We start from the raw sequence: 57037 nt of genomic DNA on the forward strand, positions 1-57037 counted from the left end.
ATGTAGGGTACTGGGCGGACTACATGACGGGTTGGCAGCAAAGACGGCAGCGATGTGGGGTACTGGGCGGACTACTTGGCCGCTGCACACCGCCGCACGCATCCCTATCGTCCGAGGCGGCCCCCACCAAGCACAACCCTATTGCGAACAGGTCGCGACGCCTCTATAACCCGCCGTTTCACCCCGCCTTCTCCCGCCCTCAACCCTGAGGACAACGCGGATCCGCCCGTTTATCGAAAGGCCCCCGACGAAGACGGTCCAGAAGCCATCCCAAGCAAGGCCGTCAAAAGGCGAAATACCAATAAGGGTCAACGGATTAGCCGTAGAAAAAAAGAACCCCCGATCCGTGCAAAATGGATTTCAGGGTGGATGCTCGCACGAGATCAGGGAGGTTTCGGATTCAGCGCGTCGTTTCTCTTCCGCCCGATTGCAGCCTCTGCACTTCCGCAAGCTTCGGCAGCCCTTCCCAGTCGCCGCGGTACTGCGTCGCCAAAGCGCCCAGAAGGTTGGCCCGTTCAAGCGCGGCCAAGAGATTGCGCTCGTCGTCGTCCGATTCGTTGTTCAGCCACGAGGACAGGAACCCGGCGGCGAACGCGTCGCCGGCGCCGACCGTGTCGACGACGCGGCTGACCTTGTGGGGCTGCGCCCGCACGGCGGCAAGCGGCGTAAAGCCGACCGAGCCCTGTTCGCCCAGCTTCAGCACGACCGCCTTTGCGCCCAGACCGAGGAAATGCGCGCCGTACTGCTCCACGGTCATTTCGCCCGCCAGAAACTCCGCTTCCTCCAGCCCCGGCAGGAAAATGTCGCACAGCGGAACAAGCGACAGCAGCGTGCGCCGCGCTTCCTCCTCGCTCCACAATTTGCGCCGCAAATTGGGATCGAAGGAAACCGTCAGCCCCTGCTTGCGGGCTTCGGTCATCGCCGCCCGCACCGCGTCCGCCGTCTCCGGCCCGAGCGCCGGCGTAATGCCCGTCACGTGCAAATGCCGGGCGTTCTCGAACCAGCGCGGCTTCACGTGTTCCGGCGCCAGACGGCTCGCGGCCGAACCCTTGCGGTAGTAGTACACGTTGGGATCGCCGTACCCTTTAAATTCTTTAAAGTAAACGGCTGTCGGATAGGCCGGATCGCGTTCCACCAGCGTCACGTCGATGCCTTCCCCCGCCAGCGTGGAAGCGATCAGATCGCCGAACGGGTCGGCGCCCAATCGGCTGATCCACCGCACGCTCAGGCCGAGCCGGGAGAGCCCGATGGCGACGTTCGATTCGGCGCCGGCGATCGACCGGGTAAACAGGGGCGCGTAGGCGAGCGGCCCCTCGGACATCGGCTGCAGCAGCACCATGCTTTCTCCGAACGTCACGACATCGGCCGGTTTCAATCCCGCCATGTTCACTTCACTCCTTTGGCCTCGGAGACGAACGCTTGCGCCAGCTTGGCCAGTTCATCGAACTTGCCTTCCTGAATGAGCTGCTTATTGACCAGGTTGCCGCCAAGGCCGACCGCGACCGCGCCCGCGTCCAGCACGCTGCGGATATTTTGCAAATTGACGCCGCCCGTCGCGATCATCGGGATATGGTTCAGCGGAGCGCGGATTTCCTTCAAGTAATTGACGCCGAGCGAAGCCAGCGGGAACACTTTGACCGCGGAAGCTCCGGCTTTGTAAGCGCGTACGATTTCCGTCGGCGTCATCGTTCCCGGCCATACGTCGACCCCTTTTTCGACCCCGTAATAGACGACTTCCTCGTCAAGGTTCGGAGAAATGATATACTCGGCGCCGGCCGCCACCGCTTCCTTCGCCTGCCCGAGATCGAGCACCGTTCCCGCGCCGATCCGCATCCGTCCCGCGTATTTCTCCCGGAACCGCGAGATCATGCCGAGCGCGCCGTCGGTATTCAGCGTAACCTCGAGAAAGACGATGCCGCCGTCCGCCAGCGCCTGGGCCGTCGCGTCTCCGTCCTTTTCGGAAATGCCGCGGATGATGGCGACGATTTTCTCCTCGGACAATGCCTGCAATAAATTGGATGCCATAAGAACTCCTTTCGGCCAAGCTTTTCGTGCGTCTGCAGCTCGACCCTTGCTTTAGTGACTTTGGTCTCGGGCTTGGACCGATCTTCGAATCTTCCGGTCTTCTCCGCAAACGGGGCCACGTGCGTTATGTAGCTATCTTTCTTTCGCGCGCGACACCGGATTTAACCGCTTCCACGACCGCGTTGAAATCTTCCCTCGTCGCTTTGCGGCTGCCCGGCAACGTTCGTTCCCGTTCGTGAATCTCCGGATCGGAAAACGCGATGCCGGATTGGGCAAGCCCGACAACTACTACCAGTTTACCACCATGCGCCGCCCATTGAAAAGAATTCTCCGCCGAACGAGCTTATACCGCGCGTCGAACGCGTCCGCCGGCATGCCGCCGTCCGTCAAGCGCCTCAGCGCGTCCTCCGGATGTTCCAGGGCCAAAAGACGCTTCAAACGGCAAACCGCCGCTTCGGGTCGGATGCCCGGCGGCGGTGTCGGTCTATGTGCCGGTATGATCGGTTCGTTATGATCGGTTCGTTCGATTGCGCCACCGGAAGTCACTCCTTGGCAAACGCAATGGTGAAGTCGACGCCGCCTTCCCGGTTTCGGGCCCGGACATCCGCGCCGTGCAGATCGGCGATCCGCTTGACGATCGCAAGTCCAAGGCCGAATTCGCCTTTGCCGCCCTTGCGGAACGCCTGGAACAGCGCGGCTTCCAATCCGGGCTCAAGCGGCGGACCGTCGTTCCCGATGACAAGGACGGGAACCGGTTCGGCGCGAAGCCGGACGGAAATGCGGGTAGCGGCGTACCTCATCTGGTTGTCAAACAGGTTTTCCAGCGCAACCGTCCACTGCTCGGGATCGGCGACGATGACCGCCGGCTCGAGATCGAGCTCCCAGATCAGGTCCGGCCTCCGCCATCGCAGCCGCTCGGCGACCGATTCCGTCAATTCCGCCAGCCGGACCGGTTCCCGCACGCTTTGGCGCGCGGACAAATAATCGAGTTTCGTCAGGTACAGCAGATCGCGGATGCGCTTTTCCAGCCGTTCGGACTCGTTCTCGATCACTTCTACGGAGCTGGCCAGATCTCCTTTCGGAAAGACGCCGTCCTGGATCGATTGCGCGTAGCTGCGAATCACCATCACCGGGGTTTTCAGCTCGTGGGAGATATGCTGAAGCAGCGACTGCTGCGCTTCGTCCTGCTTGCGCAGCTGCTGACGCATCCGTTCGATGGAGGCGGCCAGCCTGCCGATTTCATCCTGCCGGTCGACGACTACCGGTCGGTCGAGCTCGCGGTTCGCGATCGCCTGCACGTGACCCTCGAGCCGGACCAGCGGGCGGCTGAGATACCGCGCCAGCCAGATCGCGGGAAGCCAGCTCAGGACGAGCACCGCTCCGAGGATCAGCGCGATCCGCTTGTACAGCGTTCGGACGAGCTCGTCGCGGTAAGTGTCCCACATGAACGACACGATCGATAAGTTCAGCTTGGGAAACGGCTGTTTGCGGATGACGTAATACAGCGTCTGCCCGTTGATCGTGTCCGAGTAGTAGCCGACGGCGGCGGTTTGGGCGAGCAGGTTCCGCCGGATTTTGGCGGTGGCTTCCTGGGGCAGTTTCTGTCCGACGATCGCCGTGCCGTTTCCGGTCACCAACAGGTGAGCCACCGTACGGCTGTTCTGGATTTCCGATTCGTCGGCCGCGCCGCGCCGTCGGAGTTCTTCCTGGTCCGGCACCATTTCGAACACGCGGGCGGGAAAGCGGATGGCTTGGGCGTTCTCGATGGTCGCGAAGATTTCCCGGGTAAAAAATTGGCCGAGAATCGCCGGCAGGAGCAGCATTAAAAGCAGACCGATCCCGGTCGTGATGCCGGCGATGACGACCCAGATTTGAAACGACAGCGGCCGGCTCTTCATGGCTTCACCAGCCGGTAGCCGAACCCGTACAGCGTTTCCAGCCGCAGGTCGGGCAGTTTTCGGCGCAGCCGCCGGACAAGATCGTCAACGACCCGGTCGGAGCCGAAATAGTCGTCGCCCCACACCTGCCGCAAAATATGTTCCCGCGAGAACGCCTGTCCCGCGTTGGCGGCAAAGAAGACGAGCAGGTCAAATTCTTTCGCCGTCAAGTCGATCGGCTGTCCGTTCGCGGCCACCTGCCGCCGTTCGGCGTCGATCGCGTAGGGGTCGATCTGCCATTTCCCCGCCTTCTGCGGCTGGTTTCCGCCATATACGCGGCTAAGCAGGTTGCGTGCGCGAATGACCAGTTCGCGGGGCAAAAACGGCTTCGCCAAATAATCGTCGCTGCCCATTTCCAGGCCGATCACCCGATCGAGATCGGCGTCGCGGGCGGAAATGAAGATGACGGGAACCTGCGGCGCGGCTGTTTTGATTTCGCGAATCAACTGAAACCCGTCGATATCCGGCAGCATGATGTCGAGAATCCAGAGATGCGGCGGCTGCGGGATCGCCGCACGCGCCGACTGTCCGTCCCCGAACGGGCGGACCGACCATCCTTCGTTCGACAAATATGAAGTCAAAAGCCGGTTCAGGTTCGCTTCGTCCTCCACCAGATATACGGTATAGCTCAAAGCGCGGTCTCCTCCCTATGAGGCCAAGCCAACTGCTGATTTCGGCCAACCGGATGAAAACGGCCCGAACGCGTCGTTTCGTCCCCGGGAATTACAGATGGCGCAGGAACCGTCCCGGATTTTCCAGGAACGCCCGCATCAGCTGCACGTGCTCCAGCTCGTCGTACGTTATCCGCCGGATCGGCGCATGGTCGAAGCTGAGCAGATCGGCATCGGGAAACGCCATCAGAATCGGGGAATGCGTCGCGATGACGAACTGGGACCCCTGCTCCGTCATTTCTTTGAGCATGGAAAGGAACGCCAGCTGCTTCGTCGGGGATAACGGGGTTTCCGGTTCGTCGAGCAGGTACAGACCGCCGGGGACGAAGCGGGACTGGAACAGCCGCAGGAAGCTTTCCCCGTGCGAACGGGCGTCCAGATCTTCGCCGTAGTACCGCTCCAGTTCCGCGATCGACTTCCGGTAAGGCGCCGCCGCCTGGCTGCGGGCGAACGCGGAGCGGTCCCGGTATTCTTCCTCCGCTTCCGCGAGACTGCGCTGCATATCCGCGGCCCGTCAAAATGGTGACCGGCCGCCGAAACTCGATTCGGTCCAAACCGGCCAGCCAGGCAAGCGAAAACGGGTAGCCCCGCCGGTCCGCCGGAACGTCTTGCCGAAAGCCGACCGATTTCAGAAACATCGTCCGCCCCCCGCCGTATCCAAGTACGCTTGTTCGTTTGCTTCATTATAACATAATGCGCGCGAATGGCCGGACGCACGACGAAAGGCGCCGTTGCGGATAACGGCGCCTTTCTGCCGGAATGCGGCGGTTTTGCTGCGCAAAAACGTAAGGAGGTTAGGGAATGAGAGAGCTTTTGCTCGGTGGCAGCAGCCGGAGGCTGGGCCGTGCGCCGCATTTCTTCCGCGGCGGCGCCGATTCCGTCCCGGCGATCCGGCGGCTTGGGCCGGCGATTCGGATTAACTTTGCGTTTCCGCTTGGGACTGTTGCAGTTTCTGCTTCAATTCATCCAGCTTTTGGGCCAGTTCATGGTTTTGATCCTTGAAATCCGTCAACAGTTCGGCCAGCGCGGACTTGATTTGTTCGGCGTCGCCGGATTTTACGGCTTCCGTGAACTTCTCAAGCCGTTCCTTGCGCTCCTTCGCTTCCTCCGGGAGTTGGTTTTCGATTTCCTCTTTGAGCTGATCTTTGGACCATTCGCCGCTCTTTACTTTTTCTTTTAATTCTTTCAAAGTTTCCAATTTGTCTTTCGCCTGGCCGCTCAAGTCCTGCTTCCATTCGCCGAGAATATTTTTCCAGCCTTCGGACTCGCGAAGCGATTGGAATTCCTCGCTCAGGCGGCTGCGTTCGGCGAACGCGTCTTTCCATGCTTGAACCGTGTCGGGCGCGTACTTCTCGGCCAGCAGCGTGATGTACGTTTGCTGATGGACGCCTCCGCCAAGCGGTACGCCCGCTTTCATGAAGAGCTCGCCGCCGTGGCGCACGAAAAATCCGGATCCTTTGGAGCCCGGGCCGATCGCTTGCGCCTCGGCCGCGTTCGGCTGGGTGCCCGGTTGGGCGCTTTCCGGGGTGGCGGCCGATGCGCCGAAAGGCACCGCCAGCGCCATCGTCAGCAAAGCCGCCGGAATCAACGTTTTTTTCGAAAGTTTCATTTCGTCTCATCCTCCTACATACGTTGCATGGGTTCCTTGCGAGTACAAGGATACAACGATATTTCGGCACAAATATCAAAAGATTATGGGAAATTGTGAGATATCCGGATAAAGCGATCCGAAGCGAGCGATTTTACCCGCTGTCCCGGTTCCCGAAAAGAAACTCGGCGAGCGGTTCGTACATCGGCGCCTGGCCCAGCCGGCTGCGGTACAGCACGAGCCGGTCCGCGGCCCATGGAGCGGACAAGGCGGCCGGCGGCGGAGCGGCGAGAAGGGCGCGGTCAGGGGCATGCGGCGCGGACCAGCGGCGGGCGAGCGTAACGTGCGGGCGATACGCGCGCGGTTCCGCGGGGTAGCCCAGCGGCACAAGCGCGGCTTCGACCGCCTCCGCGAGCCGGGCGAGCGGGGCCGGGGCGGACGGTGGCGCGGAGCCGGACGGTTGCGCCCGTCCGTTCGCGTCCGGGCCGCCGCCGGAAGCGGCGGCCTGGCGGCGGCGATCGGCGAGGCCGCTCCATGCCCCGGTCCCGGACCGCTCGGCCGCCCGCACGCCCGCCCACAGCACAGCCGGCAAGCCCGGACGCCCGAAGGTGCCCAGACCGTCCAGGGCCAGGCCGAACGGCGCCGTCCCCGCCGCCACAAGCGCCAGCGCCTCCCGCACCGCGGGCATCCGGTCCGCCGGCGTGCCGCCGAGAAACTTTAGCGTCAGGTGATAATCTTCCGGGTGCACCCACTTCTCCATGGGGAATGTCTTGCGGAGCTTGTCCCGGCTCCACCCCGCCAATGCGTCGCGCAGCTCGCGGGGCAGCGGCAGCGCGACGAACAGGCGCAGCGAAGCGGACGATTCAGTATGTTCGGACATGCGGATCTCCTACCTTTCATTTCCATCTTAGCATGTCCGGACGCCCCGCTGAAACGCCAACCGGGTGAACGCCGTATTTCTGAGGCTATTTAACGCCGTCTATTAACGCTGCGAACTTATGGAATCGTGTACTGCTCGGTTCGCGGCACGACGATGAACTGAACCGACTATCCGGCAGCCTGCTGGCTTGAGGTCTCCTGGCCGGTCGTCGTCCGATCCCGGCCGGTCCCCGCCTGGTCGGCCGCCTGTTGGCCGGGCGCAGACGAAGCGCCCGGTTCATTTGATCCCCGGCCGAAGCCGCCGCCCATGCCGCCGATCGTAATCAAGGACGCTTCCTGCGTGCCCTCGTTCAGCCAAATCGTCAACACCTCGCCAGCTTTCAGATCGGAAAGCGCAGCCTCGCTTGTCGTGCGCTCGTTGTTTTCGAACGCGATTTTCCGGATTTTCGTCGCGTCGGTGACGGTAATGTCCACGGTTTCGTCCGTGAACCTATCCGCCATGTTCGTGCCGCCTTGAGGACGGCCGGTTCCGTCTTCGCCCGTCGGCGGGGCGTCCCCGGTCTGGGCTTGTCCGCCGCCGCTTGGCGCCTGACCGTCTCCGGCCTGCGCCTGCCCCTCGCCGCTTGGCGCCTGCCTTCCGCTCCTGCCGCCGCCGCGGCCCGTCTGCGAAGGATCGAGCCGGGACTTGTACACCGTAATCGTGTTGCCGTTAATGCTTTTGATTTTGCCGATCAGGTCCGCCGGATTTCCGTTTTCGTCGGTCATCCCGAAGCCACCGCCCGGTCCGCCCCGCGCTTGCGAAGCTTGCCCGCCGTCCGTCTGCGCGTTGGCAGATCCCGCGTCCGCGGCGTTCGAGCCGCCGTCTCCGCAACCGGCCAGCAAGGCGAGCGTCAGCGCGCTAACCGAGATCAAATGCCATTTTTTCATCCAGATCATTCCTCCCGCTTGGCGATATCCGAAAATTAACATTTGAAAATGAACGGACGATGAACGGAAACTGAGGAAAACATAAAATCCGCCCTTGAAAGGCGGATTCGCCTGCCGGAATAGGCGGGAAGCCGGATGGAAGGACCGGCTGATCCGGGTACGGCGCCCTCCGGCGCCCGAATACGCCGAACGGCGACGGCCGCGGAACCATCCGCCTGCCGTCGCCGCCCGCAGCATACGCCAAAATGATGATGACCGGCCCAGAAGGCCGCTTGCTCTTGACCTGACCGCGTTCCCGCCCTTGCCCCTACACGGCGCTGACCTGCGCGCCGCCGGAGAATTGGCTGTGGTACAGCTCCGCATAAAATCCGCCCCGCGCCAACAGCTCCGCGTGCGTTCCCTGCTCGATGACCGTGCCTTTGTTCATGACGAGAATCAGGTCCGCATCGCGGATCGTCGACAGCCGGTGGGCGATGACGAAGCTCGTTCTGCCTTTCATCAGGCGATTCATCGCCTGCTGGATCAGGATTTCCGTCCGCGTATCGACGCTGCTGGTCGCTTCGTCCAGGATGAGGATCGGCGGATCGGCCAGAATGGCTCTGGCGATCGTCAGCAGCTGCTTCTGCCCTTGCGAAATATTGGACGCTTCTTCGTTCAGCACGGTGTCGTAGCCGTCCGGCAGCGTCCGGATAAAGTGGTCGGCATGCGCCGCGACCGCCGCCTCCACCACCTCGGCATCGGTGGCGCCGGCCCGGCCGTACGCGATGTTGTCGCGAATCGTGCCGTTGAACAGCCACGTATCCTGCAGCACCATCCCGAACAGGCTGCGCAAATGCCCGCGTGAAAGACGCGTAATGTCGACGCCGTCCACCGTAATGGAGCCGCCGTTCAGCTCGTAGAACCGCATCAGCAGGTTGACCAGCGTCGTCTTGCCCGCGCCGGTGGGACCGACAATCGCGACCGTTTGCCCGCTTTTGACGCGAATGTTCATATCTTCGATAAGCGGAGCGTCCTCCTTGTATCCGAAGCGGACGCCGCGGAACTCGACATCCCCTTTCGGCGTCTCAAGCTTGACCGGGGAAGCCGCTTCCGGCGTTTCCTCCGGTTCGTCCAGCAGCTCGAACACGCGCTCGGCGGAGGCGATCGTCGATTGAATGATGTTGGCGATGTTGGCCGTCTGCGCGATCGGCATCGTGAACTGCTTCGAGTACTGGATAAAAGCCTGGATATCCCCGACGCTGATCGATCGGCGCACCACGAGAACGCCGCCGACGACGCAGATGAGCACGTACCCGATGTTGCCGATCAGGTTCATGAGCGGCATGATGATGCCCGAAACGAACTGCGCCCGCCAACTGGCCTCATACAGCTTGCCGTTCACGTCGTCGAAACGTTCGATCGACCGGCGTTCGCGGCCGAACGCCTTGACGATCGCATGCCCGGTATACATTTCTTCCACATGCCCGTTCAGCTCGCCCAAATGCATTTGCTGCGCCTTGAAATGCTTTTGCGACCGGGACGCGATCATTCGAATCACGACGAAGCTCAGCGGCAGCGTCAGCACGAGAATCAGCGTCAGCAGCGGACTGATCGACAGCATCATGACAATGGCGCCGACCAGCGTGACGATCGAAGCGATCAACTGCGTCAGGCTTTGCTGCAGCGTGTTGCTGATATTGTCCACGTCGTTGACGACGCGGCTCAAAATTTCCCCGTTCGTCCGGGAATCGTAAAATTTCAGCGGCAGCTTCGCCAGCTTTTCGTTGACTTCGTTGCGCAGGTTGTAAACCGTTTTTTGCGCGACGCCCGCCATCAAATACTGCTGGATGTAACTGAACAGCGAGCTAATGACATAGAGGCCGGCCAGGTACAAAATAATGACCCAAATCCCTTGGAAATCGATGCTCGCCCCGGGAACGCCCTGAAACTTCTGCATCATGCCTTCGAACAGTTTATCCGTCGCTTTCCCCATGATTTTCGGGCTAAGGATGGAAAAAACAGTACTGATGATAGCGGTCGCGAACACGGCAAGCAGCTTAAAGCGAAACGGCCGTAGATAACCGACAAGCCTGCGGAAGGTGCCTTTGAAGTTTTTCGGTTTTTGGCCGGGCATGCCGAACATGCCAGGTCCTCCGGGACCGAATCCGGGCGGCCGTTGTCCTCCGGCCGGAGCCGGGCGTCTCGTTTCCCTGCTCATGCGATCTCCTCCTCCGAAAGCTGCGACGCCACGATTTCCCGATAAACCGCGCAATCGGCCATCAGCTCCCGGTGTGTGCCGATTCCCGCGATTTTCCCTTCGTCCAGCACGACGATGCGGTCCGCGTCCATGACGGTGCTGACGCGCTGGGCGACGATGATGACGGTCGCGTCGGCCGTCTCTTTGCGCAGCGCCGCGCGCAGCCTCGCGTCCGTTTTATAGTCGAGCGCGGAGAAGCTGTCGTCGAACAAGTAGATTTTCGGCCGCCGGACGAGCGCCCGGGCGATCGACAGCCGCTGCTTCTGCCCGCCGGAAACGTTGGCGCCGCCCTGCGCGAGCACCGATTCGAATCCGTCCGGCATCGCGTTGATGAAATCGAGCGCCTGCGCCGTTTCGGCGGCTTTGCGGATTTCCTCGTCCGTCGCGTCTTCTTTGCCGTAACGGATGTTGTCGGCCACCGTGCCGGTGAACAGAACGGCTTTCTGGGGAACAAGCGCGATCTGCTCCCGAAGCTGCTCCTGCGTCCATTCGCGAACGTCGATGCCGCCGACCCTTACCGATCCGTCATCCGCATCGAAAAAGCGCGGAATCAGATGAATGAGCGTGGACTTGCCCGAACCGGTGCCGCCGATAATCGCCGTCACCTCGCCCGGGTTCGCCTTGAACGTGATGCCCGAGACGGCCGGCCGCTCCGCGCCCGGATAGCTGTAGGTGACGTTGTCGAACTCCACGACGCCCGGGGACGGGCTTGTACGCCTTGTTTCCGTACGATTGCGGATGGTCGGCTCCAGATGGAGCACTTCGTCGATCCGCACAGCCGACGCCGAGGCGCGCGGCACCATGACGAACATCATCGAAAGCATCAGCAGGGAAAACATAATCTGCATCGCGTATTGGATAAACGCCATCAAATCCCCGACTTCCATATGACCGCTGCCGATTCGGAGCCCGCCGAACCAGACGATCGCAATCGTCGAAAAATTCATGATCAGCATCATGAACGGCATGAGCAGCGCCATAATCTGGTTGACCTTCACCGCCGTTTCGGTCAGGTCCGCGTTCGCTTCCCTGAACCGTTCCTTCTCATGCTCGATCCGGTTGAAGGCGCGGATGACCCGAATGCCCGTCAAGCCTTCGCGGAGGACGAGATTGAGCCGGTCCAGCTTTCGCTGAATCGCTTTGAAGTAGGGGATGGCCTTCCCGGCAATGAGCGCGATGGTCAAGGCGAGAACCGGCAGCGCCACAAGCAGCACCAGCGTCAGCTTCGCATCCTTGGACAGCGCCATGATGATGCCGCCGACACACATCATCGGGGCCATCACCATCAGCCGCATCATGATCAGCAGCACCTGCTGCACCTGGTTGATATCGTTGGTCGTGCGCGTAATGAGCGACGCCGTGCCGATGCGGTCGAACTCCTGCAGGGAAAAGCTTTCCACATGCGAGAACACCTTTCCGCGAACGATCCGCCCGAAGCCGGACGAAACCCGGGCGGCGTAAAAGCTCGCCAAAATCGAAACGAACGTTCCCCCCAAGGTCACGAGCAGCATAAAGCCCCCCATCCGCCAAATATAGCCGGTATCGCCGTGGACGACGCCCTTGTTGACAATGTCGGACATCAGCGTCGGCAAATACAATTCGGCGAGCGATTGAAGCAGGACGAGCGCCATCACCAGCGCGATCGTCGCCCGGTACGGCCGCAAAAAACGAAACAGCTTCAACATGTCCCGATTTCAACTCCTCTAATCCCGTCTGTTAGCGTTGGATGTGCCGAAAACCGAAAGCCCAAGAAAAAAACGAAATGGAAAATGCGGCAAAACAGCTTTACATCGTTAATTGAGTGGTAAGGAATCAACGACTATAGCATTATAACTCAACCCGCCGTCCGACTTCTACGCGAAAATCGCTGATGAACGAAGCTTTATAAAAGCACAATACATGAAAAGGCAGGAGTTCGGATAGCGGCGCGGGATGGAGGCCGGACTCGGTCCCGGGACGGAGGAAGCGAACGTTTGAGAAAAAAGCGCGGTTGCAACGATCACGAAAAATAACAGCCGTTTTGACCGTTATTCGTTTTAACACGTTATTTCTCTTAAACATCCTATTTACGAGGGACGGGCCGAACGTGCGGACGCGGCCACGACCCTCCAAACGGAGTCATTGCAGTACGCGGTCGATCAGCCCGTAGCTTGCGGCCTCCGCCGCCGTCATGGCTGATAGATCATTACCTCCGCATTCGGCAGCGCGATACCGCTTGCCGGGCGTTCCCGCCGCGAGCAGCACGGCGCCGAACGACGCCGCCATTCCGACGCAAATCGTCGATACGTCAGGCTTGATGTACTGCATCTTACGTGGCCCGAAAAATGTCAAGAAATTCCTTCCCGGAAGCCGAGCCCGATTGTTCTCCGCCGCAGGCTGGCGTAAAATAGGAGGCAGAACGAAACCGCCCAAGGAGGAAACCGCCTTGCTGTTCATCGACAACGGCAACAGCCACGATCCCGCGCTCAACCTCGCGCTCGAGGAATACGCGCTGCGGAAGCTGCCTGCCGAGCATGACTACTTGATTTTTTATATCAACGAGCCTTCCATCATTATCGGCAAAAACCAGAACACCGCCGAAGAAGTGAACGCCGAATACGTCGAGCGCAACGGCATCCATGTCGTGCGCAGGCTTTCCGGGGGCGGAGCGGTTTACCACGATTTGGGCAATCTCAATTTCAGCTTCGTCACCCGGGACGACGGCGAATCGTTCCACAACTTCCGCAAGTTCACCGCCCCGGTCGTGGAGGCGCTGCGGAAGCTCGGCGTTGAGGCGGAGCTGTCCGGCCGCAACGATATTGTGGTCGGCGATCGGAAAATATCCGGCAACGCCCAGTTCTCGTCCCGCGGACGCATGTTCAGCCACGGCACGCTGCTGTTCGATTCGCGCATGGAAAATGTCGCCGCAGCCCTCAAGCCCAATCCGCTCAAATTCGAATCGAAGGCGACCAAATCGGTCCGGAGCCGCGTGGCCAACATCGTCGAGTTTCTGCGCGAGCCGATGACGATCGATCAGTTCAAGCAGTTCCTGCTTGAATCCATCTTCGGCGGCGGCGAAATCGAGCGGTACCCGCTGACCGAAGACGACTGGGCGGCCGTACGCAAGCTCGCCGACGAGCGCTACCGCAATTGGGACTGGAACTACGGGCTGTCCCCGGCTTTTAACGTGCGCCAGATGAAACGGCTTTCCGCCGGCACGTTCGATGTCCGGCTGAACGTGGAAAAAGGCGTCATCACCCAAGTTTCGATTTACGGCGACTTCTTCGGACGCGGAGAAGTGTCCGACGTGACCGGCAAGCTGATCGGCGTCCGTTACGAGCGCGGAGCGATCGAAGCGGCGCTTTCAGGAGTGGACCTGACCTACTATTTCGGTCCCGTCGAACGGGAAGAATGGCTGGGTCTGCTGATATAAAGCAACAAAATCGAAACGGAGGGACTTTTCCATGATTGTTTCCATCCAAGACTATGCAGTGCTGAACAACGGCGTGAAGATGCCTCGCCTCGGGCTGGGCGTCTGGAAAGTGACGGACCCGGGCGACGTGGAGCGCGCCATCCATGCCGCCGTCCAAACGGGTTACCGCAGCATCGATACGGCCAGCTTCTACAAGAACGAAGCCGAGGTAGGCCAAGCGATCCGAAGCTGCGGCGTCCCCCGCGAGGAACTGTTCATCACCACGAAGATCTGGAACGAGGACCAAGGGTACGACAAGACGCTGGCCGCGTTCGAAGAAAGCCGCAAGCGTCTCGGCCTCGACGTGGTGGATCTGCTGCTCATCCACTGGCCGGGCAAAGACAAGTATATCGACACTTGGCGCGCGTTCGAGAAGCTGTACCGGGAAGGATTCGTCCGCGCGATCGGGGTCAGCAACTTCCAGATCCATCATCTGGACAAGCTGATCGAAGCGAGCGAAATCGTGCCCGCCGTCAATCAGGTGGAGTTCCATCCCCTGCTGACCCAGAAGGAGCTGCTGGCCTATACGAAGGAAAAAGGCATTCAGCTCGAAGCGTGGAGCCCGCTCATGCAGGGCAACCTCGACCAGCCGGTGCTCAAGGAGATCGCCGCCAAGTACGGCAAAACGCCGGCTCAGGTCGTCCTCCGCTGGGATCTTCAGCACGGCGTGGTGACGATCCCGAAATCGATTACGCCGTCGCGGATTGCCGAGAACGCCGACATCTTCGATTTCGAGCTGACGGCCGAGGATATGGACCGCATCGACTCGTTGAACCGAAATCACCGGTTCGGCCCGGACCCGGACCAGCTTCTGTTCTAAGACGCCGTATTCGTTTGCCCTTCCAAGCCCGGGGAGGCGATGCGCGGCGGATCCGGTGTGCGCCGGAATATCCGCCGCCCCCGCCCGGGGCTTTTTTTTTATCCGCTCAGCGCCGATTTCATGAACCCTTTGTACCTGAACAGCGCCACAAGGATGCCCGCGGCCGCGAATGCGGCCAGCGCCGCGAGCGAAGGCCAGATGCCGGACAAATGCGCGCCGCGGATCATGATGTCCTGGAATCCCTTTTGGGCCCAGTACTGGGGAACGAAACGGGCGACGGTCTGCAGCGCGCGGGGCATAAATTCGATCGGGAACCACAGCCCGCCCAGCACCGCGCCGCCCATCGTCAGCAGCTGGGTAAACGCCATCCCTTGATTTTCGCTGCGCACGAGCATGCAAATCGCCAGTCCGAGGCCGGTGCCGCAGATCGCCAGCATCAGCACGAGAACGGCGGTCGCGACGGCATCCCCCAGCTCGAGGCCGTAAGCAAAATGCCCGAACGAGAGCAGCGCCGCGCACTGGACGATTGCGACGCCCAGGTACGCAAGCCAAATGCCCAGCAAGTAGCTGACCGGCGTCATCCGCGTCGTCTGCAGCCGTGCGGTGATCCCCGCCGTTTTGTCGCCGATGAACCGGCGGATCATGGAAATGATGACAAAAAAGACGAACATGACCGTGTAGCCGGGCACGACTTGGGTGATCGCATTGGCATTGGTCGCATTTTGGGGCTTTTCCTCAATGACAAGCGGCGACTCCATCAGCCGGCTCCGCTCCGTTTCCGCAACTCCCGCCGCTTGCAGGGCGCTTCCGATTTTCGCTTCCCGGTATTCGTTCGCCAGGTTCTCCAGCACCGAATTCAGCGGACCGGTCAGTTCCGAGGAGGCGTCGCTGTAAAGCTCTACGGTCGACTTCCCGTCCGGTGCGCCGCTTAGTCCGCGGCCAAACCCTTCCCTCACGACCAGCAGCACCGACTGCTTGCCGTCGCGGATGCGGGTGATCTGTTCGTCCAGCGCCCCCGCTTCTTTGGGCTCCAGCTTGTAGCCTCCCCGCTCTCCGACCGCCTTGATAAACGCTTGCGATTCCGCCGTGCCGGCAAGATCGATATAAGGGACGGTTACCGTCGTCTTGCCGATGCTCCCGAATACGGAACCGAACAGCACAATGAAACCGATCGGCATCAGCAGCAGCCAGAAAAACGCGCCTTTCTCTTTCAGAATCAGTTTCCATTCCTTGATCGCAATGCTAAGAATCATGCTCGGATCTCCCTCCGGCGTTTTGTTGTCGGACGATTCCGACTTCGATTTTCGTTGTTTTCGAAACGTGGCATCAGGTTCAACCCGCTTCGAGCGCACTCTTGCGCCGCCATCTCAATCATCTCGGAGCGTCGTGCCGGTGAGCGACAGAAACACCGTTTCCAGCGACGGGCGCACGATCTCGAGCTGCTTCACCGTCAGCTGCTGCCGGCGGCAGGCCTCCGCCCAGGCGGACAGCACCTCCAGCGGCTTGGCCGTCTCGACGGTCCAGCCCCGGTCCTTCGGCCGGATCTCGCCCAATCCGGGCAGTTCGGGAGGCTGTTGTCCGGCCGCCAGTTCCAAATAAACCGCCGATGTGCCGAAACGGTCGAGAATTTCGTTCAAGCCCCCGTGGGCGATAACCCGGCCGCTGTCGATAATGGCGAGGTCGTCGCACAGCGCCTCGACTTCTTCCATGTAGTGGGTGCTGTAGAGAACGGTCACGCCGTCCCTTTTCATCCCCCTGATCATTTCGAAAATATGATTGCGGGATTGCGGATCGATGCCGACGGTCGGCTCATCCAAGATGATCAGCTTGGGCCGGTGGAGCAGGGCCGCCGCGATGTTGATCCGCCGCTTCATGCCCCCGGAGAAGGATTCCACCTGGTCCTTCGCCCGGTCGGCAAGCCCGACCTGCTCCAGCACCTCGGCGATTCTGCTCTTCAGCTCCTTGCCCCGCACCCCGCTCATCTCGCCGAAAAAGGTCAGATTGTCCGCAGCGGATAGCTTCTCGTACAAGGCAATACCTTGCGGAACGTAGCCGATCTGCTCCCGGATCCGCGCGTGTTCGCGTTTCAGGTCCAGCCCGAGTACGCGGACGCGGCCGCTGTCGGGCTCGAGCAGTCCGGACAAAATTTTCATCGTTGTCGACTTGCCGGCGCCGTTCGGCCCCAAAAGCCCGAAGCAAGAGCCCTCGCGAACCGCAAACCCGATATCGCGCAGCGCGGTTTTGTCCCCGTAAGATTTGGCCAGCCCTTCGATTTCAATCGCGTTACCCATCAGCCATTAACCTCCCGTTACACGATCAGATGTTTTTTGCAAATGTAAACCGCGACCGCAAACAGCCCGCCCGCAAGCAGCCACATTCCGGCCAGGACGGCCCACACCTCCGGCGGGATGCCGTGTTGAAACAGCAGAACGGTGCTTTCCGATTTTTCCGGACGCGTATACAGATTAATCCAATTGAAGATATTGCCGAGCGTGCCGAACACAATCCAGATCAGGGGCAACAGCCCTTTCGCCTTCGACCGCCAAATGATCGCCGCCGCCATGCCGAGCGCCGTCATGAAGGGCACCGCCGCGGCCGTCACGAGCATATATTGCAGCTCGATTTGGACAAAGTCCGCCGCTTCGCCCAATCCTTTCCCGTGCAGCAGGGAGGTGTAAAGGACGAGAACCAGCAGAACGCCGAACGCAATGACGCCGAGGATCATGCCCTGAACCAGGGAGGCCGCGAATTTGGCCAGCAGCAGCCTGAAACGCGAGTAAGGCAGCGTGAGCCACCAGCCGTACGTCTGGTCCGACCATTCGCGATTGAGCGCCCGATGTCCCACGCCGATCATAAAGAACGGAAAAGCGTACATGAAATAAATCAAATATTGGGGATTAAAGCCTCTTCTCCCTCCCCAGACGCCAAGCGCAACCAGAAGTACGGCCAGAATGACGGCGGCGTAAGCCCAAAACCACGTTCGGGCGTACACCCGGCGAATATCCATACGAAACTCGTGCTTGAACAAATGCGCAAACGTTCCGATATTCAATCGGCATCCTCCTATCCGTATAGCTGCCTGTAAATGTCCTGCACGGAGCCGCGCCGCGCCCGGAGCTCCTCCACGTCGCCCGACAGGGCGTTGCGCCCTTCGGCGAAGAAGACCGCGTAATCAAAAAGGCTCTCCGTCTCCGCGATCTCGTGCGTGCTGATCAGCACGGTCTGGCTGCGCTCGCTGAACGAATCGATCAGCGCCGCGACGATCTTCTCGCGAGAAAGCATATCGATGCCGGAAAACGGCTCGTCGAGCACAAGCAGAGGAACGTCGCGCGCCAGACACACCGCCAGCATCAGCCTGGCCTCCTGCCCCTTGGACATTCCGGCCACCTCCTGATCCGCCCCGAGGCCGAGCATATCGATCAGTTCCCAGGCCCGGTCCGTTTGGAAGCCCGGCAAAAGCTTCGATCCCCATTCCACCGCCTGCCTGACGGTATGGCCGCCGAACCAGCGCGCCCGATCCGGCAGATAGGCAATAGAGGCGTTCGTCTTCCACGAGGGCTTGCGCCCGAGCACCGTTACCGTCCCCCGGTCCGGCCGGACCATGCCGGTAATCATGCGCATAAACGTCGATTTGCCCGCGCCGTTCGGTCCCAGTATCGCCGTCACCGTTCCCCGGGGAATGTCGACCCGGAAATCGGCCAGCGCGATTTTTTTGCCGTACCGCTTGCACAAGTCTTCGGCCGAAATCGCCGATTGCGTCATTGGGATACACCGCCTTTTGCTCTGATCATCGATTCGATATCCTTAAGCCCGAACCCCAGGCTCTCCATTTTGGCCAAAAATTGCTCGACCGCTTGTTCCGCCAGCTTGTTGCGGATCTCCTGCACCCTTGCGGCGTCCGTCGTGATGAACGTCCCTTGCCCCCGCCGGGTTTCGGTCAACCGTTCCCGTTCCAGCTCCTGATAGGCTCGCATAACGGTGTTCGGATTGATTTTCAGCGCCTGCGCCATTTCTCTCACCGAAGGAATCTTCTCGCCCAACGCGATCTCACCTTTCGCAATCGAACTTCGCACCTGTTCCAACACTTGCTCGTACAGCGGCTGGCTCAGATCGAGCGAGAACCGCAACCCCCCAATGCGGATTTCATTCAAGCGGACACCTCCCTTACGCATATCAATCAACTTAAGTGTATTATATCACTTAATACACTTAATGCAACAAAAAAGCGGTTCGCAGAGCACCCATTTTGGGGAGGGCCGCAAGCATGCGGCCGCCGCGCCAGCGCAAAAGAAGCCCGTTTACGTGCGCCCTCAAGCCTCTTGCCCGCCCCGACCGGCCGGGCGGAAATGCAGTTGCCTTCGCCGCAACTGCACAGTCCGTTTTCGCGCGCGCCCCCGTTTTAAGTGCCTAAAAGGCAATTAAATCGGGAATCGCCCCCGCCGAACCGGTCAGGCGGGAATGCAGTTGCCTTCGCCGCAACTGCACAGATCGCTTTCGCGCGCGCCCCCGTTTTAAGTGCCTAAAAGGCAATTAATCGGGAATCGCCCCCGCCGGACCGGCCGGGCGGAAATGCAGTTGCCTTCGCCGCAACTGCACAGCTCGCTTTCGCGCGCGCCCCCGTTTTAAGTGCCTAAAAGGCAATTAAATCGGGTATTTGGCTCGCCAGACCGGCCGGGCGCCCGGGGCTGCCCTCAAGTCAAATGTGGGAGGTGCCTGCTTTTCGGAGTACATAGGAGTTCATAGAGGAATCCTTAACTTTCACATCTGTGCGTAAGCCTCTTATCGTAGAAGCAAAGGCTGGCGATGGCCCTATATACCAACCGAGTTGTTTTTCTCGCGCCGCTGCTACAACCGATGATCTCGCGGTGAAAGAGATTGACAAATGAGGCGTACAGGAACGCAAATGTACGGGGTAGGGGCGTATGCACGGGAGGGTGCACAGGAGGATACCGGCGCAGGGAAGATGGTAACGGACAGACAATCCGTTATGAAGGCCATTTGGCAGGAAAAACGAATGGTTCCGGACAGGAGATCCGTTAATCCCCCGGAAAACCGTAAAAAGGCGCAAGTTTCTCGCAAATAGCGGAATCTGTGTCCGGGGCTGCTTGATTTCAGCGGTTTTTGGGCCGTATAACGGAACGGTGGTCCTATGTTCCCGGACAAACGGGTTTGCGGACGGGTTTACGGACGGGTTTGCGGACGGGTTTGCGGACGGGTTTGCGGACGGGTTTGCGGAAGGCCGGCCCCCAATCGCAAAACGGCCCCTGCCGATACCCGCTCACCTCGGAGCGTCAAGGGATCGGCAAGAGCCGTATCCCTCCGGAGCCGCGATCCGCCGTTGGCAAAATGCCGCAAGATGCAAACCAGCGGACAGCCGGCAAGCCCGGACGCGCATCGGACGGAATGCGTCCCCATCCTTTCGAGGACGGCGCCCGGTAATTATCCGCACCCAGGGAAGCCGGCTTGCCGACCCTGTCCCTATAACCTCGTCCGATATCGGCGAAAAAGCAAGGAATTCTCGGATGTCTCCATTTTTGACGGTTTAGACTCCAGAATTAAAAGGCTAAACCGAAACAGACAAGCCAAAAGACGGGATCAACTTCCCTTCCCATGCTTATTGCGCAGACCCATCCTTTTTTACATAAAAAAGAGCCGCCCCACAATCGTTTCCAACTCCTTATGGGACAGCTCTTTATTCGTTCACGCAAGATCCTGCGGCATCGTCAGCCCCGCTTTGGCCATCGTCCGGCGCATCAGCTCGGGAACCGGCGCGCGGAATTCCCTGCCGTCGGGCAGCCGGATGCGCCATGCGTGGAGCAGTTGATGGTTGACGCCCGCAAACGGCTTGCCGCCGTATTTGACGTCCCCCAGGAGCGGATGCCCGATGCTCTGCAGATGGGCTCTGATCTGGTGGGTGCGGCCGCTGACCAGCTCGATTTCGAGCAGCGTATAGCCTTTCCCGTATTGAAGCGCCCGGTAATGCGTCACGGCGCTCTTCTCCGCCGGCGCGGGGCCGGCCGCCCGCTTTCCGCCGGCGCCCGTTTCCGCACCGGCGGGCCGCTCCCCGACGACGCGCGTCCGGTTCCCGCGCTCGTCCCGGATCAGGCTGCCGGTCAGCGTTCCCTCGCCCGCGAGCCTGCCTTCCGCAATCGTCAAATAATACTTCTCCAGCTCATGCTTTTGAATCCACTGATTCAACTGATGCAGCATGCCCGCCGTTTTGCCCACCAGCACAAGGCCGCTCGTATTCCGGTCCAGCCGGTTGGCCGTCGCCGGCATAAACAGCGCGCTGTCCAACGCGCCCTTCCGGTACAGATAGGCGTGAACGCGATTGATCAGCGTGTCCTTCTGGTCCGTCCGGTCGGGATGGGTGAGCACGCCCGCAGGCTTCATGACGACCAGCAGCTCGTCGTCTTCGAAGACGACGTCGATATTGGCGTTGACGCCGACATATTTCGGTTTCGGCCGCCCGGCGGACGCTTCCTTGAACTGCGTCTCTTCCATGTACAGCGTCAGCTCGTCGCCGGCCGCAAGCTCGTAGTTTTGTTTTTTTCGTTTGCCGTTTATTTTCGCCTTGCCCTGGTCGATCATTTTATAAATCTGACCCAGCGGAAGGTTCGGCATGAGCTGCCGCAAATAGCGGTGCAACCGTTTGCCGCTTTCCGAGGGGGTAATCGTGCGGGTAATCATCGTCTCGTCAACACTCCCTGACCTTTGTCCCGCTTCGCCAGCGGACTATCAACAGCGTAACAATCGGAAGGCGTTCGTTCAAGCCCCAACCGCGCCGGCCCCATACCCTTTTTTCGTTGACACAAATTAATTGGCTTCATTATAATTGCTACAGCAACTAATTGGGAGAAAGGCGGGAAACGGGAGATGACGATTGACGAATCGATCGGGTTTATCCTCAATCGCACCGGACGCAGGGTATCGCAGCTTCTTGCGCTTCGGCTTGCCCCTTACGATGTAACGACGGAACAATGGTCGGTGCTCGCCCGTTTGAACGAGGAAGGGACGATGACGCAGAAGGAGCTTGCCTTTCGCGTCGGCAAGGACCAGACGAACGTGACCCGCATTCTTGACCAATTGGAGCGCAAAAAGCTGGTTGTGCGAACCGCCAATCCCGAAGATCGGCGCTCGTATCTCCCCCAGGTTACGGAAGAGGGAAAGCGTCTTTTCGAAAGGACGCGGCGGATCGAGCAAGAGACCGTCCGGCTTGCTGCCGAAGGGCTGTCCGACGGCGAGCTGAACGAGCTTAAACGGCTGCTCCGGCATATCGAGCGCAACGCCAACGCGCGGCTGGGTTTGGCGGACGAGGGTTGACCGCAGAGGCCGAACGGGTTCGGCGCGCTTTAGGCCCTCGAACGGCACCAACATGATAAAAGCAAGAAGAGGCGAACGGATTGAAGGAAAAATTATGGACAAAAGACTTTATCGGCGTCTGCTTGAGCAGTTTTTTTATTTTCATCACGTTTTATTCGTTATCCGCCACGCTGCCCGCCTTCGTCACCGAGCAGTTAAACGGCGATCCGGGGCAAGCGGGCTGGATCATGACCGCCTTCATCATCGCGGCCGTGCTGATGCGGCCGTTCGCCGGACGCTGGCTTGACGGACCGAAGCGCCGGATCGTGCTGCTGCTTTCCTTATGCTTGTTTATGCTCGCCACCTTTGCTTATCCGCTGGCGGGCAGCTTCGGCATCCTGCTGCTGATTCGGTTCATTCACGGCCTCAGCTTCGGCGTGGCCACGACCGGCAACGGGGCGATCGCGATCGAACTGGTGCCCAAAAACCGCAAAGGCGAAGGCATGGGCTACTACGCGCTGACCATGAACTTGGCTATGGTTCTCGGGCCGTTTCTGGGCCTTGTCATCGTCGAGCACAGCGGATTCCGCCTTCTGTTCGGCGTCTTCGCCGTTTTTGGCGCGCTTGCCCTGGCGCTGGGCGGAACCTTCCGGGTTCCGGAACGGAAAGCGCCCGCGAAGGCGGCCCAATCCCCGGAATCCGACGTCCCCGGCTTTCATTGGCGGAATTTCGTCGAGCCGAAATCGATTCCCATCTCGCTGACGGCGATGCTGATGGCCGTCGCCTACAGCGGCATTCTGACCTTCGTGCCCGTCTACGCCAAGGAGATCGGACTGAGCGCCGCCGCCGGCTATTATTTTGTCGTGTATGCGGCGATGATCCTTCTGTCCCGGCCTTTTACCGGCAAGCTGTTCGACCGGGTCCCCACCCGCTGCCTGGTCTATCCGACCATCGCGCTATACGCGGTCGGGCTCGTCGTGCTGGCGGGCGCCCATCATGGGTTCGTGTTCCTGCTGTCGGCCGCGATAATCGGCCTCGGTTTCGGAACGCTGGGCCCCGTTCTGCAGACGGTCGCCGTCAAGGCCGCCCCCGCGCACCGGACGGGGAAAGCGACCGGCACCTATTTTATCTTTTTCGACAGCGGCGCCGGCATCGGGTCCGTCGTGTTGGGCAGCATCGCGGCGGCGGCCGGCACCCGCGCCATGTACCTTGTTTCCGCCGCGGTCGTCGCCTTCGGCGCTTTCGTGTATTTCGTTTCGATGCACCGCAAATCCCGGTCCGTTCCGCTGTCCGAATCCGTCCGGTAATCGGCGGCGGCTGAAATACGGCGCGTTTCATGGTACAATCGGATCACACCGCGCACACGCGCTTGGACAGGAGGGTCTGCCGTGGAATGGTTCGAATCCATCGCGAATGAACGAATCGTCGAGGCCCAGCTCAAAGGCGAATTCGATCGCCTGCCGGGCAAAGGCAAGCCGCTGCCGCCGGACCCGCTCGAATCGGTGCCGGACGAGTTGCGCATGGGTTTCAGGCTGCTCAAGAACGCCGGCGCGATTCCGCCGGAGCTGGAGCTGCGCAAAGAGATGGTCGCGTTGGAAGATTTGCTCCGCTGCTGCCGGGACGAGGAGGAGCGCCGCGAGCTGCGCGGGCAGCTAACCGAGAAGCGGCTCCGGTACCGGCTTCTGATGGAAGAACGCGGCTGGAGCGCACTCGGCGCTTTCGAGCAATACGAGGAGAAAGTGGAACAAAAGCTGACCGCGGCCCCCCTTCCGGACGACGGTTCGGCGAAGAGGCCCTAAACGACGCTGCCCAAGCCCGCCGGCCGTACAGCGATTACGCTTTCGCCCCCGCGATGCGATCCCGGGGGCGCGTTTTTTTTCTACGACGGAATAACCATACAACGAAGGTGTTTTACCCCTGTTTGTCGAAAAAATCAGAGACGATTTCATTCATAAACAAAACAGGGGTTTTCTTCATGCGTCCAAAAAATCGAATCATTCCGGAAAAAACGATCTACTTTCGTCCCGAATTCACCGCATGTCCGCATTGTCATGCCAAGCTGGTTCGCGCACATGCCGCGTGGAAAAAGAAAATAGCGACTCTACAAGGTGTCATCTTTGCCTGGAGCATGGCTTATCGCTGTTCCAACTCGCAATGCCCTTACCCGAACGCGCGCTACCGATCGGCCGAAGCGGAGAAGCTATGTATGAAATTTACCACCTATGGATTTGACGTGTTATGTCTGGTGGGGGAACTACGCTTCAAGCACCATCTGACGCGAAAAGAAATTGCCGACGAGCTCAATCGCCGCGGTGTAAAGACTACAGACCGCAACGCACAAATGCTGTATGAACGGTACCTCACGCTGCTGGGCGCCAGTATCGATCACCATAACCGCAGCGTGCTGCAAACCATCACCGAAGAGCACGGCGGCCTGGTTCTTTCCATGGACGGTGTTCAACCGGAAAAAGGAAACGAGACGTTGTATGTGATTCGTGAAGTACTCAGTGGAACCGTGCTCGCTGCCAAAAACCTCAAGAGCGGATCGTCCGAGGAACTGCAGCAATTGATTCGACCCATCGTGGAATTCGGCTATCCGATCATCGGAATCATCACTGACGGCCAGCAGTCGATTCGGCTGGCGTTCGAGAAGTTATTGCCGAACGTCCCGTATCAATACTGCCAGTATCATTACCTGAAGGACATCGCCAAACCGGTGGTCGACCTGGATCGGAAACTGAAAACCGAACTTAAAAAAAGCTTGCGCGGCATTCGGGACATCGAACGGAAAGTAGAGGAACAAGCTTCCAGCGAAGGCGAGGTGGCGAAAGGATACATCGCCGCCATTCGATCCCTGCTGCTCGAAGACGGAAACCCGCCGCTCGATCTGCCTGGCATGCGCATCTACCAAAATGCCAAAGCCATTCGGGCATCCCTCGAACAATGCCTGAGTAAAAAAGGGGCCTTCGCTTCTTCGGAACATCGTCAGAATATTTAGCAAACTTGATACATTGGCGTCAGCGTATCGGGAAGTCTGCCGTTGGATGGAGCCTATTCGCCGTATTGCTGCTGCACTGGAACCCGCCGAACAGAAAACAAGTGACACGGTCCGGGAGAAGATGACGCAAATCCTCGAATGGTTGCAAAGCACGTACGATCAGCACACGGATGCCCCGATGGTCAAGAATGTCGTCAGCTACACCAAAGGCTTTTGGAAAGGCTTGTTTGCGTGTTATGACCATAAGTATTTACCGCGAACAAACAATGACCACGAACGTTTCTTCCGACAAACGAAGACGCGCCATCGTCGGATGACCGGTCGTCGCAGTTGGAACGAATACATTCTTCGCAATGGCGAATATGTCGTACTTGTCGACGATGCATTGAAGCAGCCCGATCTTCCCGCCAGACTTTGTCTCGTCTCCTATGCCGCTTACAAGCAACAGAGACAGCAATGGCGCAACCGTTTGACCGAAAGTGTCTTACGACGCCGATTTCGAAGAAATCCGCTGGCGTATCTTAAAGAGCTGGAAGCTAAACACAGTGCGTTAGTTATTCCGTCGTAGTTTTTTTTTCCCCGAACAGCCGGCTGCTGAACGCACCGCAAAAAAAGTGCCCAATTCGGTGAAAAAGGGGTTAAAAAAACGGGAATCTGTGATATAATGAAAGCGCTACCAGGCACACTTTCTAAAGGGGGTTTTGGAAAGATGGACGTAGCTATGAGCAGGTATGAAGTCATCGACCCGAAGAAGGATACGCTGTACTTTCGAGTCGGTTCGCACGGACTCATCAGCTTTCATGGACGCAATTACAATATAAAGAGAAGAATGTCCGCCGAGCAGCGGCTCGGATTGATGCAGGACCCCGATTTCGTAAGGGTTTCGTCCGATTGTTATGCGAACTTGAATAAAATTTCGGCAATCGTGGACGATTATATCTATTTCGAGGATCAGAGCCCGGGCGGCAAACGCCTGCCCGTCTCCAAGCGAAAGCAGCAGATCATCCGGCAGCTTCTGCGCGAACGGTCCGCCTCCCCCGCTTTGGTATAACGCCCTCACGTTCTATGGGCCGGTACGCCCCCGCCTCCCCGCTTCCCGCGGGCCGGCGGGGGTTTTTCCGTTTTACCGCCAGCCGGCTCCGCATTTGCGCTCCGGGTGCGGGAACGGTATATTCAAGGTGAACGTGCCCCCAAGCATGAATTCATCGCGGAAATGAGGGATCGCAAAATGAAGTACCGCCCATTGGGACGAAGCGGGTTAAAGGTGTCCGCCATCGGCCTGGGAACGAACGCTTTCGGCAAACGCGCGGACCGGAGCGTCTCCATCCGCATTGTGCACCAGGCGCTGGATCGCGGTATCAACTTTATCGATACGGCCAACATCTATGCCAAAACCGAATCGGAGAGCATCATCGGCGAAGCGCTGCAGGGCCGCCGGTCGGAAGCGGTGCTCGCGACGAAGGCGGGTCTTGTCTTTGGCCCGGGGCCGAACGACCGCGGATCGTCGCGCTATCATCTGATGCGGCAGCTCGACGAAAGCCTCAAGCGGCTGAAGACGGACTATGTCGATCTGTACCAAATCCACACGTTCGACCCGGACACGCCGCTGGAGGAGACGCTGCGGACGCTCGACGACATGATCCGCTCGGGAAAAGTCCGCTACATCGGCGCCTCCAATTACGCCGCATGGGAGCTGATGAAGGCGATCGGCATCAGCGAGCGGCTCGGACTGAACCGGTTCGTGTCCGTCCAGACCAGCTATTCGCTGGCCGACCGGACGCCCGAGCGGGAGCTTGTTCCGCTTTCCCTCGACCAGGGAATCGGCATCATCCCCTACTTCCCGCTCGCCGGCGGCATTCTGACCGGCAAGTACACCGCCGACAACAAAAGGCCCGAGGGCTCGCGGGCGGACAAGGATCCCGGCTTCGGGAGATTTCTGGAAGACGACGCCCGATTGGCGCTCGGACAGCAGGTCGTCCGTCTCGCTCAGGCGGCGGGCTGCTCGCCCGGTGCGCTCTCGATCGCCTGGCTACTCCGCCAGCCGGCCATCGCGACCGTCATCGCCGGGGCGACCCGGACGGAGCAGTTGGACGAAAACCTGACGAGCGAAGCGCTGGAACTGCCGGATGACGTTTGGCGCGAGCTGGACGAAATCAGCAGGCCGTTCCGCTACGGCGAGCCGTTCGCCGTTTATCGCCTGCCGGAATGACCAAAAAAGCCGGAGCCTGCCGCGCTTGTCGGCATGGTTCCGGCGATGAATGCGCCGCAGCCGGGGCTCGTCCGAGACCGGATTTACAGCGTCACGTGCTTGATCCCCATCAGCTCGCCCACTTTGCGGAACAGCGAAGCGTTGCGGCCGACCGACATCGCGCAGTGGTGCGTCGGCGCTTCCGCGAACCAGCGCTCCATGTATTCGTCCGGATGGGTGCGGAATTTGACCGGCGTTTGCGTGTTGCCGATTTTCATGATCGGGCCGTCCGTCGCCACGCCTTCGCCCGAAATCAGCTTCAGCTTGCCGTCCCCGGTTTGCGTCACGTTCAGCGTGGTGATGTCGCCGCGGCGCACTTTGGCTTCGACCGAAACGCCCGTCCCCTGCTTGCCGTGGTACAGGCCCATGCCGCGCAAGATCGGCTTGCCTTCCGAAATGGCGATATGAAACGGCCCGTCATGGCCGAGCAAAATCGTCTCGTCGACGTAATCGACCGCGACGATTTCGCAGAAGCTGCCGCCCGTGCCGAGAATGTCGCAGATTTTCATCGCCACGGCCGTCTTCAAATCGCCTTCGCCGGAGCAGGGAATGCCCCGCGCCGTCAGCAGCGAATGGCCGACGATAAATCCGCCCTGCAGCTTCTCGTAGTCGCCGCCCGGCGCTCCGTGATAGTAGTAGGTCAGCGCGTCGAGGTCGTATTCGCGAACCAGTTTCTCCTGCGCCGCCGCGACCTTGCAGGACCATTCCATCTGCTCCTCCGTCGGCTTGCGCGCGATCGGATCGGACGGCGAATCGCCGCTGATCTCGAACATGGCGTGAACCTCTTCGAGCTTGGCCTTCACCTGCTCCGGCGTCACCTCCCGCAGCATGCGGTCCAGATCGCACATCTCCAGCACTTCCACATGAAGCCCGGTTTGCGCCTGAATCATCGTTCAAAAGGAGGCGCGTCGCAGCATGTACCGGGAAGTCGCAACCTACGATTGGACTCCCGACTCCGTCCGGCTGATCGCCACGCCGTCGGCATGGGCCAAGTCCTCGCTTTATTACGTGCAGGAGGTCGGGCATTTCCGTACGCTAAGCACGTATTTCACCGAGCGGGAAGGGCTGGATTCGTTCCTGGTCGTCTATACGTTGGCGGGCTTAGGCCATTTGCTGTATAAGGAAAAGCCGTATTCGCTGAAGCCGGGCGACGTTTTCTTCATCGATTGCATGGAATATCAGCGCTACGCCGCCGATCCGAACAACCAATGGGAGATCCTGTGGGTGCACCTGAACGGAGGCGCGGCGAGGGCTTATTACGAGCAATTTCGGAGTTCCGCGGGCGATCCGGCCGTCCGGCTGCCGCGCGGGACGAACGTTCCGTCCGTCATTCGGGAACTGATTCAGCTGCATTCGCGCAAGGATTACCGGACCGAGCTCGTATCCTCCAAGCTGCTGACCGACCTGCTCACCGAGCTGACGCTTGCCGCGCAGGAACTGGAGATGCCGCCCGCCGCGGAGCGCCCGGGGTACATCGGCGACATGGTGCGGCTTTTGGACCGAAGCTTCCGGGAGCGGTGGACGCTCGATCTGCTGGCGGAGCGTTTTGCCGTCAGCAAGTATCATTTGGCCAAGGAATTCAAGCGTTACACCGGCTTTTCGCCCGGCGAATATTTGATCAATGTCCGCATCACCAAAGCGAAAGAGCTGCTCAAATACTCCGATCTGACCGTATCCGAAATTTCGCGTTCCGTCGGCGTCGAGCACGTCACCCACTTTATCAACCTGTTTAAGGATCGCGTCGGCCATACGCCGCTTGCCTACCGGCGGAAATGGCAGCGCCCGAAGTGAAGGCGGCGGGGACAGACCGACTTTCGCAAGAAAAGTCAAACGCGATCTAGAACGCGGTGCTAAGCTTGAATCAGGCAAAGGCAGGTGAACGACGAAAAACATGATCTATACCGATCATGCGGAGGCGATCGGCAAAGCGCTCCGGTACGTGGAAGCGAATTTGAAGGAAGACCTTAGCCTGGATCGATTGGCAAGCCGCTCCGCCTTTTCTCCATATCACTTTCACCGGTTGTTTCAGCACCACGTCGGCATGACCCCCGCCGATTATGTGCGCAAGCGTAGACTGGCAAATGCGGCAGGCGACCTGCTGACAACCGACCGGCGCATCCTGGAAATTGCCCTCGATTATCGCTTCGAGTCCCAGGAAACGTTCACCCGGGCGTTCAAAAAGCAGTACCGAATGACGCCGGGCCGGTATCGGACGTATGTAAAGGAAATTTTGCGGCAACAGGAGCAGAAAGGGAGGACCGGAATGAACAAAACGGATAAAACGGACAAAACGGCTACGAATGAATTTGAGAGGGAACCTGAAGGCTGGATGCTGGCGGGAAGCCATCCGGGAGACTACGAGATGGGCATCGACCGGAAAATCGTCCATCAAGGCAAGGCTTCGGGCTATTTGCGGTCCCGCCGCGATTCGGCCGGCGGATTCGGCACGATGATGCAGATGTTCAAGGCCGACGCGTACCGCGGAACGCGGCTTCGCCTGACGGGCTTCCTCAAGACCGAGAACGTCGAGCAATGGTGCGGACTGTGGATGCGGATCGACGGGAAGGATCAGGAGATGCTTCGATTCGACAACATGTCCAACCGTCCTGTCAAGGGAACGACGGCGTGGAACCCCTATTCCGTTGTGCTGGACGTGCCGCGCGACAGCGTCGCCATTGCCTTCGGCGTGCTGCTCTGCGGGAAAGGCAGGGTATGGGCGGACACCCTCCGCTTCGACGTCGTCAACGAGACGGTACCGACGACCGATGTGCCCGACGAAGAAGAATTGCCCGACGGACCGGTGAATTTGGATTTCGAATGACGCTGACGTCAGGAAAGAACTTCGGACAAGCCTAAAAAAACGGCTCGCCTGCGGACAGAGAAACTGTCCGATCCGGCGAACCGGTTTTTCAGTTAGGATCCGGTATAAACGAGTCCGATGACGATGGTGACGGTGACGATGCTGAAGACGGTGGAGAAAAAGACGGCCTGCGAGGAAAACTCCTTCTCGTTGTCGAACTCGACCGCCAGCAGCGCGCTGCTGAGCGAGGTCGGAACGGCCGACGAGACGATGAGCGCCGACGCGGTCAGCGCGTCCAGACCGAGCGGCAGCGTGATCAGCCAGGCCAGGAGAGGCCCTGCGACAAGCCGCAGCATGACGGACAAGCCGATGTCGAGCGCGAGCGACTTGTGAAACGACCACTTCATGCTGCCGAGCTGGACCCCGAGCGTAAGCAGCGCCATACCGATAAACGCGTTCGCCAGATAGCCGAGCGAAATGTCCGCGAATTCGGGCAGCGGCACGTTCAGCCCCCGCATCATAAGCGCAAGCGGAATGACGTAAATGACCGGCATGCCGAGAATGATGCGCCGAATTTGCCGCCAGTCGGCCTTGTGCGCGTTCACGGTGTAGATGCCGTACGTATTCGGGATAAGCGACTGCACCATCATCACCAAAATTTGCACCGCCAGCGTATGCGGATTGCCCGAGAACGCCAACTGGTTGATCGGGATGCCGTAATTCGCGCTGTTGTAGAACAGCACGCTGTTGCGCATCGCGCTCCTCATGCCGGCCCGGTGCCGGCGCAGGCGGACGACCGTTTCCACAAGCGCGTACTGGGCGATCATAAACAGCAGGCAAAACAGCATCACGGTGCCGAACAGCCGCGTCGAAATTTCCGTCGTGTACAGGAGCTGAAACATGATCGCCGGTGAAAAAACGTAAAAATTCAGCTTGGACAGCGTCCGGATATCCAGCGAGAACAGCCGCTGCAATGCCGCCCCGAGCCCGATCATGACCGTCAGCGGCAGCACGTTGTTCCATAATATCGTCAGAAAAAGATCCATCGCCACTCCTTACAAAATAGGCGAAAGCAGGCGAGTCACCGATTCGCGGATTCTGTGCAGACGCGGCCGGTTCAAATGCTCCGCCAAAGTCAGTTCGCGGCAGTGCGCCATATCCTCCTCGAAAATCGACTTGAGCCGCCCCGCGACGCTGCGGTCGTAAATAAACGCGTTCGATTCGAAATTCAGCTTGAAGCTGCGGATATCGAAGTTGGCCGTCCCGACCGTCGCGACTTTGCCGTCGATGACCAGCGCCTTGGCGTGCAGGAAGCCTTTTTCGTACAGCAGGCATTGCACCCCGAGCGGCAGCAGTTCCCCCAAATAAGAGCGGCTCGCCCAATAGACCATTTTGTGGTCGGGCCGCGCGGGAATCATGATCTTCACGTCGACTCCGGACAGGGCGGCCAGACGGATGGCGCTCTGCAGGCTTTCGTCCGGGATGAAATACGGCGTTTGAATCCAGACGGATTCCTTCGCCAAATGAATCATGCGTATGTAGCCGTTTTTGATCTGCTCCATTTCCTGATCCGGGCCGCTGGACACGATTTGCACGCCGACCTGGCCGCCGCCCTTAAAGTCGGGGAAATAGGCCTCCCCTTCGAACATCCGGTTGGACGCCAGATTCCAGTCGAGCAAATATTGCGATTGCAGCTGCTTGACGGCGGAACCCTGCAGCCGAAGATGCGTATCCCGCCAGTAGCCGAACTTCGGATCGAGGCCCAAATATTCGTCCCCCACGTTGATCCCGCCGATATAGCCGACTTTCCCGTCGATGATCGCGATCTTGCGATGATTGCGGTAGTTCACGCGGAAGTTGAGATACGGGATGCGGGACGGAAAAAAGGCCGCCACCTCCCCGCCCGCCTTGACCAGCGGCTCGAAAAACCGGGAGTGCAGGCGGTGGCTTCCGATCGGGTCGTACAGAAACCGGACGGCGACGCCTTCGTTCGCCTTGCGGACCAGACAATCGAGCAGCTTGCGCCCGATTCCGTCGTCATGCACGATATAATACATCAGATGGATATGATGCTTCGCCCGTTCCAGCTCGTCGATCAGCGCGTCGAACTTGGCCTGCCCGTCGGTAAAGATGCGGACGTCGTTATCCTGCGTGTACAGGGACATCGCGCTGGACAGGTTCATGTAGATCAAATCCTCGTATTCGGCCGCGGAATCGTCGTTGTACGTCAGCCTGTGCTGCCTGAACTGCTTGCGCTGCCGCTCGATAATGCTCCGGAAGCGCTCCTCGGTTTCTTTCTTGATTTTGTACAGCTTGATCCGGCTCAGGTTCTGGCCGAACAGCAAATACAGCGCGAAGCCGACGACGGGCAAAAACAGCAGCACCATCAGCCACGCCCAGGTGACGCCGACGTTGCGGCGTTCGATGAAGATAACGCTGACCGCGAGAATGATGTTGATGAGCAGGATCAGGTACGAAATGTTCTGCGCAATGGAAGAAAGCGACATGGATGCAACCTCAGTCGGATGGTTTCAACCGCCAGCGCCTGACCGACACCAGAAGCGTGAGCAGGCTGACTGCGATGCCTGCGGCGAAGACGATGCGGAGCGCGTCCGTCATCGCCTGCGGATCGGAGGCGCCGGACGCGCCGCCGATCCGATGCAGGCTTGTCGTATAGATCGAAACGGACACGGACGTTCCGAGCACCATGCCCACGTTCCGCACCAGGGCGTTCAGCCCGCCGGCCGCGCCGAGCTGCGGCTTGGGCACCGCGCCCATGATGCTGGCGTTGTTCGGAGACTGGAACAGCCCGCTGCCCAGGCCGAACAGGCACAGAATGGCGACCAGCAGAACCGGGTTCAAATCCGGCGTCAGAAACAGCAGGCCGACAAAGCCCGAAGCCACGACGACGATTCCGGCCGTCGTCAGCAGGTTCGGGCCGATTCGGTCCGAAAGCGCCCCGGACAGCGGAGCGATCACCGCCATCGCAACCGGAACGACCATCATCAAATAGCCGGCTTTCTCCGGCGACAGCAGCCGCACGTTCTGGAGATAAAACGGCATCATGACGTTGGTGAAAAACGTCGCCGTAAACATGAGCAGCGCGGTCAGATTGCCGATGGCGAAGGCCGGAATCCGGTATAAGCGAAAGTCGAGCATCGGAAACTTCGCGCGCCTCTCCCACAGCCAGAAGCCAAGCATGGCCGCCAGCGCGGCCGCGCCGCCGGCGATCGTGGCGGCGGAAGTCCAGCCCCAGTCCTGGGCGTTCGACAACGTGTACAGAAACGCGACCATCGCCGCGGCGAACAGGCCCGAACCGGCGAAGTCGAACGGCTCGCGCGTCCGGGGCGCGCTTTTCGGCAGCAGATAGAGTCCCGCCGCAAAAGCCGCGGCGCCGATCGGCACGTTGATCCAGAAAATCGTCGGCCAGCCGTAATGCTCGACGAGGATGCCGCCGATGCCGGGGCCCGTCAGCGAGCCGAGCGAAACGACCGTTCCGACGATGCCGAGCGCTCTTCCCCGGTCGCCGGAGCCGAACGTCTCGGCTACGATCGCCTGGCTGTTGGACATCAGGCAAGACGCCCCGACCGCCTGCACGATCCGCGAAACGATCAAAGCGCCCAGCGAATGCGACAGCCCGCACAGCGCGGAGCCGAAGGCAAACAGAAGAAAACCCGCCTGGTAGACTTTCGTCCTGCCTATCAAATCGGACAGTTTGCCCATGATGGGCAGCGTGGCGCAGATCGTCAGCAAATAGGCGGTCAGCACCCACTGAATCAGGTGAATGGGCGCCCCGAGCTTATGCGCCATCGTCGGCAACGCCACATTCGCAATGCTTCCGTCCAGCGTGGCCATGTACGTGCCGAGCGACACGTTCGCGAGCACGAGCCAGCGGTTCGGGGGCGCCGGCCGGGAAGACGGGAGCGCGTTGGCCCCGTTGCTCACGCTGATTCCCCCTTCCGGCTTTGCCTAACGAAACGTCTCCTCATGCCAAATCCGCGATTTTATCCACGATCGGCGTTCTCTCTTTAACCGCCGGGACCTCGGCCGGATAACCGATCCCGAATACGCCGACCACATCGTCCGTCTCCGGCACGCCGAGAATTTCCCGGTTGCGCGGCGAAGCGCCGATCGATGACCAGAACACGCCGGCGCCGGAGGCGTGCGCGGCGAGCAGGAAATTTTGCACGAAGCAGGCCGTGGCCATGACATGCTCGTCCCGGTCGACGGCGGTCGCCGCCCCTTTCGACGTAATGGCGATAACGACCGGCGCGCCGTTAAAGTCCGTCTTGTGGCCGATCTGAGCGCGCGTCTTAGGACCGACAAACTTGATTTCCCACGGTTCGGTCATGCGGTGGTTCGGCGCGTAGCTCGCCGCTTCCAGCCAGCTTACGATCAACGCCCGGTCAATCGGATCGGGCTTGAAGCTCTTGATATTTCTGCGCGTCTTGATGGCTTCCAACGTATCCATATAAGCTGTTCTCTCCTCTGCTAAGTCCATTGCTTGGTTCGATTCGTTCCAACGAAGTGCGTCACAAAGAAGTATACCACAAAATTTGCCGGATAGAATCGGTCCGGGCATCCCTGCCGCAGCGCTCGCAAATCCTCAGGAAGTGCTTGCTTAAGCCGAAGAGAATCGGTAGAATCTACAAGGATATGTTGCGAATTTAGGCGAAATTGGAGGAAACCTCGAATGAAGCGCACCATCGGTGTACATGAAAGACCGCCCGCCGGGCAAAGCCTGATGCTCAGCCTTCAGCATCTGTTCGCCATGTTCGGCTCAACCGTGCTGGTCCCCACTTATCTGGGAGTCGATCCCGCCGTCTGCTTGCTGATGAACGGGATCGGCACGCTTTTGTATTTATGGATTTGCCAGGGCAAGATCCCTGCCTATCTCGGCTCCAGTTTCGCCTTTATCGCCCCGGCCGGAGCGGTTATCGGCTCCCACGCTTCGACCGGGACGGGTTATGCGGCGGCGCTTGGCGGCTTTATCGCGGCCGGGCTTGTGTTCATTGTCATCGCCCTGATCGTGAAAATCGCGGGCACCCGCTGGATCGACGTCGTCTTCCCGCCCGCCGCCATGGGCGCGATCGTCGCCGTCATCGGTTTGGAACTGATCCCGACCGCAGCGAAAATGGCCGGCTGGATTTCGGACGGCTCGGCCGACTGGAAACCGGACCCCAATTCCATCGCGCTGTCCACGGTGACGCTGCTGATTACCGTGCTCGGCTCCGTGCTGTTCCGCGGCTTTTTCCGCATCATCCCGATATTGATCGGCATCGTTGCCGGCTACGTGCTGGCGTACTTCATGCGCGAAACGAAGCTGGATGCCGTCGCCGCGGCGCCGTGGTTCGATTCCCCCACCTTTACTTTGCCATCGTTCGAATGGACGGCCATTCTGACCGTTGTTCCGGCCGCGCTTGTCGTCGTCGCCGAGCATATCGGCCATCTGATCGTAACCGGCAACATTGTCGAGAAGGATTTGTCCAAAGACCCCGGACTTCACCGCTCCTTGCTGGGCAACGGCATTTCGACGGTCATCTCCGGATTTACCGGCTCCACGCCCAATACGACCTATGGCGAAAACATCGGCGTTCTGGCCATTACCCGGGTCTACTCCACGTTCGTGATCGGGGGCGCCGCCGTCATCGCCATCTTGCTGTCGTTCCTCGGCAAATTCTCCGCGCTGATCGCCAACATCCCCGTTCCGGTCATGGGCGGCGTCTCCCTGCTGCTGTTCGGCGTCATCGCCGCCTCCGGCTTTCGGATGCTCGTCGAATCGAAGGTGGACTACAGCAAGCCGACCAATATGTTCCTGACAACCGTCGTGCTCGCGACCGGCCTTAGCGGCGCCAAAATCACCGCGGGCGACTTCTCCCTGTCGGGCATGGCGCTTGCCACCGTCGTCGCGATCGCGCTCAGCCTGCTGTTCAAGCTGTTCGAAATCGCGAAGCTGTCCAACGACCGGGAAGCTTCCGGGCACTAATATGTTGATCGACCGTTCGGTCCGCCGGCCTCCGCCGCGCGGACTTTTTGTTTCGATTAGACACGCCCAGCCGGCAGATGGTATGATCCGTCTAGAACCGAAGACGAGGTGACCTCCATGTTTGTCGGCATTTCCGCAAAGCAGACGCTGGCCAGCGAAAGCGCGATCAAGCAAAAGCGAAGAACGAAAATCAAGCAAATCGCCGAGCGGCTTTTTATCCGCCAAGGCATTCATGAAACCTCGATGCAGCAGATCGCCGACGAATCGGGCATGGGCAGAAGAACGATTTACCACTATTACAACACCAAGGAAGAAATCGCGATCGACATCCAGCAGGATTTTCTCCGGGAGCTGCAAACGGTGGACGGCCTTGAGGCCGTTCTGGAATCGGATTCGACGGGACTGCAAAAAACGGAAGCGATGCTGGACCTTGTGCTCGAGCATTATCTGAACCGCATTCCGCAGATCGAATATTTGAACGAATTCGACCGCGTGTTCAAAAACGCCGAGGACTATGAATTCACGACGCCCGAGCTGATGCAGTATGACGTTTACCGCCTGCTGCACAAGGCGCTCCATCTCGGCATGGCCGACGGGACAGTTCGCCCGATGTCGGAGCGGGAAGTGAACAGCGTCATTTTGACGGTCAATCACGCGCTGTTCGCCTTGATCATGCGCATTGTCGGGCGGCAGGATATCTTCAAACGGACGTACGACTACGGCCTGAAGGATATCCGCATGCTGGTTTCGCTCATTACTAACGGACTCAAAAACGGCTGAATCGGTGGCACAGGATGTGCAATTTTAAATTGACACACCTTGTGCCATTTTTGTATAGTGAAATCGGATACATTGAATTTGATTGGCCGGAGGGCGAAAACATGGATATCGAAGCCATCATCCGCAACATGACGGTGGAGGAGAAAATCCGGCTGCTTGCCGGAGCTTCCTTCTGGAGCACGCACGCCGTCGAACGGCTCGGCATCCCGTCCGTCGTGCTGACGGACGGCCCGCACGGACTGCGCCTTAGCGGCTCCGACGAGACGGGAGACATTCTGGCGAACGCAAAGCCGGCGACGGCCTTCCCGATCGAAGCGGCGATGGCCGCCACCTGGAACGAGCGTCTGGTCGAGGAAGCGGGCCGGACCATAGCCGAAGAATGCCAGCATTACGGCGTCGGCATCCTGCTCGGACCGGGCGTCAACGGCAAGCGGTCGCCGCTTGGCGGGCGCAATTTCGAGTATTACTCGGAAGACCCGTATTTGAGCGGCCGCATGGGCAGCGCCTTCGTAAGAGGCGTTCAATCCGGCGGCGTCGGGACGTCCGTGAAGCATTTTGTCGCCAACGAGCAGGAAACGAACCGGATGGTCGTCAGTTCGGAGGTCGATGAACGCACGCTTAGGGAAATCTATCTGCTTCCGTTCGAAATGATCGTCAAAGACGCGCAGCCCTGGACGATCATGTGCGCCTACAACAAGGTGAACGGCACGCAAATGGCCAACCATGACGGGCTGCTGAACGGCGTATTGAAAAACGAATGGGGCTTCGAAGGACTGGTCATGTCCGATTGGGGAGCCGTCGAGGACAAAACGGCGTCCGTCCGCTGCGGACTCGATCTGGAAATGCCCGGTCCCGGCGCCCGGGACGCGGAAGTGCTGGAGGCCTACCGGAACGGGCTTGTGACCGACGAGCAGCTTGACGATCACGTGCGGCGCATTCTCGGCGTCATCCAAAAGATTGCCGCTTCCAAGCGCGACGTTCCGGCGCTCGAGGCGGACCGCCATCACGAGGTGGCGCGCAAGGTGGCCGAGGAAGCGATCGTGCTGCTGAAAAACGAAGGCGGCTTGCTCCCGCTCGCCAAGGGGGCGAATATTGCCGTGCTGGGCAAGTTCGCGGAAATCCCCCGCTTCCAGGGCGGCGGCAGTTCCCATATGAATCCCGCCAAGCTCGACATTCCGCTGGACGCCCTGTCTGCGTTCGCGCATACCGTCTATGGAGCCGGTTATGCGGACGAATCGCCCGACGAGGAGCTGATCGAGGAAGCCGCGGAGCTTGCCAAGGGCAAAGACGCCGTTATCGTGTTTGTCGGCACGACGGAAAAAATCGAAAGCGAAGGCTACGACCGCGCGGATATCGGATTGCCCGAAAGCCATCTGCGGCTGATCGAAGCGGTCGCCCGCGTCAATCCGAACGTGGCCGTCGTCACCCACAGCGGATCGGCGATCGACCTCCGGCCGTTCGAGCGCTCGGTGCGGGCCATCGTCCACGCCTGGCTTCCGGGGCAGGCCGGCGGCTCGGCGATCGCGAACATCCTGTTCGGCGAAACGAACCCGTCCGGCAAGCTGAGCGAAACGTTCCCGCTCGCGCTGGAGCATAATCCGTCTTACTTGTCGTTTCCCGGCGACATTGCCAGCGTCCGCTACAGCGAAGGCATTTTTGTCGGTTACCGCTATTACGATACGAAGAAGCTGGATGTGCTTTATCCGTTCGGCCACGGTCTGTCGTATACGGAGTTCCAGTACGCCAACCTGCGGCTGTCTGCGGACCGTCTTGAAAACGGCGGCACCCTGCAAGTAACGTTCGATGTCACGAACCGCGGTGCCCGCGCCGGCAAAGAGGTCGCACAAGTGTATGTGCGCGACATCAAAGCTTCGGTGCCCAAGCCGGACAAAGAACTGAAGGGATTTGCCAAGATCGGGCTCGCTCCGGGCGAGACGAAGACGGTGACCGTCGAGCTGGACGAGCGCGCCTTCTCCCACTACTGCCCGCATCTTAGAAGGTTCGCCGTCGAAACCGGTGTATTCGCCATTCTCGTCGGCTCGTCCTCCCGGGACATCCGCCTGTCGGCGACGGTCTTCTTCCACTCTGGCGACGAGACCCGGCTTCCGCTGACGCCGGACCACAGCCTGAAGGAGTGGCTCGAGGACGATCGCAGCGCCAGCCGCATCAGGGAAGCGCTCCGCAACGCGAACGTGGACGAAGCAAGCCCGCTGTTCCCCATTCTGCTCGGCATGCCCGTACGCAAGCTTCGCCTCCTGTTCCCGGCGCTGGAAGGGCTGTCGGCCGCCGCTGCGGAATAAGACGCGCGCCCGCGAACCTTGGCGTCCGCGGCTTCATACGGGGGCGCCAAAGCTCGCGGGCGCTGCATACGGCCGGGTGCCAGCCCGAAAGCCGGGACCGGTATCCGGCCCGGATGTCCGGCATGGATGGCCCGGCATGGATACCCTGCCCGGCCTACTGCGGCCCTCCGTCGCCCAGCATCTTCAGCAAAGCGGGCGGAAGCTGAAAAGGCTGCTTGTCCGTTATCATTTTGTCCAGCTCGCTCATTTCCTCCTCGGCGCGAATCTCCTTGATGAGCTCGATCTCCTTGTGAAGGCGTTCCATCTTCCGGTCGAGCGCGGTGGCCGATTCCGCCGCTTCCTTCAGTTCCCGGAGCAGTCTGGCCGGCACGGCCTGATTGTACTTGTAATAGATTTTGTGCTCCAGACTGGCCCAGAAGTCCATCGCGATCGTCCGGATTTGAACCTCCACGCATACCTGCTCCTTCCGGTCCGACATGAACACCGGCACCTCGACCAGCATATGCAGGCTCTGATAGCCGTTCGGCTTCGGATTTTGAATATAGTCCTTGATCGTCAAAATGGTCAGATCGCTTTGGTTCTGCAGCATCTCGCTGATCCGGTAAATATCCGAGATAAAGGAACAGGTGATGCGGATGCCCGCAATATCCTTGATATTGGCCCGAATGCTGGAGAAAGAGAGGTCGCAGCCTTTGCGGATGACTTTTTTGATCAGGCTTTCCGGAGACTTGAGCCGCGACTTCGTATGCTCGATCGGATTGTAGTCGTGGAGCATTTGAAACTCTTCTTGCAGGATTTCGATTTTGGTTTCCATTTCGCTCAAAGCGAATTTGTACATCATCAAAAACCGGGTAATTTCGTTTTTGAACCGCTTGAATTGTTCGACCTGGATGGCGTTCATCCTTTCAACTCCTTCCGCGGCCTTGGTCTGCCGTTCTTTTATTGTCCCAATCCCGACGGCAAATTTCAAGCGGACACGTTAATCCTTCGCCGCAAGATTCGGCAAATGCGCATGCGGACGCTTTGTCTTCCTTCGAAACGGTGCATGCGGGCAAAACAAAAGGATGGCCTAAAACAGGACATCCCTTTGTCGATGTATCCGGTATTCAGAAAATTACATGCCCATGATATGGTAGCCCGAATCGACATGCAGCACTTCGCCGGTAATGCCTCGGGACAGGTCGCTGATCAGGAACATCGTCGCGTCGCCGACTTCGTCCTGATCGACGTTTTTGCGCAGCGGCGCTTTTTCCTCGATCGTCGTCATGATATCGTTGAAGCCCGACACCGCTTTGGCCGCCAGCGTGCGGATCGGTCCGGCCGAGATGGCGTTGACGCGGATGCCGTCCTTGCCGAGGTCCTCCGCCAAATACCGGACGCTGGCTTCGAGCGCCGCTTTGGCCACGCCCATGACGTTGTAGTTTTTGACGACGCGCTCCGCGCCGATGTACGTCTGGGTGACGATGCTGCCGCCTTCGGTCATGATTTTTCTCGCCTCCCGCGCGACCGCCACCAGCGAGTAGGCGCTGGAATTTTGCGCGAGCAGGTAGCCCTCCCGGGACGTGTTCACGTACTCCCCTTTCAGCTCCTCCTTATCCGCAAAAGCGAGCGAGTGAACGACGCCGTGAATCGTCCCGACTTTCGCTCCGATTTCGGCGAAGGCCTTCTCGATGCTTTCGTCGCTCAGCACGTCGCAGGAAACCTTCAGCAGCGGCTCGATGTTGTGCTCGGCGAGCAGTTCCTCCAGCTTCTCCAAAGACCTTTCCTGACGGTAGGTAAAGACCAGCTTCGCGCCTTGCTTGTGCAAAGACTTGGCGATCCCCCAACCGATGCTGCGCTTGTTGGCGACCCCCATGACAACGACCACTTTGTTTTCCAATAAATTTGCCAAAAATGTCCCTCCCCGCGAACTTCAACCGCGACTTTTATTTTATCGTGTACAAGTTTGCTTTTTGCAAATTCTATATTATAGGAAACCTTTCTAAAGGTCCACCTGTCGCCTGCTTCCCGCAAACGCTTCCCGCCGATTTCTTCGCTCCCCGTCTTCTTCTGCAGTTGCTTAAAAAGCAACGATTTGGGCCGATCGCCGCTCCTTTGCCCACGCAGTTGTTTTTATAGCAATTAAAACCCCGGAACTCGGCATTTTCGTTTGAAAAGCGAAATTTAATTGCTTTTAAGGCACTTCAAACGCGGCACTCAGCAGAACAACCCGCTGCAATTGCTGAAATAGCAATTCTATGACGGGGCTGCCGCCTATCGGCCGGAGACGTGCCGCGGATCGGGACCGACCGATCCAGGCTTGCGTGCGCCGGAGAGACAAAGCCCGGCAAATCCCCTTTGCCGCCCCTGCATGCGAGCGTCGCCGCTCCGTCACGCGACAGGACAAGCCCGCCCGCGGCAGCGGCTTATTTGTGCTATAGTTAGGAAAAAAAGCATCGGCAACGCAAGAGGGGGATTCGCTCATGAAGCTTGGAATCTTGGATCAAGCCCCGGTCACCAAAGGCCGGCCGCCGAAGCTCGCCCTGGAGCAGGCGCTTAAGCTCGCCCAGGCCGGGGAGCGGCTCGGGTATGCCCGCTACTGGCTGGCCGAGCACCACCATCTCGGCGGGCTCGCGTGTTCGGCTCCCGAAATTATGCTGGGCTACATCGGCGCCCAAACGTCCACCATCCGCCTCGGAGCTGGCGCGATTCTGCTTCCCTATTACAGTCCGTACAAAGTCGCCGAGACGTTTCATATGCTGGCCTCGCTTTTTCCGAACCGAATCGATCTGGGCGTCGCAAGATCCCCGGGAGGGCCGGCGGAAGCGTCGATGGCGCTGTCGGACCGCTTTTTGGAACGGGTGTGGAAGCTTCCGGAATTATTCGAAGAGCTGCTGCGCTTTCTGGACCGCGATTTTCCCGCCGACCACCCTTACGCGTCTTTAGCCGCCGATCCGCTTCCGGCGATCCCTCCCGAGCCGTGGATTTTGGGAACGAGCGAGAAAAGCGCCATGCTGGCGGCCCAAAAGGGAGTGGCTTACGCCTACGGCCATTTCATGAACAGGGACAACGCGCACCGGGCGATCGACACGTATATCCGCCACTTTCAACCCGTCCGTTCGCTGCCGAAGCCGTACGTGCTGCTCGCCGTTTCGGCCGTGTGCGCGGATACGGCGGACAAGGCGCGCAAGACGGCTCTGAGCTCGTATATCTGGAGGCTGCAGACGGCGGACGGTTCCGGGAGCGACGGTCTCCCTTCTCCGGAGGAAGCGACGGCGTATGCGGCCGCCCGGAACCTCGATACGGCCGCCGGGTTGGACAAAGCGCTGGAGAAGACGATGATCGTCGGCTCTCCCGCCGAGGTCAAGCAGCGGCTGAACGCGCTGCAGGCCGCCTACCGGCCGGACGAGTTGATGATCCTTTCCTACGCGTACGACTTCGAAGACCGGCTCCGTTCGTACGAGCTGATCGCCCGGGCCATGCTGGGCGGTCAAACCTGAAGGCGTGCAAGCCTGAAAACCGCGCAAGCCTGAAGGCGCAATGCCTGAAAACGCGCAAACCTTCAGTCGACGGCAGCCGGCTGCAGCGCCGTTTTCAGCCACGAGCGGACCGCATCGAAGGTAATCTCCAGGTTGGAGCGGCCCTCGGCGTTGACGAACGGCTCCCGCTCGCGGAAATAATCCGCGTGTCCGCCGATGATCGGCAGCGCCCGGATATGCGCCGGAGCGTGCTTGTCCGCCGCCCAGAGCGGCCAACGCCGCGAGCCGGCCGTCCAGCCGCCGAAGGTGCCGAGCCGGCAGACCGGGTCAGCCGGCTTAAACGGACCCGCCGGCGAAGCCGGCTCCCCGCCCGCATACAGGTATAGCACCGAGCGGCGAAGGCTGTCGGGAATGCGGACGCGCGGGGAACCGATCATCACGACCGGGCAAGGATCGCCCCCTTCCAGCGCTAGCAGCCGCTCCGCCGCATGAAGGGCGGCCAGCCCTCCCCCGCTGTGGCCGATCAGGATCGTTTTTTCGCCTTGGCGCCGCTCCCGGGCAAGCAGGCTGCCCAGCGTCCGTCCGCCGCCGATGGAGCGGCCGCGGCGGCGGCGCATACCCGCCCTGATGTCGCGGCGGATCTCCCACAGCTGCCGCACCGCTCCCCGGGACCAGTCTCCGTACGGAAACAACAGCTCCGAATGGACCGTCCAGCCTTCTTCCTCCAGCCAAGCGTGCAGGACCGCGCGGAATCGCTCCATAAAATGCGGAGCCGTCCGGAAGCCGGCCAGCAAGTACAAGCCTATCTTATTCATGCCGACGTTCGAAGCGCTCAGCTTCGACGATCCTTTCCATATCGCTCGGATGGCTCGCCCGGAACCAGCGGACAAGCAGCGGCGGATTGACGTCGCTTAACGAGGCGACGGCCATTTTCTGATACATCGTGACCGCTCCTTCCGAACTTCCGACCAATTCCATCCCGTACCGGTCGGCTGCGGCTTCCGCCTGCCTCGATACCAGGTTGCTGACGGGCAGCGAAACGAAGGACATCACGGACAGCAACAGCAGCAGCAGCGGCAGCGCGGCGGGGTCCGCCGGTTTCCGGATGCCCAGCTCCTCTCCCCGGCGCCGGACGATGAACGTATACAAGCGGCCGCCCAGCCAGAGCATGACCAGCGAAGAGCCGATCGCGCCAAGCGCGCTCCATTCCAGGTGATGCATGACATAATGGCCCATCTCGTGTCCGACGATCAGCAAAATTTCCTGTTCGTCGAGCTTCTTCAACATCGTATCCCAAAGCACGATGCGAAGCGTGGAGCCGATGCCGTTGACGTAGGCGTTGATTGCGTTCGTTTTGGCCGACATGTCGACCTCGTACACCCGGTCCGCCGGGATGCCCGCTTTATCCGCAAGCGCCAAAATCTCGCTTTCCAGCCGCGCATCGGACAAACGGGAAAAATGGTTGTACAGCGGATCGATGACCACCGGCTGCACATACATCATAAAGATCGTAAACGGAATGGAAACGAGCCAAAGCTTCAGCCACCAGCGTCCCCCGCGCGAGAGGAACCAGAAAGCGACGGCGGCGACCGCCAGCATGATTGCATAGCCTACCGCAAAGTCGACGAGCCTGTCCCGAAGCCAGCCCGCAACCGGCTGCGTCGAAATGCCGTAGGCTTTCGAAACGGCAAAGCTGAATACCCGCAGCGGCAAATAAAGCAGAAACGAAGCGGCATCCACCATAAGCACGAAGACGGGAAACCGGATATACGGCGGAAGTCCGCTTCTCTCAAGCTTGTCCTTCCAGTTGCGGGCCGCGCCGCCAGCGAGCAAAACCAAATAAATCAACCATTCCCAGGGGCCGCTCATAAAGAAAATCCAGTTTCGGAGCGCATTTAACGTTTCGCTGGCCTGCAGCTTGTCCGCGCTGAAAAACACGGACGGATCGGCCGCCGTTCCCCGGTACGCTTCCGGCACCCGGTTGGGCGACGTATACCAGACATAAACGGCCATCGCTGCGGCATACAGGGCGACCATAGCGGCGCATTTCCAGATGACCGCTTTCGAACGCATAACGTTTTCTCCTTTGTTGGCAGACCGATTCTGCGCAGGCGGAGCCAAGCCTTTCCGCCAATCCGGAATGGAATATATATTGCCATGAATAATAAGTATATTATATCCAAAATTCAGACGGAGAGGAAAACGCGCATGCCGATTCCTGCATTTATTCTGAGCGGCTTTTTGGGAAGCGGCAAAACGACGCTGCTCATCCGGCTGCTTCAAGAGGTCAAGGCCAGGGGCGCAAGGCCCGGCATTTTAATGAACGAGCTGGGAAAACAGGACGTGGACGGCTTGGCGGTCAGCGGGCATACCGACGGGGCGATCGAGAAGCTGCTGGACGGCTGCGTCTGCTGCGACAAAAAAAGCGAGCTCGCGGAAGCGGTCCGGGCGCTGCTGCGCACCGGCCCCGACGTTCTGTTCGTCGAATTGACGGGCGTGGCCGATCCGCAGGAAATCGCGGACGTATTCGCGCATCCGGATTTGGCCGAACGGATCGACATCAAGCGGATCATTACCGTTTTGGACGCGGAATACACGCTCGATTACAACAATTTGTTTTTGTCCGATCGCCGGCTGATTCGAACGCTGCGCCGCCAGATCGAAGGCGCGGACCTTCTGGTCGTCAACAAGACGGATCTGGTCTCGCCCCGCAAATTAGCCAAAATCGAGCCCTTCGTGCGCAGGCATAACGGCCATGCGGAGCTTGTCCATGCCGTCCGCTGCGAAATCGGACTCGCCCCGCTGCTTGACGGCATCGCTCCCGCCGGCCTAAAGCCTTCCCGGGCCCATTTTCCCGTGCTGCACGGTCACTCCGGGCATTCGCCGGCAGCGGCGCATGACCATCGGCCTGCCGAATCCGGCTCGTATTCGCAGCTTCGCGCCGTAACGCTCACGTTGCCCGAAGAGCGCCGGTTGGCCCGGGAGCGGCTGGAAGAATTTCTGCAGCGCTGGGGCGGGCAGATCGTTCGCGCCAAAGGCTACGTCCGCCTCGAAGGCCACGCTTCCGTGCAATTTTTGCAATATGCCGGAAAGCGGATCGCCTGGGAGCCTGCTTCCTACCCCGGAACGCCGTATCTTGTCCTGATCGGTATAGATCTGAACGAGCGGCGGCTTGCGGCCGAATGGGCCGAACTGTGCCGGGCGGTATCCTGAGTCACCGGACGCGCAAATCTTTCGTAAACCATAAACGGTAACAAAACTGGCTGAGCAGCATGCTCATCACGACCCCGAGCGCAGCCGCCGCACCGCCTGGCCGAATTGGTGGCGCAGGGCCCCCAAATACGGGCAGCCCAGGGCGGAGCAGTACGATTTGATCGAATACGGGCTCAAGGATCACGTTCGGTTCGAAGCGAATCTGAAGTAACGCCCGAAACGAAAAGAACCTCCGATTCCCGCTCGCCGGGCCGGAGGTTCTCTTGTTTTGGTCACCGCTTATTGGATCGGTCATCCACATATAATAAACCCTGTAAATTCCTGCACGAAAAAGAGGTGCGTCACCGGCCATGACCTTGATCAAACATTTCGCGCTTGTCGTCCTTAACCTTGCGGGCGAGCTGTGGACCGGCTTGTTCAACCGAAGTCCCGATTTTTACGACAAACATTCCGTTACCAAAAGCAAAGCCGGATATGCCGTCTTCGTCACGCTCGCCGCTCTGGCCGCCGCCGGCATCGCCTTCTGGTTATCCGGGAAGATTTATTGATCGGCTTGCGATCCGGCCGCCGGGGCGGACGCCGAAGGGCGCCCGTTTTGGCGGCGGCGATTCAGACAAGGACAAGCAAGCGTTTAATGGTTCCGAGCCGCCGAGGACGCGCGGAGCCGGTACGCCCAATGGTTGGTCGGACCGTGGCCGCTGCCGATCCGGATGCCGTCTTCGATGGCCGCCTGGATAAACGCTTTGGCTTGCCGCGCGGCCGCTTCGACCTCAAGCCCGGAGGCGAGCCCGGCCGCCAGCGCGGCCGAAAACGTGCAGCCGGTGCCGTGCGTATTCGGCGTCGGGATTCGCGGGCCGGCCATTTCGATGAAATCCCGCCCGTCGAACAGGAGGTCGACCGCCTCCTCTCCCGGGTCGTGCCCGCCTTTGACGATCACGTACCGGGCGCCGAATCCGGCCAACCGCCTCGCCGCCTCCCGCTTGTCCGCTTGGCCGGAAATCTTCATGCCGGCCAGCTTTTCCGCTTCCGGAATATTGGGCGTGACGACCGCCGCCAGCGGCAGCAGCCGTTCCGTCAGCGCCCGGACGGCTTCCTCCCGCAGCAGCTCGGCGCCGCCTTTGGCGATCATGACCGGGTCGACGACGACGTTCGTCCAGCCGAACGACCGGATCGCCTCCGCCACGGCGGCGATGATCTCGCTGCTGAACAGCATGCCGGTCTTGAGCGCGTCGACGCCGATATCGCTCCCGACCGAACGGATTTGCTGGACGACCGCCTCCGCGCTGAGCGGATACACCGCCTGCACCCCGGTCGTATTTTGCGCCGTAATCGCCGTCAAGGCCGACATGCCGTAAACGCCCAGCTCCTGAAACGTCTTCAGGTCGGCCTGAATGCCGGCTCCTCCGCCGCTGTCCGATCCCGCGATCGTCAAGGCGCGGGCCGGACGCCGCATCTGTTCGTTCGCCACGATAACGATCCACTCCTCAAGAAAAATGTACGGAGGCCCGGCGTCCGAACCGGTCCGGCGAAAACGCCTCGTAAAGCGGCTCCAGCCGCTTGCCCTCCGCGCAATCGGCCGCAAGCTTGGCCGTAACCGGACTGAGCAGGATGCCGTTCCGGTAATGTCCGGCCGCGAAGATCACGCGCTCGTCGCCCTCCAGCGGCCCGATCAGCGGAAACCCGTCCTGCGTCGAAGGCCGCAAGCCGGCCCAGCGGTGGAACGGCTCCCGCGACTCGAGAAAAGGGAACAGCCGCTTGTTCCACTTCCGAAGGCGCTCGATGCCTTTTTCCGTAACGGTGCTGTCGAAGCCGGCCACATCCTCGGACGCGCCGCAAACAAGCGTGTTGTTCTCCTTTGCGACCACGTAGCCCTGGCTGCAGAACACCATGTGCTCCACCAGCCTTGCCCCGGTCGGCGCGCGATCGGCCTCGTAGGCGCAAATTTGCCCGCGGATCGGATACACGGGAATCCGGATGCCGAACGTTTCGGACAGCTCTCCGGCCCATGCCCCGGAGCAGACAAGGAGACGGTCTCCTTCGAACCGCCGGCCGTCCGCCGCGCGAAGCGAAATCCCGTTCCCCCGCTCCGCCACCGTCACCTTGCCCAGCCGTTCGGCAATGTCCACGCCGGCGTTCCGGCAGGCCTGCTCCAGCGCGCGCACGTAGTCCGGCGCGTACAAATGGCTTTCCTCCGGCGTATGCAGCGCCGCCAGCGCGTTCCGCGACAGCAGCGGTTCGAGCTTGAACAGCTCGTCGCCCTCCACGATTCTTCCGGTCGACCCGTACTTCCGCTGCCACAGCAGCCTGCCTTGCAGCGCCAGCATATCCGCCTCGTGATACGCGACATAAAGGCTGCCCGAATTCGTATATTCGAAATCCAGGCCGGAGAGCCTTTTCACTTCCGCCTGCCACTCGGGATACAAGCGCAAGCTCCGCAAACAAAGCTGGAAAAAAGCGTCCGGTCCGTCCGTATTCTCGCTAAATGGAGCCAGCATGCCGGCAGCGGCGCCGGAAGCCTGGCCGCCGCAGCGGTTCGCCTCCAGCACCGTCACCCGGCGTCCGCGTCGCGCGAGCTCAAGCGCGCACGACAACCCGATGACGCCGCCGCCCATGATCAGAATGCGCTCGCTCATCCCGTTTTCACTCCCCGTCCTTCTGTCGTTAGGTCAGCTTAAATTCGTCCAGTCCGCTGCTGGCGGTAGCGTACCGCTTCTTCTCGATCCTTCCGGACAAGTAGGAGAGCCGCCCCGCTTCGATGGCAAGCTTCATCGCTTTGGCCATGCCGACCGGGTCCTTCGCTTTGGCGACCGGCGTATTCATGAGCACGCCCGCCACCCCCAGCTCCATCGCCTTGGCGACATCGCTGGCGGAGCCGAGGCCGGCGTCGACGATAATCGGCACCGTCGCTTCCTCCACGATCAGGCTCAGATTGTACGGATTGAGAATGCCGAGACCCGTGCCGATCGGCGCGGCTCCCGGCATGACCGCCGCCGCGCCCGCTTCTTCGAGCCGCTTGCAGATCACCGGATCGTCCGACGTGTACGGAAGCACGGTAAACCCTTCCTTGACGAGAATCTCCGTCGCCTTGAGCGTCTCGACCGGGTCCGGCAGCAGCGTGCGCTCGTTCACGCTGATTTCCACCTTGATCCAGTCGCTGAGCCCGGAAGCGCGCGCCAGCCTGGCGATGCGGACCGCTTCCTCGGCGGTTCTCGCCCCCGACGTGTTCGGCAGGTAAATAAAGTCCCCGTCCTGCACATGCTGCAAAATCGAATCGTCCTCGGGCGATTCCAGGTTGATGCGCCGGATGGCGAAGGTCAGCACCTCCGCTCCCGACGCCTTGATCGCTTCCTTCTGAACAAGCGGGTTGGGAAACAGTCCGGTCCCGAGAAAAAAGCGGGACGACAGCGTGCGGCCGCCAATGCGCAGAACATCCGATATCATCCGCGTCATCCCCCTCCCACGAAATGCACGATCTCGATCTTCATGCCCGGGCGCACCACCGTATCGGCCCATTGCGGCGCCGTCAGCACCTCGCCGTCCGCTTCCACGACAACCGGCCGGCCCGCCAGGCCGTAATGGTCGATAACGTCCTGAATCGTCCGCGCTTCCAGGCTCGCCGTCCGGCCGTTAATCACCAGTTCCATACGCCTTCCTCCCCTGTTCCAGCTTGCGGAGGAACGCCTGGCACGTCCCTCTGACGTCCCGGCTTCCCACAATCTCGCTGACGGCGCAAATCCGCGTCGCTCCCGCCCGGATGACTTCGTCCACATTGTGCAGCTTAATGCCGCCGATCGCGACGAACGGGATGCGGATGCGCTGCGCCACCTCGCGCACATACGACACCGTAACCGGGGCGACCACATCCTCTTTCGTCTTCGTCGGAAACACGGGGCCGACGCCGATATAATCCGCGCCCTGCCGCTCCGCCAGCAGCGCTTCTTCGATCGCGTGCGTGGAGATGCCGATAATTTTGTCGCCGACGATTTTTCTCGCTTCCGGCAGCGGCATATCGCCTTGGCCGAGATGAACCCCGTCGGCGTCCGCCTCGAGCGCGATATCGATATGGTCGTTGACAATGAAGGTGACGCCGTGCCGCCGCGTCAGCTCGCGCAGCGCTTTCGCCTTGCGCAGCAGCTCGTCCTTGCCGCTCTTCTTGTCGCGCAGCTGAATGATGTCGACGCCGCCCAAGATCGCCTCTTCCATCACTTCGATCAAATCCCGGCCCGGATGAAACTGCTCGCCGGTAATGGCGTACAAACGAAAATCCTTCATCTGTCCTGGCCTCCTCCCCTGGAATTCAAGCTCTCCCGCTCCCTCCTGCCCGCTTCGGGGGCTGACGGCGCGCCGTTTACAGTCCGATGTAACGGGCGTAAAGCGTTCTTGCGCGGGCGAAATCGTCCGTGCCCTGCACCAGCACGCGGCCGTCGGGGAACAGCACAAGCCGCTCCCCCTCCGGCAATTCCGCTCTGAGCAGATACGGATTGGCCTTGATCTTCACTGCCGCAGGCTCGAGCCTTTGCCGCCACCGTTCGAGATCAAGCGGCCCTTTGCCCGCGATTTGCACCGATCCCCGCCCGCACAGGGAAATCATCTCATCCTGCTCTTTCGGATTGAGAGCGGGATATTCCTTGCGCCCGCAGCACGGACAGTCGGGGACCGGTTGGCCCAGCTTCATCTCGAAATAATGATTGTCCCACAGGTCGAACGTAACGAGGCTGCGCCGCCGCTTCTCATGCGCGCCGACCAGATACTTCAGCGCTTCCGCCGCCTGATAGGAGGCGACGATATCGACGACCGGCGCGATGACGCCGACCGTATCGCACGTCTCGCCGCCCGAATCGGCCGCCGGGATCAGGCACCGCAGACACGGCGTCGAGCCCGGCACGAACATCGCGCTCATCCCCCGGGCGCTGACCGCGCCGCCGTACGCAAACGGGATGCCCAGCTTGAAGCAGACGTCGTTCAGCAGGTAGCGCGTCTGAAAGTTGTCCGTCCCGTCCAGCACGAGATCGATGCCCTCCAGCAGCTCCTCGGCGTTATGCGCCGTCACGTCGGCCACGACCGCTTCCAGCCGAACGTCCGAGTTGATCCGGCGGAGCTTCTTCTCGGCCGCGACCGCTTTCGGATAGCCGCTTGCGACGTCGTCTTCGTCGTAGAGCATTTGCCGCTGCAAATTGCTCATCTCCACGTAATCGCGGTCGACAAACCGCACCAGTCCCACGCCCGCTCTCACCATATGGCTTGCGAGCACGGTGCCCAGCGCCCCCATCCCGACGATGCAGACCGCGCTTTGCGACAGCTTCCGCTGCCCCGCTTCGCCGATCGGCGCAAACCGCATTTGCCTCGAGTAGCGTTCCTCCATGCGCCGCCCCCCTTTTTGCCGTGAGATATGCCGTTAAATTTGCCGTTATTACCGTATTCCCGTTATTGCCGATTTTTCCGTTAGGCCATTCTTGCCGTTATAATTGAACGAACGCTTCTTCGGGTTTGACGTCTTTTTTCAACTGGCCGTGCTGCTTGAGCCAATCGATGACGGCTTTCCACGAATCCGCGGACTGCGCGCCGAACGGCTCCTCGCCCGCATCCATCAACGGCAGCAGGATGTCCAGGCTTTGCTTTTCGATGTCCGGGTCCAGCGGAAAGTCCTTGCTTTCCTTCTTCAGCAGCAGGTCAAGCGCCTCGTCCGGATGGCTCGCCGTATATTGCTGTCCCTTGGCGGCCGCGTCCAAAAATTTCTTGATCGCCTCGCGCTTGTTCGCAAGGCCTTCCTCGCTGGCGGTCAGCACCAGCTCGTAATAGTCGGGCACGCCGTAGTCCGCCGGATCGAAAGATTGCAGCTTGACGCCTTCCTTTTCGATCAGCAGCTTTTCGTGGTTGACGTAGCCGCCGATAATCGCATCCACCCGGCCCGTCGTCATGGCCGGAATCAGGTCCCAGCCGATGTCCACGAACGTCAGCTTGGACGGGTCGCCGCCTTCGGACTCGACCATCGTGCGGACGATCGACTCGTCAAGCGGAATCGAAGGGTACCCGATCTTTTTGCCGACCAGGTCCTTCGGGCTTTGCACGCCCGACGTCTCCAGCGCAAACAGCCGATTGAGCGGATGTCTGACGATCGAGGCGACCGAAACGATCGGGATGTCCTCCGAACGGGAGATCGCCACCTGCATCTGGTAGCTGATCGCCAAATCGGCTTTGCCCGCGGCCACCAGCTTCAGCGCGTCGTTCGTGTCCGCCGGCGTCTGCAAGTTGACCTTAAGCCCCGCTTCTTCAAAATATCCCTGCTCCTCGGCCGCGAACAAAAACGAATGGACGGCGTTCGGATACCAATCGAGCAGAACGGTCAGTTCCGTCGGCTCGCCCGCGCCGGCCGCCGTTTCGGAGGCGGAACCCGCGGGCTTGCCTCCGCTGCCGCAGCCGGACAGAACAACCAGCGCCGCCGCCAGAACGGCGGACAGCCAAACCTTTTTTTGCCGAAGTCGGATTTTCATCGCCTAGATCCCCCTGTATCCTTATGATTTTCTCGATTCTTAACGCTCGTCCGGGGCTTTACCGCCCTTGCTCCCCGGGGAAACGGCCGCTTAGAACGGCCCGTTCGGCCAGCCTTGCGGCCAGAAACAGCAAGATGCCCATGAGCGACAGCAGCAGCACGCCGGAAAACACCGCCTCCGCCCGCAGCATGTTGGAAGCCCGCTTCGTATACATGCCGAGACCCGACTCCCCGCCCAGCCATTCGCCAAGCGTCGCGCCGCCGACGCTGATCGTGGCCGCCATCTTCAGGCCGGTAAAAAATCCGGGCAGCGCCGACGGCAGCTTCCATTTGAGAAACAAATCGCGTTTGCGCGCCCCCATCGCCCGCATCAGATCCCCGATCTCGGGGTCGGCCGAGCGGAACCCGTCCGCCGTATTGACCGCAATCGGGAAAAACGTAAACAAAATGACGACGGCCACTTTGCTCCACACTTCGTACCCGAACCACAGGACCATAATAGGCGACAGCGCGATGATCGGGATCGTCTGGGAAGCCACGATGAGCGGGTACAGCGTTTTTCGGGCGAGCCGCGAGCCTTCGATCCACACCGCCGCCAGCGTGCCGAGCGCAACCGACAGCCCGAGCCCGAGCAGCGCCTCTCCCAGCGTGACGGCGAAGTGCCCGGCCAGCGTCTGCCGGTTGTCCCACATGGACACGAACACGTCCGACAGCTTCGGAATGATGTAATGCGGAATGCCGAGCAGCATCGTTCCCGCTTCCCACAGCGCCGCAATCAGCAGAATGAAGGTTCCGGCCGGCAGCGCGGCCGACGCTTTCCGCATCATCGGCGATCCCCTCCCGAGCCGCGCGTTTCTCTTCCGAGCAGCCGAAGCAGTTCGCGCTTCATGCGGATAAAACGCTCTTCCAAAACGGCGCCGCAGTCCCGCGGCCGCGGCAAATCGACGGCGATTTCCGAGAAAGCGGAAACCGGCGAGGCCGACGCCGCAAGCACCCGGTCGGACAGCAGCAGCGCTTCGTCGACGTCGTGGGTGATGAACAGGATCGTTTTGCGGTGGCGTTCCCAGATTTGCAGCAGCCACTCCTGCATGCCGGCCCGGGTCATGGCGTCCAAAGCGCTGAAGGGCTCGTCGAGCAGAAGCAGCTTTCCGCCGCCCAGCGTGGCGCGCAAGAACGAAACCCGCTGGCGCATCCCTCCGGACAGTTCGTGCGGATGCTTCCTTTCCGTCCCTTCCAGCCCGAAGACGGGCAGCAGCTCCAGCGCCCTGTGCCTTGCTTCCCGCTTCGGCGTTCCCCGCAGCTCCAGGCCGAGCGCGGCGTTGTCCAGCACCGTCCGCCAGGGCAACAGGCTGTCCCGTTGGGGCATATAGCCGATGTGGCCGAGCCGGCTTGCTTCGGCAGCCGCCGCGCGTTCTTCGCCGACGGCAATCGTGCCCGCCTGCGGAGCAAGCAGCCCGGCAAGCAGCCGGAACAGCGTCGTTTTCCCCATCCCGCTCGGCATGACGAAGGAAACAAACTCGCCTTCCCTGACATCGAAATCGAGCCCGGCGAACAGAGGCTCCGCCCGCGAAAAGCCGTACGTCAATCCGCGAACCGACAGAATAGCCGGACGGACGGAAAGCCGAGACCCGCTGCCGCCGGTCCCGCCCGGTTGCGTGCCGGCCCGCTCCTCCGCCTGCACCTGCAACCCGCTCATACCGGCCACTCCTCTTCCCGGTACGCCATGTCCCAGAACAGGTATTCGAACTTGGAGGCGACGACGAACCGTTCCTCCAGCACGGCGAGCTCCCGCTCCGGCAGCCCTTCGGCCAGACTGTCGATCAGATCGATGCACCAGTCGGTCAGCTCGCCGAACTCGTCGGAGCTGTACATCAGAATCCACTCGCGGTACAGCGGATGGTCCAGCGCGCCCGGAACCCGGGCGAAGGCGCGGCCGATCTCCCGGTAGCTCCACATGCAGGGAAGCAGCGCGGCGACCAGTTCCGCCAGCGAACCGTTATGGGCCGCGTCGAGCATGTACTTTGTATACGCGATCGTCGTGGGGGAAGGAACCGTCGCCGCAAGCTCCTCCCGCGAGAGGCCGAAGCGTTCCGCATACCGGCGGTGCAGCTCCATTTCCACGTTCAGCGTGGAATGGAACAGCTCGGCGAACTTGCCCATCGTCTCCAGATCCCGCGCTTTCGCGCCTCCGAGGGCAAACATCTTTGCAAAATCGATCAAATAGACGTAATCCTGCCTTAAATAGTAGATGAAGCGCTTGGGATCGAGCGTCCCGTCCCGCAGCTCCGTCAAAAACGGGTGCCGGTGGCTGCTTTCCCACACCTGCTGCGCCGCACGGTACAATCTGTCGCTAAAACGGTTCCCGCTCACTTCGCGTTCATCTCCTCTCCGCATGCCGGCTTCGGCCGGTTGCACCAGTCCGCGATAAAGCCGATCATCACCTTCGCGTAATCCACAAGCTCGCGCATGTCCACGCTCTCGTCCACCGCATGCGCCTGCTCCAGCCGCCCCGGCCCGTAAATGACGGTCGGAATGCCCGCCCGGCCCAGCCAGCCCGCGTCCGTCACGCTCGGGCTCATCCCGACTTCGGGCGCCGATCCGAGCGCCGCCTCGTGGCTGGCCAGCAGCGCCTTGAAGCCGTCATGCTCCGTATTCAGCTCCAACGCGGGGAAGATTTCGCCGCGCTCTTCCAGCATCGATCTTCCGCCCCACCGGAAGGCCGGGGGATGCTCTCTCAGCCACGGGTCCGCCAGCGCGGCCCGAAGCAAATGCTCCTCGATCTCCGCTGCGACCGTCTCGTAATCTTCGTTGGGATAGAAGTGTACCGTAATCCACAGCGCGCACCGGTCGGCGACAAACGCGGCATGGCGTCCGCCCTCGATGACGGCCGGATTGATCGTGTTCGACCCGGGCGCAAAGCCGGGATAGCTTTTCGTCACGGCCCAATGGCGCTCCAGCTCCTGAAGCGCGCCGATCAGCTTCGCCATCTTCTCGATGGCGCTGGCGCCAAACTCGCCGCCGCCCGCATGGATCAGGCGCCTGCGCATGCCGTCGTGCCAGGTCACCGGGCTCTCCACCGTCACCCAACCGGTGATCACCCCGCCCTGGCCCTGAATCGCGAGCGCGCTCGTATCGGCCACGACCGCAAAATCCGCGCTGCAGCCTCTTTCGATGCAGGCGCGCGTTCCCGCTTCGCCGGCCTCCTCGCCGATCACCGACTGGAACAGCAGGTCGCCTTTGAGCTCGACCCCCGCCTCCGTCAGCAGCTTGACGGCGAACAGCAGGGCGGCGAGCCCTCCCTTCATGTCGGCGGTTCCCCTGCCGTACGCGCGGCCGTTTTCCAGCGCGAGCTTGAACGGGTTTCGCCGCCACTGGCGGTCGTCTCCGACCTCCGCCACGTCCACGTGTCCGTTCAGCAGCAGGCTGCGATACGCCTCCCTTCGGGTGCCGGGCCGAACCGCCGTCACGTTCGGGTCGCCCGGATACACCTCCCACAGCTCCGTCTCGAAACCGCACGCCTGAAGATACCGCGCGATAAATTGCTGCGCCTCGGACGTATTGCGCGCGGGCGGGCTTACCGTCGGAAAAGCGACCAGTTCCGCGAGCAGCGCGAACAATTCGTCCTGCCTTTCCTCCGCCTGGCGCTGCGCGAGCGCGATCGAATCTTGCGTTTTCACTGTCTTCCAAACTCCTTTCTTGGAGCTGGGCGCAGAGCCGGACAACAAAAAAACCATTCGAGAAAATACACGAATGGCTACAATTCGATACATTCTCTACGCCAGCATTACCTGGATCAGATTAACGGTCAGGGACATACGGTCCCAATCTCAGCCGGACTTCATCCAGCCCCCGTAGTCATATGAAATTAGTTACAATATAGCTCATGCGCTTCTATTTGGCAAGAGTTTCTCATTCGACATGCGTATGCCGGTTAGACCGGCGAAGGAGGGCGGCCTATTTTTCGATTGCGAAAACGGCGCGCTTCACCGTGCCGGGCAGCGGATACCCCCATTCGTCCAATGCCGCAACCGATAGTTCATACTCGTAGCCCCGCTTGAGATCTTTGAGCGGAAGCTGCCATTTGCCACTGTTGCGGACATGAATCTTTTCCCTGCCCAGCGAAGTTCCAAATTTCTCCCGCCACTCGATCAGCACGTATCCGGTTCCGCTTGCGGTTCCTTTGGCGATAAGCCTGTGTCCAGCCGTTAGGGAGCCGTCACGGGGTGTATCAATGGAAACGGCAGCGGAAGGAGGCGCATGCTTCACGATATTCGCGGCCAGCATGGCATAGCCCGCATGTTCGACCGTCCATCCTGCCGGCAGCTCGCCTTCTTTGCAGGCGTTCAGCAGACGGCCCAAATAGTCCGACGCGCTTGTCACGTCGCCGATTAAAGCCGCCGTATAGGCAACGGACGCATCTAAAGGCGACAGTATCCTTTGCTTCGCCCAATTCGGGAAGCTCCGGTTGTAAGCCGCATACAACCGCTGCGCAGCGTCTCCTGCGATCGGAACAACGCCCGTGTAAATCGGGGCCAACTGCTCCACGGCATCCTGCTTGACCGTCCAATCGGGCGGGGTTCTCTGCCGGCGTTCGTCCAAAGCGGAATAGTACCAACCTTCTTCCCCGTTCCAAAGCTGTCTTTGGATTCCCTGGTTCAGCGCATCCAGAAAGCTTTTGAAGTAGGCCGCCGGCCCATCCGCTTGAAATCGGTTCGCAAACAGCCAGACGCTGTCCGACATGCCTTTGGAAACCAGCGCGTTATCGGAAAGCCGCTTCACCTTCTCTCCGGGTAGCTTCCACATCAGGCCGTCGGCATCCTGGGAACGCATGATCCCGACTCCGCCCGTCATCAGGTCCAAATTGGACTGAGGCAGCTTGAACTCGCCCGTTTTTTCGTAATATGCCCGCAGCAGCGATAGGAAGGTGG

At 60.4% G+C, this 57037-nt stretch carries 54 protein-coding genes, 2 pseudogenes and 1 riboswitch (1 of these 57 cut by a window edge); of the genes and pseudogenes, 17 read left to right on the top strand and 39 right to left on the bottom strand.

Features of this window, described 5'->3' with window-relative positions:
* Positions 1-400: 400 nt before the first annotated feature.
* From F560_RS0104990 to F560_RS25490, 11 genes and pseudogenes are all read right to left on the bottom strand, one after another.
* A complete protein-coding gene (locus tag F560_RS0104990) occupies positions 401-1384 on the bottom strand; it encodes a sugar kinase (RefSeq protein ID WP_019004619.1) in 984 nt (327 codons plus the stop codon).
* Between the two features lie 2 nt (positions 1385-1386).
* Positions 1387-2025: a bifunctional 4-hydroxy-2-oxoglutarate aldolase/2-dehydro-3-deoxy-phosphogluconate aldolase gene (locus F560_RS0104995; RefSeq protein WP_019004620.1), complete on the bottom strand. Its 639-nt coding sequence runs from the start codon at positions 2023-2025 to the stop codon at positions 1387-1389.
* A gap of 542 nt (positions 2026-2567) precedes the next feature.
* The gene (locus F560_RS0105005) at positions 2568-3923 is read right to left on the bottom strand and encodes a HAMP domain-containing sensor histidine kinase (protein WP_019004622.1); all 1356 of its coding nucleotides are present in this window, start codon (positions 3921-3923) and stop codon (positions 2568-2570) included.
* The gene (locus tag F560_RS0105010) at positions 3920-4594 is read right to left on the bottom strand and encodes a response regulator transcription factor (protein WP_019004623.1); all 675 of its coding nucleotides are present in this window, start codon (positions 4592-4594) and stop codon (positions 3920-3922) included. The genes F560_RS0105005 and F560_RS0105010 overlap by 4 nt, the downstream gene beginning before the upstream one ends.
* Before the next feature lie 91 nt (positions 4595-4685).
* Positions 4686-5135 (bottom strand): AAA family ATPase, encoded by a 450-nt coding sequence (locus F560_RS22540; protein ID WP_019004624.1) that lies wholly within the window; start codon positions 5133-5135, stop codon positions 4686-4688.
* Positions 5136-5549: 414 nt separating this feature from the next.
* The gene (locus tag F560_RS0105020) at positions 5550-6242 is read right to left on the bottom strand and encodes a hypothetical protein (protein WP_019004625.1); all 693 of its coding nucleotides are present in this window, start codon (positions 6240-6242) and stop codon (positions 5550-5552) included.
* Positions 6243-6375: 133 nt separating this feature from the next.
* On the bottom strand, positions 6376-7101 hold the full coding sequence (thpR, locus tag F560_RS24505; RefSeq protein ID WP_019004626.1) for an RNA 2',3'-cyclic phosphodiesterase: 726 nt from the start codon (positions 7099-7101) through the stop codon (positions 6376-6378).
* A gap of 167 nt (positions 7102-7268) precedes the next feature.
* Complete coding sequence (locus tag F560_RS0105030; RefSeq protein WP_156828897.1) at positions 7269-8027, bottom strand: hypothetical protein; 759 nt, start codon at positions 8025-8027, stop codon at positions 7269-7271.
* 307 nt (positions 8028-8334) lie between these two features.
* On the bottom strand, positions 8335-10224 hold the full coding sequence (locus F560_RS0105035) for an ABC transporter ATP-binding protein (protein WP_019004628.1): 1890 nt from the start codon (positions 10222-10224) through the stop codon (positions 8335-8337).
* A complete protein-coding gene (locus F560_RS0105040; protein WP_019004629.1) occupies positions 10221-11948 on the bottom strand; it encodes an ABC transporter ATP-binding protein in 1728 nt (575 codons plus the stop codon). The genes F560_RS0105035 and F560_RS0105040 overlap by 4 nt, the downstream gene beginning before the upstream one ends.
* A 486-nt stretch (positions 11949-12434) precedes the next feature.
* Positions 12435-12570: pseudogene (locus F560_RS25490) on the bottom strand (ATP-dependent Clp protease proteolytic subunit); the annotation flags it as partial.
* A gap of 118 nt (positions 12571-12688) precedes the next feature.
* Here F560_RS25490 and lplA point away from each other — a divergent pair.
* The gene (gene lplA / locus F560_RS0105050) at positions 12689-13675 is read left to right on the top strand and encodes a lipoate--protein ligase (RefSeq protein WP_019004630.1); all 987 of its coding nucleotides are present in this window, start codon (positions 12689-12691) and stop codon (positions 13673-13675) included.
* A gap of 31 nt (positions 13676-13706) precedes the next feature.
* Positions 13707-14534, top strand: a complete 828-nt coding sequence (locus tag F560_RS0105055; RefSeq protein WP_019004631.1) for an aldo/keto reductase — start codon at positions 13707-13709, stop codon at positions 14532-14534.
* A 98-nt stretch (positions 14535-14632) separates the two neighbouring features.
* On the opposite strand, the gene F560_RS0105060 is transcribed toward F560_RS0105055, so the two are convergent.
* The 7 genes and pseudogenes from F560_RS0105060 to F560_RS22555 form a co-directional block, all read right to left on the bottom strand.
* Entirely contained in the window at positions 14633-15787 is a 1155-nt protein-coding gene (locus F560_RS0105060; protein WP_019004632.1) for an ABC transporter permease, read from the bottom strand.
* 114 nt (positions 15788-15901) lie between these two features.
* Entirely contained in the window at positions 15902-16243 is a 342-nt protein-coding gene (locus F560_RS26585; RefSeq protein WP_483772823.1) for an ATP-binding protein DrrA1-3 family domain-containing protein, read from the bottom strand.
* Positions 16244-16255: 12 nt separating this feature from the next.
* Positions 16256-16825, bottom strand: a pseudogene (locus F560_RS26590) (ABC transporter ATP-binding protein); the annotation flags it as partial.
* A 17-nt stretch (positions 16826-16842) separates the two neighbouring features.
* Positions 16843-17586, bottom strand: a complete 744-nt coding sequence (locus tag F560_RS0105070; protein WP_019004634.1) for an ABC transporter permease subunit — start codon at positions 17584-17586, stop codon at positions 16843-16845.
* 11 nt (positions 17587-17597) lie between these two features.
* A complete protein-coding gene (locus tag F560_RS0105075) occupies positions 17598-18296 on the bottom strand; it encodes an ABC transporter ATP-binding protein (protein WP_019004635.1) in 699 nt (232 codons plus the stop codon).
* Positions 18293-18685 (bottom strand): GntR family transcriptional regulator, encoded by a 393-nt coding sequence (locus F560_RS0105080; protein ID WP_019004636.1) that lies wholly within the window; start codon positions 18683-18685, stop codon positions 18293-18295. The genes F560_RS0105075 and F560_RS0105080 overlap by 4 nt, the downstream gene beginning before the upstream one ends.
* A gap of 1549 nt (positions 18686-20234) precedes the next feature.
* Positions 20235-21224: an RluA family pseudouridine synthase gene (locus F560_RS22555; RefSeq protein ID WP_019004638.1), complete on the bottom strand. Its 990-nt coding sequence runs from the start codon at positions 21222-21224 to the stop codon at positions 20235-20237.
* A gap of 186 nt (positions 21225-21410) precedes the next feature.
* Here F560_RS22555 and F560_RS22560 point away from each other — a divergent pair, with 186 nt between their 5' ends.
* From F560_RS22560 to F560_RS0105125, 7 genes are all read left to right on the top strand, one after another.
* Entirely contained in the window at positions 21411-21857 is a 447-nt protein-coding gene (locus F560_RS22560; protein ID WP_019004639.1) for a MarR family winged helix-turn-helix transcriptional regulator, read from the top strand.
* Between the two features lie 80 nt (positions 21858-21937).
* The gene (locus F560_RS0105100; protein ID WP_019004640.1) at positions 21938-23143 is read left to right on the top strand and encodes an MFS transporter; all 1206 of its coding nucleotides are present in this window, start codon (positions 21938-21940) and stop codon (positions 23141-23143) included.
* An 81-nt stretch (positions 23144-23224) separates the two neighbouring features.
* Positions 23225-23635, top strand: coding sequence for a DnaJ family domain-containing protein (locus F560_RS0105105; protein WP_019004641.1), 411 nt, complete (start codon positions 23225-23227; stop codon positions 23633-23635).
* Positions 23636-23811: 176 nt separating this feature from the next.
* Positions 23812-24834: a transposase gene (locus F560_RS0105110; protein WP_156828898.1), complete on the top strand. Its 1023-nt coding sequence runs from the start codon at positions 23812-23814 to the stop codon at positions 24832-24834.
* A 46-nt stretch (positions 24835-24880) separates the two neighbouring features.
* Positions 24881-25402: an IS66 family transposase gene (locus tag F560_RS0105115; RefSeq protein WP_019004643.1), complete on the top strand. Its 522-nt coding sequence runs from the start codon at positions 24881-24883 to the stop codon at positions 25400-25402.
* A 141-nt stretch (positions 25403-25543) separates the two neighbouring features.
* Positions 25544-25885 carry a LytTR family transcriptional regulator DNA-binding domain-containing protein gene (locus tag F560_RS0105120; protein WP_019004644.1) on the top strand — a complete coding sequence of 114 codons (342 nt, stop codon included), beginning with the start codon at positions 25544-25546 and terminating at the stop codon, positions 25883-25885.
* A gap of 177 nt (positions 25886-26062) precedes the next feature.
* Positions 26063-27043, top strand: coding sequence for an aldo/keto reductase (locus F560_RS0105125; RefSeq protein WP_026298103.1), 981 nt, complete (start codon positions 26063-26065; stop codon positions 27041-27043).
* Between the two features lie 83 nt (positions 27044-27126).
* On the opposite strand, the gene F560_RS22565 is transcribed toward F560_RS0105125, so the two are convergent.
* Positions 27127-27972: an L-arabinose isomerase family protein gene (locus tag F560_RS22565; protein WP_156828899.1), complete on the bottom strand. Its 846-nt coding sequence runs from the start codon at positions 27970-27972 to the stop codon at positions 27127-27129.
* A gap of 25 nt (positions 27973-27997) precedes the next feature.
* Here F560_RS22565 and F560_RS0105135 point away from each other — a divergent pair, with 25 nt between their 5' ends.
* Entirely contained in the window at positions 27998-28873 is an 876-nt protein-coding gene (locus F560_RS0105135; RefSeq protein ID WP_019004647.1) for a helix-turn-helix transcriptional regulator, read from the top strand.
* Between the two features lie 103 nt (positions 28874-28976).
* Positions 28977-29903: a helix-turn-helix transcriptional regulator gene (locus F560_RS0105140; protein WP_026298104.1), complete on the top strand. Its 927-nt coding sequence runs from the start codon at positions 28977-28979 to the stop codon at positions 29901-29903.
* Between the two features lie 92 nt (positions 29904-29995).
* Here the strand turns inward: F560_RS0105140 and F560_RS0105145 are convergent, their stop codons facing one another.
* From F560_RS0105145 to F560_RS0105160, 4 genes are read right to left on the bottom strand one after another with little or no spacing between them, the layout of a single operon-like run.
* Positions 29996-30928 (bottom strand): AEC family transporter, encoded by a 933-nt coding sequence (locus F560_RS0105145; RefSeq protein WP_019004649.1) that lies wholly within the window; start codon positions 30926-30928, stop codon positions 29996-29998.
* Between the two features lie 9 nt (positions 30929-30937).
* On the bottom strand, positions 30938-32389 hold the full coding sequence (cls, locus tag F560_RS0105150; RefSeq protein WP_019004650.1) for a cardiolipin synthase: 1452 nt from the start codon (positions 32387-32389) through the stop codon (positions 30938-30940).
* 10 nt (positions 32390-32399) lie between these two features.
* Positions 32400-33827 (bottom strand): MFS transporter, encoded by a 1428-nt coding sequence (locus F560_RS0105155; RefSeq protein WP_019004651.1) that lies wholly within the window; start codon positions 33825-33827, stop codon positions 32400-32402.
* Positions 33828-33867: 40 nt separating this feature from the next.
* Positions 33868-34353 carry a nitroreductase family protein gene (locus tag F560_RS0105160; RefSeq protein ID WP_019004652.1) on the bottom strand — a complete coding sequence of 162 codons (486 nt, stop codon included), beginning with the start codon at positions 34351-34353 and terminating at the stop codon, positions 33868-33870.
* A 222-nt stretch (positions 34354-34575) separates the two neighbouring features.
* Here F560_RS0105160 and uraA point away from each other — a divergent pair, with 222 nt between their 5' ends.
* The 3 genes from uraA to F560_RS22570 all read left to right on the top strand — a co-directional run bounded on the left by uraA (position 34576) and on the right by F560_RS22570 (position 38948).
* Positions 34576-35868, top strand: coding sequence for a uracil permease (gene uraA / locus F560_RS0105165; RefSeq protein ID WP_019004653.1), 1293 nt, complete (start codon positions 34576-34578; stop codon positions 35866-35868).
* Positions 35869-35985: 117 nt separating this feature from the next.
* The gene (locus F560_RS0105170) at positions 35986-36648 is read left to right on the top strand and encodes a TetR/AcrR family transcriptional regulator (RefSeq protein ID WP_019004654.1); all 663 of its coding nucleotides are present in this window, start codon (positions 35986-35988) and stop codon (positions 36646-36648) included.
* 101 nt (positions 36649-36749) lie between these two features.
* On the top strand, positions 36750-38948 hold the full coding sequence (locus tag F560_RS22570; protein WP_019004655.1) for a glycoside hydrolase family 3 C-terminal domain-containing protein: 2199 nt from the start codon (positions 36750-36752) through the stop codon (positions 38946-38948).
* A gap of 154 nt (positions 38949-39102) precedes the next feature.
* Here F560_RS22570 and F560_RS0105180 read toward each other — a convergent pair whose 3' ends face one another.
* Positions 39103-39849: a GTP pyrophosphokinase gene (locus tag F560_RS0105180; RefSeq protein ID WP_019004656.1), complete on the bottom strand. Its 747-nt coding sequence runs from the start codon at positions 39847-39849 to the stop codon at positions 39103-39105.
* 213 nt (positions 39850-40062) lie between these two features.
* Positions 40063-40839, bottom strand: coding sequence for an enoyl-ACP reductase FabI (fabI, locus tag F560_RS0105185; protein ID WP_019004657.1), 777 nt, complete (start codon positions 40837-40839; stop codon positions 40063-40065).
* 571 nt (positions 40840-41410) lie between these two features.
* Here fabI and F560_RS0105190 point away from each other — a divergent pair.
* Complete coding sequence (locus tag F560_RS0105190; protein ID WP_019004658.1) at positions 41411-42427, top strand: LLM class flavin-dependent oxidoreductase; 1017 nt, start codon at positions 41411-41413, stop codon at positions 42425-42427.
* Positions 42428-42489: 62 nt separating this feature from the next.
* Here F560_RS0105190 and F560_RS22575 read toward each other — a convergent pair whose 3' ends face one another.
* Entirely contained in the window at positions 42490-43221 is a 732-nt protein-coding gene (locus tag F560_RS22575) for an alpha/beta hydrolase family protein (RefSeq protein WP_020621266.1), read from the bottom strand.
* Entirely contained in the window at positions 43214-44479 is a 1266-nt protein-coding gene (locus F560_RS0105200; RefSeq protein WP_019004660.1) for a M48 family metallopeptidase, read from the bottom strand. The genes F560_RS22575 and F560_RS0105200 overlap by 8 nt, the downstream gene beginning before the upstream one ends.
* Before the next feature lie 135 nt (positions 44480-44614).
* Between F560_RS0105200 and F560_RS0105205 the strand changes: the two genes are divergently transcribed.
* Positions 44615-45619 (top strand): CobW family GTP-binding protein, encoded by a 1005-nt coding sequence (locus F560_RS0105205; RefSeq protein ID WP_019004661.1) that lies wholly within the window; start codon positions 44615-44617, stop codon positions 45617-45619.
* A 350-nt stretch (positions 45620-45969) separates the two neighbouring features.
* The gene (locus tag F560_RS0105215; protein ID WP_019004663.1) at positions 45970-46167 is read left to right on the top strand and encodes a hypothetical protein; all 198 of its coding nucleotides are present in this window, start codon (positions 45970-45972) and stop codon (positions 46165-46167) included.
* A gap of 83 nt (positions 46168-46250) precedes the next feature.
* Here F560_RS0105215 and thiD read toward each other — a convergent pair whose 3' ends face one another.
* From thiD to F560_RS0105275, 12 genes are all read right to left on the bottom strand, one after another.
* Positions 46251-47072 (bottom strand): bifunctional hydroxymethylpyrimidine kinase/phosphomethylpyrimidine kinase, encoded by an 822-nt coding sequence (gene thiD / locus F560_RS0105220; protein WP_033395854.1) that lies wholly within the window; start codon positions 47070-47072, stop codon positions 46251-46253.
* Positions 47073-47103: 31 nt separating this feature from the next.
* A complete protein-coding gene (thiO, locus tag F560_RS0105225; protein WP_019004665.1) occupies positions 47104-48252 on the bottom strand; it encodes a glycine oxidase ThiO in 1149 nt (382 codons plus the stop codon).
* 28 nt (positions 48253-48280) lie between these two features.
* A complete protein-coding gene (locus F560_RS0105230) occupies positions 48281-49060 on the bottom strand; it encodes a thiazole synthase (RefSeq protein ID WP_019004666.1) in 780 nt (259 codons plus the stop codon).
* 5 nt (positions 49061-49065) lie between these two features.
* Complete coding sequence (thiS, locus tag F560_RS0105235; RefSeq protein WP_019004667.1) at positions 49066-49263, bottom strand: sulfur carrier protein ThiS; 198 nt, start codon at positions 49261-49263, stop codon at positions 49066-49068.
* Positions 49247-49891, bottom strand: coding sequence for a thiamine phosphate synthase (gene thiE, locus F560_RS0105240; RefSeq protein WP_019004668.1), 645 nt, complete (start codon positions 49889-49891; stop codon positions 49247-49249). Before thiE ends, thiS begins: the two co-directional genes overlap by 17 nt.
* 76 nt (positions 49892-49967) lie before the next feature.
* Complete coding sequence (locus F560_RS0105245) at positions 49968-50981, bottom strand: ThiF family adenylyltransferase (protein ID WP_019004669.1); 1014 nt, start codon at positions 50979-50981, stop codon at positions 49968-49970.
* Between the two features lie 97 nt (positions 50982-51078).
* Complete coding sequence (locus tag F560_RS0105250) at positions 51079-52110, bottom strand: ABC transporter substrate-binding protein (protein ID WP_019004670.1); 1032 nt, start codon at positions 52108-52110, stop codon at positions 51079-51081.
* A gap of 58 nt (positions 52111-52168) precedes the next feature.
* The gene (locus tag F560_RS0105255) at positions 52169-52936 is read right to left on the bottom strand and encodes an ABC transporter permease subunit (RefSeq protein WP_019004671.1); all 768 of its coding nucleotides are present in this window, start codon (positions 52934-52936) and stop codon (positions 52169-52171) included.
* A complete protein-coding gene (locus F560_RS0105260) occupies positions 52933-53805 on the bottom strand; it encodes an ABC transporter ATP-binding protein (protein WP_019004672.1) in 873 nt (290 codons plus the stop codon). The genes F560_RS0105255 and F560_RS0105260 overlap by 4 nt, the downstream gene beginning before the upstream one ends.
* Positions 53802-54503: a thiaminase II gene (tenA, locus tag F560_RS0105265; RefSeq protein ID WP_051088299.1), complete on the bottom strand. Its 702-nt coding sequence runs from the start codon at positions 54501-54503 to the stop codon at positions 53802-53804. The genes F560_RS0105260 and tenA overlap by 4 nt, the downstream gene beginning before the upstream one ends.
* Complete coding sequence (locus F560_RS0105270) at positions 54476-55786, bottom strand: acetylornithine deacetylase (RefSeq protein ID WP_019004674.1); 1311 nt, start codon at positions 55784-55786, stop codon at positions 54476-54478. Before F560_RS0105270 ends, tenA begins: the two co-directional genes overlap by 28 nt.
* 76 nt (positions 55787-55862) lie before the next feature.
* Positions 55863-55972: riboswitch (TPP riboswitch) on the bottom strand.
* Positions 55973-56063: 91 nt separating this feature from the next.
* Positions 56064-57037, bottom strand: partial view of a glucosidase family protein gene (locus tag F560_RS0105275; protein ID WP_019004675.1) — the end only. The gene runs 2038 nt beyond the window's last position; 974 of the gene's 3012 nt are visible here — the last part of the coding sequence; its start codon lies off the right edge, out of view; its stop codon occupies positions 56064-56066.

The sequence above is a fragment of the Cohnella laeviribosi DSM 21336 genome (assembly GCF_000378425.1).
GTDB lineage: Bacteria > Bacillota > Bacilli > Paenibacillales > Paenibacillaceae > Cohnella > Cohnella laeviribosi.

Bases quoted from the DNA above. Each gene is read 5' to 3' on its own strand.
- F560_RS0104990 (WP_019004619.1), bottom strand. From the start codon at position 1,384: ATGGCGGGATTGAAACCGGCCGATGTCGTGACGTTCGGAGAAAGCATG.
- F560_RS0104995 (WP_019004620.1), bottom strand. From the start codon at position 2,025: ATGGCATCCAATTTATTGCAGGCATTGTCCGAGGAGAAAATCGTCGCC.
- F560_RS0105005 (WP_019004622.1), bottom strand. From the start codon at position 3,923: ATGAAGAGCCGGCCGCTGTCGTTTCAAATCTGGGTCGTCATCGCCGGC.
- F560_RS22540 (WP_019004624.1), bottom strand. From the start codon at position 5,135: ATGCAGCGCAGTCTCGCGGAAGCGGAGGAAGAATACCGGGACCGCTCC.
- F560_RS0105020 (WP_019004625.1), bottom strand. From the start codon at position 6,242: ATGAAACTTTCGAAAAAAACGTTGATTCCGGCGGCTTTGCTGACGATG.
- thpR (WP_019004626.1), bottom strand. From the start codon at position 7,101: ATGTCCGAACATACTGAATCGTCCGCTTCGCTGCGCCTGTTCGTCGCG.
- F560_RS0105030 (WP_156828897.1), bottom strand. From the start codon at position 8,027: ATGAAAAAATGGCATTTGATCTCGGTTAGCGCGCTGACGCTCGCCTTG.
- F560_RS0105035 (WP_019004628.1), bottom strand. From the start codon at position 10,224: ATGAGCAGGGAAACGAGACGCCCGGCTCCGGCCGGAGGACAACGGCCG.
- F560_RS0105040 (WP_019004629.1), bottom strand. From the start codon at position 11,948: ATGTTGAAGCTGTTTCGTTTTTTGCGGCCGTACCGGGCGACGATCGCG.
- F560_RS0105055 (WP_019004631.1), top strand. From the start codon at position 13,707: ATGATTGTTTCCATCCAAGACTATGCAGTGCTGAACAACGGCGTGAAG.
- F560_RS0105060 (WP_019004632.1), bottom strand. From the start codon at position 15,787: ATGATTCTTAGCATTGCGATCAAGGAATGGAAACTGATTCTGAAAGAG.
- F560_RS26585 (WP_483772823.1), bottom strand. From the start codon at position 16,243: ATGGAAGAAGTCGAGGCGCTGTGCGACGACCTCGCCATTATCGACAGC.
- F560_RS0105075 (WP_019004635.1), bottom strand. From the start codon at position 18,296: ATGACGCAATCGGCGATTTCGGCCGAAGACTTGTGCAAGCGGTACGGC.
- F560_RS22555 (WP_019004638.1), bottom strand. From the start codon at position 21,224: ATGATTACCCGCACGATTACCCCCTCGGAAAGCGGCAAACGGTTGCAC.
- F560_RS22560 (WP_019004639.1), top strand. From the start codon at position 21,411: ATGACGATTGACGAATCGATCGGGTTTATCCTCAATCGCACCGGACGC.
- F560_RS0105110 (WP_156828898.1), top strand. From the start codon at position 23,812: ATGCGTCCAAAAAATCGAATCATTCCGGAAAAAACGATCTACTTTCGT.
- F560_RS0105115 (WP_019004643.1), top strand. From the start codon at position 24,881: ATGGAGCCTATTCGCCGTATTGCTGCTGCACTGGAACCCGCCGAACAG.
- F560_RS0105120 (WP_019004644.1), top strand. From the start codon at position 25,544: ATGGACGTAGCTATGAGCAGGTATGAAGTCATCGACCCGAAGAAGGAT.
- F560_RS0105125 (WP_026298103.1), top strand. From the start codon at position 26,063: ATGAAGTACCGCCCATTGGGACGAAGCGGGTTAAAGGTGTCCGCCATC.
- F560_RS22565 (WP_156828899.1), bottom strand. From the start codon at position 27,972: ATGATTCAGGCGCAAACCGGGCTTCATGTGGAAGTGCTGGAGATGTGC.
- F560_RS0105135 (WP_019004647.1), top strand. From the start codon at position 27,998: ATGTACCGGGAAGTCGCAACCTACGATTGGACTCCCGACTCCGTCCGG.
- F560_RS0105145 (WP_019004649.1), bottom strand. From the start codon at position 30,928: ATGGATCTTTTTCTGACGATATTATGGAACAACGTGCTGCCGCTGACG.
- cls (WP_019004650.1), bottom strand. From the start codon at position 32,389: ATGTCGCTTTCTTCCATTGCGCAGAACATTTCGTACCTGATCCTGCTC.
- F560_RS0105160 (WP_019004652.1), bottom strand. From the start codon at position 34,353: ATGGATACGTTGGAAGCCATCAAGACGCGCAGAAATATCAAGAGCTTC.
- uraA (WP_019004653.1), top strand. From the start codon at position 34,576: ATGAAGCGCACCATCGGTGTACATGAAAGACCGCCCGCCGGGCAAAGC.
- F560_RS0105170 (WP_019004654.1), top strand. From the start codon at position 35,986: ATGTTTGTCGGCATTTCCGCAAAGCAGACGCTGGCCAGCGAAAGCGCG.
- F560_RS22570 (WP_019004655.1), top strand. From the start codon at position 36,750: ATGGATATCGAAGCCATCATCCGCAACATGACGGTGGAGGAGAAAATC.
- F560_RS0105180 (WP_019004656.1), bottom strand. From the start codon at position 39,849: ATGAACGCCATCCAGGTCGAACAATTCAAGCGGTTCAAAAACGAAATT.
- F560_RS0105190 (WP_019004658.1), top strand. From the start codon at position 41,411: ATGAAGCTTGGAATCTTGGATCAAGCCCCGGTCACCAAAGGCCGGCCG.
- F560_RS22575 (WP_020621266.1), bottom strand. From the start codon at position 43,221: ATGAATAAGATAGGCTTGTACTTGCTGGCCGGCTTCCGGACGGCTCCG.
- F560_RS0105200 (WP_019004660.1), bottom strand. From the start codon at position 44,479: ATGCGTTCGAAAGCGGTCATCTGGAAATGCGCCGCTATGGTCGCCCTG.
- F560_RS0105205 (WP_019004661.1), top strand. From the start codon at position 44,615: ATGCCGATTCCTGCATTTATTCTGAGCGGCTTTTTGGGAAGCGGCAAA.
- F560_RS0105215 (WP_019004663.1), top strand. From the start codon at position 45,970: ATGACCTTGATCAAACATTTCGCGCTTGTCGTCCTTAACCTTGCGGGC.
- thiD (WP_033395854.1), bottom strand. From the start codon at position 47,072: ATGCGGCGTCCGGCCCGCGCCTTGACGATCGCGGGATCGGACAGCGGC.
- thiO (WP_019004665.1), bottom strand. From the start codon at position 48,252: ATGAGCGAGCGCATTCTGATCATGGGCGGCGGCGTCATCGGGTTGTCG.
- F560_RS0105230 (WP_019004666.1), bottom strand. From the start codon at position 49,060: ATGATATCGGATGTTCTGCGCATTGGCGGCCGCACGCTGTCGTCCCGC.
- thiS (WP_019004667.1), bottom strand. From the start codon at position 49,263: ATGGAACTGGTGATTAACGGCCGGACGGCGAGCCTGGAAGCGCGGACG.
- thiE (WP_019004668.1), bottom strand. From the start codon at position 49,891: ATGAAGGATTTTCGTTTGTACGCCATTACCGGCGAGCAGTTTCATCCG.
- F560_RS0105245 (WP_019004669.1), bottom strand. From the start codon at position 50,981: ATGGAGGAACGCTACTCGAGGCAAATGCGGTTTGCGCCGATCGGCGAA.
- F560_RS0105250 (WP_019004670.1), bottom strand. From the start codon at position 52,110: ATGAAAATCCGACTTCGGCAAAAAAAGGTTTGGCTGTCCGCCGTTCTG.
- F560_RS0105255 (WP_019004671.1), bottom strand. From the start codon at position 52,936: ATGATGCGGAAAGCGTCGGCCGCGCTGCCGGCCGGAACCTTCATTCTG.
- F560_RS0105260 (WP_019004672.1), bottom strand. From the start codon at position 53,805: ATGAGCGGGTTGCAGGTGCAGGCGGAGGAGCGGGCCGGCACGCAACCG.
- tenA (WP_051088299.1), bottom strand. From the start codon at position 54,503: ATGCGGAGAGGAGATGAACGCGAAGTGAGCGGGAACCGTTTTAGCGAC.